We start from the raw sequence: 53,970 nt of genomic DNA, 5'->3' as shown, positions 1-53,970 counted from the left end.
GGACCGGCACATGCCCCACCTGCCACCGCGGCATCCCCGCTTCAGCTCCGCCAGAACACCACCCACGCCAGCCAACCTAACGAAGTACTACTAGGGTCTGCCGGGGCTGACAACGACCGTCGAACTCCTGCGCCTTGATCCGCCGGACAGGCCCTGGACCGGTCCGCGTCACCCCGGTTCGAACAGGTGTGAACCGGGCGACGGGGGAGACCCGGGCGCACGTCGGCGAACCGTACGTGGCGCGCAATCCTCATGAGACCGTGACGTCTCGGGCCGGTCGGTACCCCGGGCTGTCGTGGATACTGGCCGAAGGTTTAGGGTTCGGTCGCCCGCAGCTCAGCAACCCTCGAGCGGGCCCGGACCAGAAGCGACAGCGCGGTGTGCGGCAAGGCCGGGAGGGGCCGGCCGTCGTCGGCACACGACGCTTTTGGGGGGCTTGGAACCTATGGACCCGAACACCCGGGAACCCGAGGACATGGGCCATGGCGGCGACGGCCACGTGCCGGGCCGGCGCCCACCCAGGGATTCCCTCGCATCCGACTTCGTCCAGCACGCACCCGCACCGGCCCGCACGGCGCGGCTCGTCTCGGGCGACTTCCTTTTCACCGTCAACCCCGTGGACGGCAGCGAGATCGAGGCCTGCCCGCCCGGGGAGCACCCCGACCGGCCGGGCAAGTACACAGCGGCCGAGCGCGCCGAGCACGACCGCGCGGTGGGGCCGCCCGTCCCGGCCGGCCCGGCGCCGTCCGCACAGCCGCTTCTGGAGCGCCAGGACGAGCGCGAGCAACTGGTACGGCTGCTCGCCCGCGGTCGCTCCGTACGCCTGACCGGGCCGGGTGGCTCCGGCCGCACCAGCCTGCTCGACCTCGTCGCCGACGACTGCTCGGACCTCGCCCCCGACGGCGTCGTCCGCCTCAGCGGCCACCGCCGCACCGCGAGCGACCTGCTGTACGACCTCTTCCACGCGGTGTACAGCGCGCCGCGGTACCGGCCCGACCGGGACGAACTGCTCGCGTACGTCCGGGAGATCGGCGCGGTCGTCGTGGTGGACGACATCGAGGTCGGCGGTGGCGCGCTCGACGAGCTGATCGACGCCACCCCCGAATGCGCCTTCCTGATCAGCGCGACCCCGGACGTGCCCGCGCCGTCCGCCGAGTCGGAGATCGAGGAGGTCTCCCTCAGCGGCCTGGACCGGGCCGGCGGAGTCGAACTCATCGAGCGCGCCGTCGCCCGTGTGCTCACCGAGGAGGAGGCCAACTGGGCCGGGGACCTCTGGTTCGAGTCCGAGGGCCTGCCGCTGCGCTTCGTGCAGGCCGGTGCCCTGCTGAGCCAGCACGACCACCTGCGGGCCGGCACCAGTGCCGTCGAGGAGTTCGGCGTCTTCGAGGACGCACCTCCCGCGGACGCCGTCCTGGACGGGGGCGACGGCGACGCCGTACCCCTGCCCTCGCTCGGCGAGGCCGCCGCGCCCGCGCCGCTGCTCGCCTCCCGGCTGAGCGCCTCCGCGCGCGCCACGCTGCGGTTCGCCGTGGCGCTGGGCGGCGAGGTGCCCCACCAGTCGCACCTGCCCGCGCTGGTCGGCGACACCCACGCCGACGCCGCGCTCGGCGAGCTGGCGAGCTGCGGCCTGGTCTCCCCGGCCGGCTCCCGCTACCGGCTCGCCGCTGGCGTGCTGACCCAGCTGGAGGCCGCCGGATACGCCGACGACGCCGAGGAGCAGGCCCTCACCGCGGCCCGCCACTACACCTGGTGGGCCGGCCACCCCTCGGTCACCCCGGAGCGGGTGTGCGCCGAGGCGGACGCCGTGCTCGCCGCACTGGCCGTGCTGGTGCCGGTCACCACGCCGTCCGCCGGGGGCGAGGAGAGCACGGCCGTACGGCTCGCCCGCACCGCCGCACCCGCGTTCGCCGCCGGCCTCGACTGGAACGCCTGGGAACGGGCGCTGCGTTACGGCACCGAGGCCTCCCGGCTCGCCGGAGAGGTCGCCGAACAGGCCTACTTCCACCACGAGCTGGGCATCATCGCGCTCTGCGGCGGCCAGCTGGACCGGGCCCGCGCCGAGCTGGAGGCCTCCATCGGGCTGCGCGGCGCGCTCGCCGACAAGCGCGGCACGGTCGCCGGGCGCCGCGCCCTCGCCCTGGTCACCGACCGCTCCGGTACGGCAGTGGGCCTCGGCGCGACGGCGGGCGAGGAGGTGCCGGACGCCCGCACCGAGGAGTCGGCGTCCCCGCCCGGCGGGGTGCCCGCGCCCTTTCCGGCGTTCCAGCAGTCCGGCGGGGACGCCTCCACGCTGGTCACCCACCAGGCGGCGGCCCCGGGTTCGCCGCACGCCCCGGCCAAGCACCGCGTCGGCATCAAGGGCCTGGCCCGGCGCAACCTCGTGGCGGCCGGCGCGGGCGCGCTGCTCGCGGCCGTCCTCGGCACGGTGGTGACGCTCGGCGCCACTTCCCAGAACACCCCCGACACCCCCTCCGACAACGTCAATCCGTCCGCCGGCCAGGACGTGGACGACGGCGGCCTGGGCGCCGACACACCGAAGCAGGGCGGCAGCGGGGGAGGGGACACCGGCACGGCGACCAGCCGTCCGACGGACCCGGGCCACGAGTCCGCCTCCGGCACGTCGGAGGACCCGGCGCCGGGCGGCGCCGAGCCGTCGGAGAGCCTCGAGCCGTCCGGCGCCGGCACGTCCTCGGGCTCCTCGTCCAAGCCGCCGAAGCCGTCGGGGCCCGCCGACTCGTCGGGCGGTGGCACCGGCGGGAAGACCGGTGGGTCGACCGGCGGGAACTCCGGCGGCTCCACGGGCGGCGGCACGCCGGGCGGAAGCAGCGGAGGCCCCTCCGGCGGCGGCACCGGAGGCCCCACGAGCGGCGGCGGCTCCTCCGGCGGCGGCACCGGCGATCCCACGGGTGGGAGCTCGGGAGATCCCAGCGGCGACCCCTCGGGTGGGAGCACCACGGGCCCCACCGGCGGCACCGACACCGGCTCGTCCGGGGAGCCGTCAGGCGGCACCACGGCGCCGACGTCCGGCCTCTCGGCCGGCCCGCCGGCCGACGTCTCCGAGAGCGGTGCGGCTCCGGAGTCGTCCGGCACAGCGACGCTCGCCTGACCCACGAAGAACCGGGGGCCGGGTCCGTATGACACGGACCCGGCCCCCGGCGTCGTACGAGTGCCCTGCGGCCGTCCTCAGAACAGGCGCAGCTTGTCGTCCTCGATGCCGCGCAGCGCGTCGTAGTCCAGGACCTGGCAGCCGATGCCGCGGTCGGTGGCGAGGACGCGGGCCTGCGGCTTGATCTCCTGGGCCGCGAAGACGCCGCGGACCGGGGCGAGGTGGGGGTCGCGGTTCAGCAGTTCGAGGTAGCGGGTGAGCTGTTCCACGCCGTCGATCTCGCCGCGCCGCTTGATCTCGACCGCGACCGTCCGGCCCTCGGCGTCCCGGCACAGGATGTCGACCGGGCCGATGGCCGTCATGTACTCGCGGCGGATCAGCGTGTAGCCCTCGCCGAGCGTCTCGATGCGGTCGGCGAGCAGTTCCTGGAGGTGCGCTTCCACGCCGTCCTTGATCAGCCCCGGATCCACGCCGAGTTCGTGCGAGGAGTCGTGCAGGACCTCCTCCATCGTGATGATGAGCTTCTCGCCCGCCTTGTTGACGACGGTCCAGACGCCCTCCTCGTCACCGGTGCCCTCCTTCAGCGTGCACGGCGGGGACATCCAGTTCAGCGGCTTGTAGGCGCGGTCGTCCGCGTGGATCGAGACGCTGCCGTCCGCCTTGACCAGGATCAGACGGGGCGCTGACGGCAGATGGGCGGTGAGCCGGCCGGCGTAGTCGACGGCGCACCGGGCAATGACGAGACGCATGGTCGGCAACGCTACTGGACGGACGGCGGTGCGCGCGATTCGCCCGGGGGCCTTCCACCGGGCGTCCGCCGGGACTCCCCATGGGTCGCCCCTTTTTTCCCTGGATCACCCGTGTTCACTTGTGGCCGATTGTGTGCCCAACTAGCCCGGTCTGTATATGCATTCGCCTGGTGGGCGTCCGTTCTTGTGCCTACCGTAGTGAACGGGAGGTCGCGACCCGTGTACTCACCGTGTTGGGAGTCGTGTGCCCCCATATCTGTCCGGCAACCCCTGTTGTTCGGGGGTGCGAGAGGAGAACCCATGTCGCTCGACGTCTCACCGGCCCTACTCGAAGCGGCCGAGCGAGGCGAGGTCGACGAAGCTGACTTCGTCGACTGCGTCCGGACCTCCCTGCCCTACGCGTGGGAGATGATCAGCTCCCTGGTGGCCCAGCTGAAGGTGGACGGCGGCCAGTTCGCCGACAACCAGACGCCCCCGCCGGACGAGCAGGCACGCGGTCAGCTGCTGCGTGCGCTGGCGAGCGACGCCATACGCGGCGCGCTTCAGCGGCACTTCGGTGTGCGGCTCGCCTTCCAGAACTGCCACCGGGTGGCGGTGTTCCCGCTGGACGCCTCGGTCGACGAGACGCTGGCCCGTTTCACCTCGGTGCGCAACCAGCTCCTCAACCAGTCCCCGGAACTGCGGGACTGCTGACGCCGTGAGTCGCCTGCTTGCCGCTCCGTGCGCGGGAGGTGCTTGGAGTACAGGGGCGGCAAGCTTCCCACGACGCGCTCCCGGTCAGCGGAGGTGGGGCAGTACCTCGGCGCCGAGCCGTCGCAGGTTCTCCTCCGTCGCCGCCAGATCGCCCGAGCCCTCCGTGAACAGGGCGAAGCGGGTGATACCGGTCCGCTCGGAAGTCGCCGCGAGCCGGTCGGCGCACAGCCGCGGGGTGCCCACCGGGTGCAGCCCGCAGAGCAGTTCGGTGTACTCCAGTGGATCGCGCATCCTGCGGGTCCGGCCGTCCACGGTGACATGAGCGTCCAGCCCCTGTTTCAGCCAGCCCGGCATCGCCTTCAGCAGCGTCTCCACCGCGTCCGTGCGCCGGTCCGCGATCTGGCAGACGCCCGCCGAGACATGGGCGGCGCCCCGGATCTCCTCGCCCGGCCGGCCGGCCGCCCGCGCGCACCGCTGCCACAGGGCGACCATCTCGGCCTTCTCCTCGTCCCCGATGTGCATCCCCAGCAGCATCGGCAGCCCGCGCTCGGCGGCCAGCCGCACACTCGCCGGGGAGGTGCAGGCGACGACGACCTCGGGACCCGGGACCTGGGTCAGCGCCTCCGACGGGCGCGGTACGACGGGGACCTCGCGGAAGGCGAACCGTTCTCCCGAGGCCGACACCGACGGCTCACGCAGCCAGCGCACCAGCAGGTCCAGCGACTCCGGGAACCCCTTCTCGTACGCCTCCAGTCCCATGCCGAACACTTCCAGGTCCACCCACGGGCCGCCGCGCCCGACGCCGAGCGAGAACCGTCCGCCGCTCGTCACGTGCAGCAGCGCCGCCTGCTCGCCGAGCGCGACCGGGTGGACCGTGGGCAGCACGCTGACCGCCGTACCCACCCGCAGGCGGCGGGTGCGGCCGAGCAGCAGCGCGGCCAGGGTGATCGCCGACGGGCACGTCCCGTACGGGACGAAGTGGTGTTCGCCCAGCCAGACCGCGTCCAGCCCGGCCTCCTCGGCGACCTCGGCGGAGCGGACCGCCCGGTGCAGCGCCTCGCCTTGGCCCTGGCCGGGGAACTGGGCCGCCAGCACGAAACTTCCTACGCGCATTGCTCTTTCCTGCTTCCTCGGCTCCGACACGGAGCTCCCCCACCCGGCATAACCGGGCGACACGTGCCGAGGACACGGCTTGGCGAAGAGATTTGCGGATTGTCTGCGGAATGGGTCGTCCGGGAAGGGGACTTGTGGTGGTTGGTTCTCCCCACCCGGCCGTGGTGGGGCCGCGTAGGCTGGAGAAGGTCCCTGTCTCCCATACAGCTTCGTGAGGTGTCCCGTGTCCCCCCGCCGCAACCGACCCAAGGATGGGAGAGGCGCCGCCTCGTCCGGCCGGAGCGCCGAGGACGACACCGCGGGCCGCTACGGCGGCTGGCAGTCCACCGAGAGCTGGCAGGGCGAGGACTTCAGCGTGCGCCATGTCGCGGGCTCCAGCACCGACGGCAAGTCGTACCGCTGCCCCGGCTGCGACCAGCTGATCCACTCCGGCGTCCCGCACGTGGTGGCCTGGCCCCAGCACGCGGGCGTGGACGACCGCCGGCACTGGCACAAGGCGTGCTGGAACGCCAAGGACCGCCGCACCACGCGGGTGCAGCGGTCCCGTAACGCACCGCGGTTCTAGCCGCGGTTCCGGTCGCTCAGACGTCCCGGCTCCGCAGCAGGACCCAGGCGCCGGCGAACGCGGCGGCGGTCGCGGCCAGGAGGATCCACAGCGGGTCCCAGCCGGTCGGGCCGGAATCGGTGAGGGAGTTGGAGTAGAAGACGCTCAACTGGTTCGGGATCGAGTACTCGAACAGGAACTGGCGCACCTTCTCCAGCGAACGCGTGAACATGAACAGCGCGATCACCAGCGGGGCGAGCACGACGCCGATCATGATTGTGATGGCGCCCGCCGAATGCCGCAGCACCGAGCCGATGACGAGCGAGAACAGCCCGAGCAGGGCCATGTAGAGGCTGACGCCCACCGTGGCCTTGAACCACTCGGCGCCGGTGGGCTGCCGGGCGCCGGTGCCGTCGAGCATGGCCGTCTGCGCGAGGCCGACCAGGCCGCTGGAGACCAGGGTCATCGTGAAGGCGACCAGGAAGAACACCACCGCCTTGGCCGTGAGCACCCGCCCACGGCTCGGGCACGCCGTCATCGTGGTCCGGATCATGCCGGTGCCGTACTCCGAGGCCGTGGTCAGCACGCCGAGCGTGATGATGCAGATGCTGCCGAGCAGCAGCCCGAAGAAGCCGAGCGCCAGCATGTTCTCGTCGCCCCGCACCTCCCCCGAGGCCTTGGTGACGAGCAGGCTGGTCAGCAGCCCGATCCCGACCACGAGCAGGATGAACACCCCGAGCGTCCACATCGTGGAACGCACCGACTTGATCTTCGTCCACTCCGAGGCGATGGCGTGTCCGAGGTGCGTAGGGACGACGGGGATCGGCGAGGTGTAGCCGGAGTGGGGGGAGCCGGCCGCCGCCTCCCAGGCGGGCGGCGCGGCCTGCGGCACAGGCGTCTGCGGCGTGCTCATCGGGCGTCCTCGGGCTTGGTGGAGTCGGCGGCGGGGGCGGGCGCGGCGGCCGGCGCGGACGGCTGCGCGGGCGCTGCGGCGGCCTGCGGCGCGGGGGAGGCGGGCGCGGCGGCCCCTGCATGCGGCGCGCCGACGGGCTGGGTGGGCACCTGGGGGGCCTGCTGCGCGCTCTGCGCGTACGGGTTCGGGACGCCCGCGTTCGGGGCGCCGTAGGGGCCGGGATGGCCCGCGCCCGGAGCGGCGTACGGGTTCGGCTGCGCGCCGGGGGCGCCCTGCGGGCCCGCGAACGGCTGTCCGCCCGGCTGGGGCGCCGGCGGCGCGTACCAACCGGGCTGGCCCTGACCGGGAATCGGCACGGGCGGCTCGGCACCGGGCGGCAGGGGCTGCATCAGCCCGGCCTTCTGGTCGATGGTGGAGCGGTAGTCGACGACCCCCTGGGTCATCCGCATGTACGCCTCCTCGAGCGAGGCCTGGTGCGGCGACAGCTCCCACAGGCGTACGTCCGCCTCGTGCGCGAGGTCGCTGATGCGCGGCAGCGGCAGCCCGGTCACGCGCAGCGCGCCGTCCTGCTCGGGCAGCACGTGCCCGCCCGCCTCGGTCAGCGCGGACGTCAGCTTCTCCCGCTGCTGCGGCTCGGTGTCGGGCGTGCGGACCCGCGCGAAGTCCGCGGAGTTCGCGGAGATGAAGTCCGTCACACTCATGTCGGCCAGCAGCTGCCCGCGCCCGATGACGATCAGATGGTCGGCGGTCAGCGCCATCTCGCTCATCAGATGGCTGGAGACGAACACGGTCCGTCCCTCCGCCGCGAGCGACTTCATCAGATTGCGCACCCAGAGGATGCCCTCGGGGTCGAGACCGTTCACCGGCTCGTCGAACAGCAGCACCTGCGGGTCGCCCAGCAGCGCGGCGGCGATGCCCAGCCGCTGGCCCATGCCGAGGGAGAAGCCCTTGGAGCGCTTCCTCGCCACGTCCTGGAGGCCCACGACCCCGAGCACCTCGTCGACGCGGCGGGCCGGGATGCCGGACATCTGCGCCAGGGACAGCAGGTGGTTGCGCGCGGACCGGCCGCCGTGCACCGCCTTCGCGTCCAGCAGGGCGCCGACCTGGCGGGGCGCGTTCGGCAGCGTGCGGTACGGATAGCCGCCGATCGTCACCGACCCCGAGGTGGGGTTGTCCAGCCCCAGGATCATCCGCATCGTCGTCGACTTGCCCGAGCCGTTCGGACCGAGGAAGCCGGTGACGGCACCCGGCCGTACCTGGAAGGAGAGGTTGTGCACGGCGGTTTTGTCGCCATAGCGCTTGGTCAGGCCGACTGCCTCGATCATGCTCCGCACCCATCGAACGGTTCAGGTAAGCGGGGCGCACGCCCCCGTAAGGGTTAGGAGGATATCCGGGCGCTGACGGTTCCGCCCAAGAGAAAGTAAAAGCGTGCCGGCTCAGGCGTCCCGCTTCCGCAGCAGTACGTACCCTCCGGCGAGCGCCGCGATCACCCACAGCAGCATGATCCCGAGGCCGCCCCAGGGGCCGTAGGGGGTGTCGTCGGCTTGCGGAACCACCTGCATGATGCGGCCGCCGGCCTGGTCGGGCAGGAAGCGGCCGACTTTCTTCGTCGCCGATACGTTGGCGAGGATGTTGGAGATCAGGAAGAAGAACGGCATCAGGATGCCCAGCGACAGCATCGGCGAGCGCAGCATCACGGTGACGCCCATCGAGAACATCGCGATGAGGGCCATGTAGAGGCCGCCGCCGACGACCGCGCGCAGCACGCCCGGCTCGCCGAGGGAGGTGCCGAGCGATCCGAGCATCGCCTGCCCGAGGAAGAACGAGGCGAAGCTGGTGACCATGCCGACCACGAGGGCCAGCCCGGTCGCCACCGCGACCTTGCTCGCCAGGAAGGCGCCGCGCTGCGGCACGGCGGCCAGCGAGGTGCGGATCATGCCGGTGCTGTACTCGTTGGACACCACCAGCACCGCGAACACGATCATCGCGAGCTGTCCGAGCCCCATGCCGGCGAAGCTGATGTAGGTCGGGTCGAAGGTGAACCGGTCCCGTTCGTCCATGCTGTCGAACGCGTTCTTCGACAGGGCCGAGATCAGCATGCCGAGGGCGATCGTGACGACCGCCGTCAGGGACAGCGTCCACACCGTGGACGCCACCGACCGGATCTTGGTCCACTCGGACCTGATGACCTGAGTCGCCGCCATCGCTCAGCCCTCCTTCTTGCTGTCGGCGCCCCACGGCTGCGCGGGCGCCCCTTCCGGCACGGCCTCGCCGGTGTGCGCGTGGTACTCCACCGACCCGGCCGTCAGCCGCATGAACGCCTCCTCCAGCGACGACTGCTGACTGCTCAGCTCGTGCAGCACGACGTGGTGCTGTGCGGCCAGCTCGCCGATGCGCTCGGCCTTGCCGTCCTCGACCTGAAGCAGCCCGCCCTCGCCCGGCACGGCCGTGATCCCGGCCTCGTGCAGCACGTCGAGCAGGCGTTCGCGCTGCGGGGTGCGGACCCGGACGTGGGAACGGGAGTTCCGCTCGATGAAGTCGGCCATGGAGGTGTCGGCGAGCAGCCGACCCTGGCCGATGACGACGAGGTGGTCGGCGGTCAGCGCCATCTCGCTCATCAGATGCGAGGAGACGAACACCGTACGGCCCTGGGCGGCGAGGGACTTCATCAGACCGCGGATCCAGTGGATGCCCTCGGGGTCGAGTCCGTTGACCGGCTCGTCGAACATCAGGATCCGCGGGTCGCCGAGCAGCGCGCCGGCGATGCCGAGCCGCTGGCTCATGCCGAGCGAGAAGCCCTTCGCCTTCTTCCGCGCCACCGGGGTCAGGCCGACGGTGTCCAGCACCTCGTCCACCCGGCGGGTGGGGATGCCGTTGCTCTGGGCCAGGCACAGCAGGTGGTTGTAGGCGCTGCGTCCGCCGTGCAGGGCCTTGGCGTCCAGCAGCGCGCCGATGTACGTCAGCGGGTCCTTGAGTTCGTGGTAGTGCCGGCCGTCGATGCGGACATACCCGGAGGTGGGACGGTCGAGGCCGAGGACCATTCGCATCGTCGTGGACTTCCCGGCGCCGTTGGGTCCGAGGAACCCGGTGACGGTGCCCGGCCGGACGGTGAAGGTGAGGCCGTCGACCGCCGGCTTCCCTCCGTACCGCTTGGTCAACCCCTCCAGTTCGATCATGCCGGACACGCTAGAGCGCCGCGAAGCTCTCCGCCACCCCTGGGGCGGAGAGCTTCGCGGTCAGCGGCGGATGTCAGCCGCAGTCAAACCCGGTGAACGCGGGTCAGCGGGACTGCTGGGCCGGAACGCCGCGGGAGATCGGCTCGTCCTCGGTCGGCGCGCCCGCGGCGGCCACCGCGGCACCGGTGAGGGTCGCCAGCATCTCGCGCACGTTCGTCAGCTGAGCGTTGATGGAGTCGCGGCGGTTGGTGAGCGCCGCGAGCTCGCGCTCGGATTCCGAACGGATGCGGTCCGCCTTGGCGTTGGCGTCGGCCACGATGTCCTCGGCCTGGCGCTGGGCCGTCTCCACCGTCTGGCGGGCGCGGCGCTCGGCGTCGGTGCGCAGCTTCTCCGCCTCCAGGCGCAGCTGCTCGGCGCGGTGCTCGATCTCCGCCAGACGCTTCTCGGCCTTGGCCTGACGGGAGGCCAGGTCGCGCTCGGACTGCTCGCGCCGCTTGGCGAGGTTCGTCTCGAAGTCGGCGGCGGCCTGCGCGGCCTTGGCGCGGGTCTCCTCGAAGAGGGCGTCCGCCTCCTCCCGCTTGGACTGCGCGTCCTTCTGCGCGTCGGCGCGCAGCTGGGAGGCCTCGCCCTTGGCCTTCTCGACGATCCGGACGCCCTCGTCCTCGGCCTTGCCCTTGCGGTCCGCGGCGAAGGACTCGGCGTCGTTGCGAACCTGCTGGGCCGCCGACTCGGCGAGCTCGCGGTGCTGCTCGGCCGCGCGCCGGGCCTCATCACGCAGATCCTTGGCCTCCTCCTCGGCGAGGCGGAGGATCTTCTCGACCCGCGCGCCGAGGCCCGCGTAGGACGGCTCGGCGTCGCCGACCTGGGCCTGGGCGTTCTGCGTCTCGAGGTGGAGCTCCTCGATGCGCTTCTCCAAGGCGGTGATGCGGGCGAGAGCACTGTCACGATCGGAGACGAGCTTGGAGATACGTTCGTCCACCTGAGCGCGGTCGTACCCACGCCGCACAAGCTCGAAGCCGTAGGGGGAAGTGTCGCTCATGGGGTTCCTGTCCGAATGAGACCGGTGAGGTGATAGGTGGAATCCTAGGGGCCGAAGCGGTGTGTCATCGAGCGGATACGTGTTTGATCTGGAGAATGACACCTCTTTTGAGTGGCTGACCGTTTCAGGGCTTGCCAAAGAACCGGTCAAAGCACCCAGAAGGCCGGAATCCGCCTACAGGCTAGCTGTCTGACGACTTGCCACCCGACCGGGGTGCCCCCACCGTCGCGCCGGCCTTCATCGCGCCGTCCTTCCCGGACGGAGCCTCGAACGACTCCAGCGCCTCCAGCACGTCCTGGACCCGGGAGATCTCGGCGTTGATGTCCTCGCGCCGGCGCACCAGGATCTCCAGCTCGCGCTTGCCCTCGTCGACCGTGCGCCGGGCCTCGCGGACCGCCTCGGCCTTGAGCTCCTCGGCCTCCTTCACGAGGGAGGCCTTCTTCTGCTCGGCCTCCTTCAGCAGCCCCTCGGCCTTCTTCACCGCGGCGATCCGCACCTTGCCCGCCTCGGAGTTGGCCTCCGAAACGATCTCCTTCGCCTTGGTCTGCGCCTTGGCCAGCTGCTCCTCGGCCGCCTTGATGAGCGCGTCGCAGCGGTCGCCGGCCGACTTCATCGTCTCGGCCGACTCGCGGCGGGCCCGCTCGTGCAGTTCCTCGATCTCGGTCGTCAGGCGCTCGCGCAGCTCCTCCGCGCGCTCCCGGATCTGGGTGGCGTCCCGGCGGGCGCCGACGAGCAGCTCGTCCGCGTCCGTACGGGCCTTCTCCACCGTGGTGTTGCCCTCGACCCTCGCCTCGGACAGGATCCGGTCGGCCTCCTTGCGGGCCGCGCCCACCATCGTGTCGGCCTGGGACTCGGCGTCCGCCTTCGTCTTGACCGCGCTCGCCTGCGCCTCGGTGAGCAGCTTGTCGGCCTCGGCGGTGGTCTCGGTGATGAGCGTGTCGACCTGCTCGGCCGCCTCCGAGCGCCGCTTGTTGGCGTCCCGGCGGGCCTCGTCCAGGGTCCGGTCGGCCTCCCCGCGGGCCGAGCTCACCAGCCGCTCGGCCTCCGCCCGCGCCTCGGACCCGACTCGCTCGGACTCGGCGCGGACCCGCTCGGCGTGCGCCTGCGCGGAGCCGACCGTCTCGGCGGCGTCGGCGCGCAGCCGCTCCGCGTCCCCGGTGGCGTCCGAGATCAGCTTCTCCGCCTTGGCGACGGACTCGGCGCGGACCCGGTCGGCCTCCGCGACCGTCTCCGTCTGGAGCCGCTCCGCCTCCGAGCGCGCCTCGGAGATGAGCGTGTCCGCCTGGGTGGCCGCCTCCGACCGGATGCGGTTGGCGTCCTCGCGGGCCTCCGCGCGGGTGCGGGAGGCGTCCTGCTCGGCCTGCGCGATGGTGTCGGAGGCCTCGGTGCGCACCCGCTGGGCGTGCTCGGAGACGTCCGCGCGGATCCGCTCCGCCTCCGCGATCGCCTCGGACATGGTCCGCTCGGCGAGCACCTTGGCGGCCTCGGTCTCCTCCCGGGCCTCGCCGCGCAGCCGGCTCGCGTCCTCGCTCGCCCGCTCCCGCTCGGCGTAGGCGTCGGTGCGGACCCGGTCCGCTTCCTCCTCGGCCTCCCGGCGGGTCCGCTCCGCCGCGTGCTCGGCGGCCGAACGCAGCCCGGTGATCTCCTCCTGGGCCTGCTCGTGCAGCCCGGCGACGGAGTCCCGCACCTGCTGCGCGTGCTGCTCGGCGGCCGACACCATCTCGGTGGCGCGCCGGTCGGCCTCCTCCACCAGACGGGTGGCCTCGGCCTGCGCCTCGTCCACCCGCTTGCGGGCCGAGGCCAGCAGCTCCTCGCTCTGCTCGCGGGCCCGCTCGCGCTCCTGGTCGGCCTCGGCGCGCGCGGCGCCGAGCAGTTCCTCGGCCTCGCGGCGGCGCCGGGCGGCCTCCTCCTGGGCGGCGGCCAGCGTCTCCGAGGCCTCCGCGCCCAGCCGCTCCGCGGCGGCCTGTGCTTCCGCGCGCACGCGGTCCGCGGTGTCCTGCGCCTCCGTCTTGAGCCGTTCGGCCTCCGCCGCGGCCTCCGACCGCAGTCGTACGGCGACGGCCTCGCCCTCGGCGCGGGAGGCGGCCGCGTCGGCGGCGGCCTCGGTCCGCAGCCGCTCGGCCTCCGTCTCCGCCTGCTGCTGCAGCGTCCGGATGCGCTCGGCGGCCTCGGTGCGCAGCCGCTCGGCCTCCTCCGCCGCCTCACGGCGGATGCGGGTGGCCTCCTCGCGGGCGTCGCTCAGCGCCTTCTCGGCGTTTGCCAGCCGCTCCTCGGCCTCGGTGTGCAGCCGGGTGAGCTCCTCGGTGGCCTCGGCCTTCCGGGCGGCGACCGCCTGCTCGGTCTCCTCGCGCAGCTCGCGCGCGGCCCGATCGGCGTCCGCCTGGACGGACTCGGCCTGCTCGGTGGCCTCGGCGCGGTGCCGCTCGGCCTCCTGGCGGGTGCGCTCCAGGGTCTCCTCGGCCTGCCGGCGCAGCGTGGTGGCCCGCTCGATGGCCTCGGTGCGGACCTTCTCGCTGTCGCTCTGCGCGGTGCCGCGCAGCTCGTCGGCGTCGGCCTTCGCCTTGGCCAGCAGCTCCTCGGCGGACTTGGCCCCCTCCTCGATCTGCACCACGGCCTCGCGCCGGGCCTCGGAGCGGATCTTCTCGCCCTCGGCGACCGCGTCGGCCCGGAGCTGCTCGGCCTCGCCGCGCAGCCGGCGGGCCTCCTCCTGGAGCTCGACCGTCTTGGCGCGGTACTCCTTGGTGTCGTCCTTGGCGGCGCCCTTGAGCTGCTCGGCCAGGTCGTGCGCCTCGGCGCGCAGCCGGTCCGCCTCGGCCTCGGCCTCCCCGCGGATCCGCTCGGCCTCCTCGGCCGCGGCCTTCGTGGTCCCCTTGGCGTCCGCCGACGCCTTGTTCAGCACGTCCTCGGCGGTCTTCGCCGCCTTGGACAGCTGGGTCGCGCTCTCCTCGGCGGTGATCGTACGGGCCTTCTCGGAGGCCTCCGCGACGATCTTCTCCGCCTCGGCGCGGGCGTCCGCGACCAGCTGCTCGGCCTCGGACTTGGTGGCCTCGGCCTCCTTGGTGGCCTCCTGGACCAGCCGGGCGACCTGCTCCTTGGCGGTGCGCGTGCGCAGCTCGTTGGCCGACTCGGCGCCGGCGAGCGTCTTGGACGCGGAATCCTTGGCCTCGGTGACCAGCTTCTCGGCCTCGGTCTGCGCCTTGCGCAGCGCGTCCTCGGCCTCGGCCATGCGCTGCTCGGCGGACCGGCTCAGCTCGGCGGCCTGGCGGCGGGCGGCGTCCGACTCGCTGACGGTGGCGGAGCGCAGCTGCTCGGCGTGGTCGGTGGCCTCCTGGGCCTGGTCGGAGGCGGCGTTCAGCAGCCGCTCGGCGTCGGTGCGGGCGCGGCGCAGGGTCTGCTCGGCCTCCGCGCGGGCCGCCTCGGCGTCGCTCTGCAACCGTTGCCGGGCCTCGGCGGCCAGCCGCTCGGCCTCCGCGCGGGCGGCCGACATGGCCTGCTCGGCCTCGGCGCGGGACTCGTCCAGCAGGCGCCGGGCCTGCTGCTCGGTGCGGGCGCGCAACTGCTCCGCCCACGCCACGTTCTCGTTGACATGGGACTCGACGGTCTGCCGGCGCTCGGCGAGCTCCTGGTCGAGCTGCTGGCGCCGGTTGACCGCCTCGGCGTGCAGCTCGGCCTGAAGGCGAGCGGCCTGCTCCGCGTGCTCCTGGAGGATGCGCTGGGTCTGCGCCCTGGCCTGGCTCAACTCGCGCTCGGCGTCGGCGCGGATCTGATCGGCCTGCACCTGCGCGTTGCGCAGCAACTGCTCGGCCTGGTAGCCGAGGTCGGCGCCGTCGTAGGCGGGCCGGGACATGATGGTGCGGCGCGCCTCGTGCAGCTTGGCGCGCAGCACCTCGACCTGGTAGCCGAGGTCCTCGGCGTGCTGGATCGCCTTCTCCCGCTCGGTCTTCAGCCGATCCATCTCGGCCTCGAACCGAGAGAGGTGGTCGACGTCAGCCGCCGGCTCTCGCTCCTGGCGTTCGTAGCCCCGCACTGCGCGGTCCCATCCGTCCCCTGGTTGCAAGCCTGTCCAAACGAGCTCCGTCCATCCGCCGAACGGGGCCCCCGGGGAATGGTGTCAGATCAACAGCGGAGCACGGGCTGCTGCCCCGCCGCTCGTCCCCCGAAACACGGACCCCGGCGGTCCTGTCGCTCTCGACGGCAGGACCGGGTCGTCCCCGCTCGGGGGACGACCGCCCCCAACCCTACCGGCCCTTATGTACGGGAGTCAGTGCTCAACCGACTCAACAGCCGCCGAAGTGACCAGTTCTGTCAGGACACCGTGGCAATCCTTCGGGTGCAGGAAGGTGATCCGGGACCCCATCGAGCCGCGTCGGGGCTCGTCGTACAGAACGCGTACGCCCTTGTCGCGGACGGCGGCCGCGTCCGCGTCGACGTCCGCCGTGCCGAAGGCGATGTGGTGCACGCCCTCGCCGTTCTTCGCGAGCCACTTCGCGACGGTGGAGTCCTCGCGGGTCGGTTCGAGAAGCTGCAGGTAGGAAGCCCCTCCGTCGGAGGTTTCGTTGATCTTGAGCATGGCCTCGCGCACGCCCTGCTCCTCGTTGACCTCGGTGTGGAACACCTCGAAGCCGTATGTGGTCCGGTAGAACTCGACGGTGGCGTCGAGGTCGTGGCAGGCGATCCCGATGTGGTCGATTCGCGTCAGCATGGAATCAGTGCAGCGCCACCGGGGTGGTTACGCAACGTGCGCGCGATCACACCGACGGCCCGATGACGGGGCGGAGCACGCCTCAGTACATTCGAAGTAAACCCTCGTTCACTCCTCGGCTGTGCAGGCCGGTAAGGGGATCGCAGCTCATGTCTTCTGGAACTTCCGGTACGACCGGCTCAGTGATCGTCGCGGGCGCGCGGACGCCCATGGGACGGCTGCTGGGCTCGCTGAAGTCCTTCTCCGGAGCCGACCTCGGCGGCTTCGCGATCAAGGCCGCCCTCGACCGCGCGGGGATCGGCGGCGACCAGGTGCAGTACGTGATCATGGGCCAGGTGCTGCAGGCCGGGGCGGGGCAGATCCCGGCCCGCCAGGCCGCGGTCAAGGCCGGCATCCCGATGAGCGTTCCGGCGCTCACCATCAACAAGGTGTGCCTGTCCGGTCTGGACGCCATCGCGCTCGCCGACCAGTTGATCCGTGCGGGTGAGTTCGACGTGGTCGTGGCCGGCGGCCAGGAGTCCATGACCAACGCCCCCCACCTCCTGCCGAAATCCCGCGAGGGCTACAAGTACGGCGCGGTGGAGATGCTGGACGCGATGGCCCACGACGGCCTGACCGACTCCTTCGAGGGCATCGCCATGGGCGCGTCGACGGAGAAGCACAACACCCGCCTGGGCCTCGGGCGCGCCGAGCAGGACGAGATCGCCGCCCTGTCCCACCAGCGGGCCGCCGCCGCGCAGAAGAACGGCGTCTTCGAGGCCGAGATCACCCCGGTGGAGATCCCGCAGCGCAAGGGCGACCCGGTCCTGTTCAGCAAGGACGAGGGCATCCGCGGCGACACCACGGCCGAAGGCCTGGCCAAGCTGCGCCCGGCCTTCGCCAAGGACGGCACGATCACCGCCGGCTCCTCCTCGCAGATCTCCGACGGCGCCGCGGCCGTGGTCGTGATGAGCAAGGCCAAGGCCGAGGAGCTGGGCCTGGAGTGGATCGCCGAGATCGGCGCCCACGGCAACGTCGCAGGCCCGGACAACTCCCTGCAGTCCCAGCCCTCCAACGCCATCCAGCACGCCCTGAAGAAGGAGGGGCTCGAGGTCTCCGACCTGGACCTCGTCGAGATCAACGAGGCGTTCGCCGCCGTGGCCGTGCAGTCAATGAAGGACCTCGGCGTGTCCACGGAAAAGGTGAACGTGAACGGCGGCGCCATCGCCCTGGGTCACCCGATCGGGATGTCCGGCGCCCGTCTCGTGCTGCACCTGGCGCTGGAGCTGAAGCGGCGCGGCGGCGGCGTCGGCGCGGCCGCGCTGTGCGGCGGCGGCGGTCAGGGCGACGCGCTGATCGTCCGGGTGCCGAAGGCCTGAGCCGGGTAACACCCGACCGATCCCATTCGTAGGACCTCTCGTACGCGGACCGCGTACGTGGATCACGTGAACGGAGCTGTGATGCAGGACGTCTCCTCTCTGGTGGCCCAGGCCAGGGAAGGCCGGCCGAGGGCCGTGGCCCGGCTGATCTCCTTGGTGGAGGGGGCGTCCCCGCAGTTGCGGGAGGTCATGCGGACGCTCGCGCCGCTGACCGGCAACGCGTACGTCGTCGGCCTGACCGGCTCCCCGGGCGTGGGCAAGTCGACGTCCACGTCCGCGCTGGTGACGGCCTACCGCAAGCAGGGCAAGCGGGTCGGCGTCCTGGCCGTCGACCCGTCCTCGCCCTTCTCCGGCGGCGCGCTGCTCGGCGACCGGGTGCGGATGTCGGAGCACGCCTCCGACCCGGGCGTCTACATCCGCTCCATGGCCACCCGTGGCCACCTGGGCGGGCTCGCCTGGGCCGCCCCGCAGGCGATCCGCGTACTGGACGCGGCGGGCTGCGACGTGATCCTGGTCGAGACGGTCGGCGTGGGCCAGTCGGAGGTGGAGATCGCCTCCCAGGCCGACACCTCCGTCGTCCTGCTGGCCCCGGGGATGGGCGACGGCATCCAGGCGGCCAAGGCCGGCATCCTGGAGATCGGCGACGTCTACGTCGTCAACAAGGCCGACCGGGACGGCGCGGACGCCACCGCCCGCGAGCTGAACCACATGCTCGGCCTCGGCGAGTCCCGCGGCCCCGGCGACTGGCGCCCGCCCATCGTCAAGACGGTCGCCGCGCGCTCCGAGGGCGTCGACGAGGTGGTCGAGGCGCTGGAGAAGCACCGGGCCTGGATGGAGGAGCGGGGCGTCCTCGCGGAGCGCCGCCGCGCCCGCGCCGCCCACGAGGTGGAGACCATCGCGGTCACGGCCCTGCGCGAGCGCATCGGCGACCTGCACGGCGACCGCCGGCTGAGCGCCCTCGCGGAGCGGATCACCGCCGGTGAGCTGGACCCGTACCAGGCGGCGGACGAGCTGGTGGCGGGTCTGACCGAGGCCTGACCCGCCCCTGGTGACACCCGTTGTGACACGGAAGGCGGAGCCCCGGGGGCTCCGCCTTCTCTCCGCCTTCTCTCCGCGCCGGGGGTGCCGCGCGGGGTGGTTACGCCCCGCCCCGCTGCCCCCGCAGATGCTGGGCGATCGGCTTCAGGGCCTTGTCCAGCTCCATCAGCGTCTCGTGGTCGACCAGATCGACGAAGTGCCTCCGCACGGACGCCACATGGTGCGGCGCGACCTTCTGCATGGTCTCCATGCCGTGCTCGGTGAGGACCGCGTACAGGCCCCGGCGGTCGGACTCGCAGTTCTCACGGCGCACCAGGTCCGCGTTCTCCATGCGGGTGATCTGGTGCGAGAGGCGGCTCTTGGACTGGAGGGTGGCGGACGCGAGGTCGCTCATGCGCATCCGTACGTCCTCCGACTCGGAGAGATTCACCAGGATCTCGTAGTCGTTCATCGTCAGGCCGAACGGCTGCAGGTCCTTCTCGAGCTGGTACGTCAACAGCCTGTTGACCTCCAGGTGGGTGCGCCAGGCGCACTGCTCCGCATCGGTCAGCCAGCGCGTGGCCGTCTCGGTCTCCATGAATGAAGTCTACCTAAGAAGTTGAAAGGCGAACTAGTGAGGGCGGTGTGACGGCGCGCACGCGTTCGATGTCACACTCCGCAGGCTACCGCTCACACCCCGAAGCGACGCTGGAGATCTCCCAGCTGTCCGGGAAGGCGCGGTTGCCCACCCTGCTGTCCGCGGGTTCCGGACACCCTTCCCCCTCCGGGTACCCCGGGCTCGTCCGGAAGCACCCCCGCCGCCAGTTCGGCCATGAGGCTCTCGCTGGACTGCAGCAGGACCGTCCCGGCCCCCACGAACTCGAACTGGTGCTCCTCCCCGGAGACCGGCCCGAGGCCCGTCATCGAACGCAGCCCGCCCAGTACGCCGGTCAGGTACCCGTGGTCGTAGTGATGGCACGGGGACGGGCAGTCGGCCCAGCCGACCAGCGCCTGCGGGTCCACCCGGATCGGGGGCTCCATGAACACCACCGGCCCGTTGGACGCGGCCACGAACTTTCCGGTTCCGATGAGGGTGAGGAAGCCGGGCACGATCGACTGCTTGAGCGACAGACTTGGCTGAAAGGCGAGCAGATTGCCGGAGCGAATGGTCAGATTGCCGTCGTCCAGGTCGAAGGAGTTGACATCGAAGGCCCGGTCGGCGAGCAGCATCCGGCCCGAACCCTCGGCCACCACCCAGTCGCTCGCATGCAGAGGCGAATGAAAGGCCGTACCGACCAGATGGTCCAGCCGGCCGTGCCCGATGCCGTTGAACTCGATCGCCCCGTAGTAGGCGATCATCTTTCCCTTCTGGAGGAACCACTGGCTCCCCTTGAGCTCCACGCAGAAGGTGTACGGGTTCACGTTGTCGTCGGCCGGCAGGGTCGTCGGGTCGTGGACCACCGGCCCGGAGCCGGGCGTTCCGTACGCGCTCACAGCTTCTCCTCCGACGCCTGGACGTACACCGTGCCGTTGCCGCTCAGCTCCAGTTGGAAGCCCTCCCCGGAGCCGCGTCCCACCATCTCGCGCCAGCCCAGCGCGGTGGACAGCTTGTTGCGGACGTCGCCGTGGTGGGCGACGTAGGCCTGCGGGTCGACGTGGACGGGGCGTTGCGGGGTGATCGGCACCTCGAAGACGCCGCCGTGCGCCATGACCGCCACCGAGCCGTGTCCCTGGAGGGTCGTCGTGAACAGTCCCTGGCCCGTCACCTGGCCCCGCACCATGCCCATGACCCCGCCCTGCGAGCCCATGAACATCGTGCCCTGCTGCAGCGTGCCCTCGAAGGCGAGCAGGCGGTCCGCCTCCACGTACAGCGTGTCGCCCGTCATCTCGATCACGTGCACATGGTGGCCGCCGTGCCCGAAGAAGACCGTGCCGCTGCCCTCCACGGTCATCAGCGGCGTCGCCTCACCCGCCACCCGGCGCCCGATCATCGACATCAGACCGCCCTGGCCGCCCTGGATGTTGGGCGTGAACGCCACGTCACCCTGGTAGGCGAGCATCGCGCCGCGCTGACTGAACAGGCGTCGGCCGGGTACGACCGTCGCCTCGACCATTTTCGAGTTGATCTCCCGGAAGGTCATCTCACAGGTCTCCCGCGATCGTGTTCCGCTCGCTCGGCTGGACGTACACCAGCCCGTCCCCCTCGAACCGGATCTGGAAGGCCTCCCCGCCGCCCTCCCCGAGGAACGTGCGGAAGGTCACCCCGGACTGGAAGGACTGCCGGACGTTCCCCTGGTGCGCGATGTACGCGCCTGGGTCGACGATCAACGGGTACTGCGGGCCGACCCTGAGCACCACAGCCGGCCCGTCCGACATGATCGCCGCCTGCCCGTGTCCCTCGACCGTGGTCGTGAACAGCCCGTTGCCCTGGGAGGCGCCGCGCAGCCCGGTGAACGTCGTCCCCGTGCGCAGCCCGGCGTCCGTCGCGAGCAGGTTGCTCGACTCGACGTACAGCTTGTCCCCCTGGAGCTGCACCAGATTGATCTCGGCCGCCCGATCGGCGAACCAGCACGTTCCGTGCCCCCGCACCTCCATCACGGTCATCTGCTCGCCGGTGAGCCGCCGGGTCACCATGCCGCGCAGTCCCTCGCCGCCACCGGTCAGCCTCTTGAAGGCCATCTGCCCGTCGTACGCGACCATCGAGCCGTTCTTCGCCTTCACGGCGTCCCCGGTCATGTCGACGGCGAGCACTCTGCTGTCTTGAAGTCGGAACATCGCCACGGAGTGAAGGTAGCGGCGGACGGGGGAGGCCGACAGGGCTCACGGGGGGACAACGACCCTGATTCACACCCTTACGGGACGGCCGCGCCCACCCCCTGACCGGACCCGCCCCGCGGGTTTGCCACAATGGACGAACGTTTGTGCTCGCATTCACAAACCGGCCGGCACCACCTCAGCGGCCCGCCGGTCCGTCTCCCACCGAAGGTGACCCGTGGACATCAAGACCGCCACCGCCCTCCGCCGCCTCCGCCTGGTCTCCGCCCCCGAGGCGGTCTCCTTCCTCCTGCTGCTGGTCTGCTCGGTCCTGAAGCGGACCACGGACTTCAACGCGGTGCCCGTGATGGGCGCGATCCACGGCGTCCTGTTCATCCTGTACGTGATCTTCTGGGCCGACGCCTGGAACCGCGCCAAGTGGTCGGTGGGGACCGCCGCCCTCTACTTCGTCCTCTCGGTCCTGCCGACCGGCGGCTTCTTCGCCGAGCGCAGGCTCAAGCGCGAGGCCGAGGACGCGGTGATCGCCTCCCGCGCCCGCCGCGAAGGGGTCGTGAACGCATGATCGTCGCCTTTTCCGTGACCCCGCTGGGCGTCGGCGAGGACGTGGGGGAGTACGTCGCCGACGCCGTCCGGGTCGTCCGCGAGTCCGGCCTGCCCAACCGCACCGATGCGATGTTCACCTCCGTCGAGGGCGAGTGGGACGAGGTCATGGACGTCGTCAAGCGAGCCGTCGCCGCGGTGGAGGCACGCGCTCCGCGTGTGTCCCTGGTCCTCAAGGCGGACATCCGTCCCGGTGTCACGGACGGCCTCACCGCCAAGGTGGAGCGGGTCGAGAGGCACCTCGCCCAAGAGGCCCGGAAAGCGGAGTAGACACCCGGCGGCGCGTCCGGGGACACCTGTCCCGCGCCGCGCGGGCCTCACCCGCCCGAGACCAGCGCCATCCCCAGCGGAGTGCGCTCGTAGAGCACCTGGTGCCCGTACCGGCGGGACGTGAGCAGGCCCGCGTCCCGCAGCACCGTCAGATGCGCCGACACCGACGACGGGGCCAGGCCCAGACGGTGGGCCAGCGCCGTCGTCGACGCCGGATCGGTCAGCGCGGCCAGTACCGCGGCCCTTCCGCGTCCCAGCAGCCGTACCAGGGCCTCACCGGCCTCCGCGCCCCGCCGTGCCCACAGACCGCCCAGTCCGCGTGCCGGGTACACCAGCGTGGGCTGCCAGGGCGGATCGAAGCCGCTGATCACGTCCGGCCAGGAGAACACGCTCGGCATCAGCACCAGCCCCTGCCCGTCGAGGTGGCGCCCGTGCTCGCCCGGCCAGTCGACCGTCAGCGTCCGCGCGTCCCAGGACAGCCGCCGGTCCAGTTCCGGCAGCAGCGCCCCCAGCCCCACCTCGGCCAGCCGCCGCGAGTGGAAGGCCACATCGGCCTCGAGCAGCGCCCGCAGCCGCGGCCACTCCGGCTCGACCAGCGCGTGCCACGCGGCCTCCAGCTGATCGGCCAGCTCCCGCACCGCCCGCCCCGGATCGGCGAGCATCGCCCGCCCTCGCGACGACTCCAGCGCACCCGGCGTATCGGCGAGCGCCCGCGCCAGGTCCTCCCGCGCCTCCCCGGGATCCGCCGCCCGCACCTGGGCGATCTCGTCCTCGAACACGGCCGCCGGTCCGATCGGCGGCGGCCCGAGAAAGTCGGGGCTGTGCCCGCGCCGGGGCATGAGCAGCCACAGCGGGGCGAGGTCCAGCCCCCGTGCGGCCTCCCGGATGCGGCGCAGCCAGTGCGGGTGGTACCCGTGCCGGTCCGGCCGCCGCAGCGTCCGCACCGCCTCCTGCGTCTCCCACAGCGGCGACACCGCGAACCGGCACCGCATGAGGTCGTCGTCCCCGAAGTGCAGACGGAACGGCACGGCACCCCCGGAAAAGACAGGCGAAGACAGGTAAGACAGGGAAGACAGGTCAGGAAAGACAGGGAGAGAGGGCGAAGATTCGGCAGTGGCCGAAACTCTACGCCGCCCGCCCCTCCCACCGGCACGCTGCAGCCCATGCAGCAAGCCCCCGAGCCCACCCCGACCCCGCAGGCCCCGGACCGGCCGGAGCCCCCACCCGCGCCCGCACCCGCCCCCGAACCGGCGGCCGGCTACGCCCGGGTCTTCGCCGTACCCGAGTTCCGGGCGGTCTTCGCCGCCCACGCCCTGTCCCTGCTCGGCGTGATGGTCAGCGAGATCGCCCTGTCGGTCCTCGTCTACGACCTCACCGGCTCGCCACTGATGAGCGCCCTCACCTTCGCGCTCGGCATGCTGCCCTACGTCATCGGCGGCACCTTCCTCAGCGGGATCGCCGACCGCTTCCCGGCCCGTCGGGTGCTCGTCACCTGCGACCTGGTGTGCGCGGCCTGCGTGGCGCCGATGGTGGTGCCAGGGGCCCACATCGGCGTCCTGCTCGCGCTGCGCTGCGCCGTCGCCCTCGTGTCGCCGGTGTTCCAGGGAACGCGGATGGCGAGCCTCACCGACATCCTCGGGGACGGCGAGCTGTTCGTCCTCGGCCGCTCCCTGCTGCGGATCGTCTCGCAGAGCGCGCTGCTCGTCGGCTTCGGCCTCGGCGGCCTGCTGCTCACCGTGATCAGCCCCCGGCACGCTCTGCTGATCACCGTCGGCACCTTCCTCGCCTCCGCCGTCCTGCTCCGCCTCGGCACCCGGCACCGTCCCGCCAGGACCGGGCAGTCCGGCGCCCTGGTGGGCGACTCGCTGCGCGGTGCCCGGGAGCTGCTCGCCGACCGCCGGGTCCGCGTACTGCTCCTGCTGTTCTGGGTGCCGCCGATGTTCGCGGTCGTGCCGGAGGCCCTGACGGCCCCGTACGCCGACGCGCTCGGCGCCGGCTCCATCGGTCTGGGTCTGCTGATGTGCGGGCTGCCCGTCGGCACGATCGCGAGTGAGGTGTACGCCGGCTCCCGGCTGCGGCCCGCCGTCCGCGAGCGGATCGCCCTGCCGCTGGTCTGCCTGACCCTGCTGCCCTACGTCGGCTACGCCCTGCACCCCGGTCTCGCCGTCTCCCTTCTCCTGCTCGTGCTCTCGGGCACCGGGGCGGCGTACACACTGGGCCTGGACCAGTGGTTCGTGCGGGCGGTGCCCGAGGAACTGCGCGGCCGGGCGATGACCCTGATGACCGCCGGACTCATGACGATCCAGGGCCTGGGCATGGCGCTGGCCGGCGTCGCGGCGGAGTTCGCCGGGGTGGCGGCGACGGTCGCGGGGGCCGGGGTACTGGGGACGGTGTGCTGCGTGGGGCTGGCGGTGGCCGCCCGCCGGACCGAAAGCTGAGACGGGGCTGAGCCGGATATGACCGACCGGTAGGGTCTGGTGACGTGCCGAAGCCCCTCAGTCTCCCTTTCGACCCCATCGCCCGTGCCGACGAGCTCTGGAAGCAGCGCTGGGGAAGCGTGCCGTCCATGGCCGCGATCACCTCGATCATGCGCGCCCACCAGATCCTGCTGGCCGAGGTCGACGCGGTGGTCAAGCCGTACGGGCTGACCTTCGCGCGCTACGAGGCCCTGGTGCTGCTCACCTTCTCGAAGGCCGGCGAACTGCCGATGTCCAAGATCGGCGAGCGTCTGATGGTGCACCCCACGTCCGTGACGAACACCGTGGACCGGCTGGTCAGATCCGGTCTCGTCGCCAGGCGCCCCAACCCCAACGACGGGCGCGGCACGCTCGCCGTCATCACCGACAATGGCCGCGAGGTGGTCGATGCCGCCACCCGCGACCTGATGGCGATGGAGTTCGGCCTCGGGGCCTACGACGCCGACGAGTGCGGCGAGATCTTCGCGATGCTGCGGCCGCTGCGGATCGCCGCGCACGACTTCCACGAGGACTGACGCGCACGGCTTCCACGAGGACTGACGCGCACGGCTTCCACGGGGACCGAGGGGCCGGGGCACGGACCGCCGCGGCAGGGCCACCCGGGGCAAGATCTCCCGGAACGGGTGGTTACGCTCGTCCTCATGAAACGAAGCGTGCTGACCCGCTACCGCGTCATGGCCTACGTCACCGGTGTGCTGCTGGTCCTGCTGACTCTCGGCGTGATCGCCAAGTACCTGCTCCACATGAACGGCGCGGCGGGCTTCACGAGCGTCGTCGGCATCGCGCACGGCTGGCTGTACGTCGTGTACCTGGTGTTCGCCTTCGACCTGGGCTCCAAGGCCAAGTGGCCGGTCGCCAAGCAGCTGTGGGTGCTCCTCGCGGGGACCATCCCGACCGCCGCGTTCTTCGTGGAGCGCAAGGTCAGCCAGGAGCTGGAGTCCAAGCTCGCGCAGGACGAGGCCCCCGCGGTCGCCGAGGCGTAAGCACGCGCCACCGCCGTGCGGAACCCGTACGGCGGTCAGCCGTCGACATTTACTTGGACGTCCTAGTAAATTCGAGGGTATGGACGCTGACGCCATCGAGGAGGGCCGCCGCCGCTGGCAGGCCCGGTACGACACCGCACGCAAGCGCGAGGCGGACTTCACCACGCTCTCCGGCGACCCCGTGGAGCCGGTGTACGGTCCCCGGCCGGGAGACACGTACGAGGGATTCGAGCGGATCGGCTGGCCGGGGGAGTACCCCTTCACCCGCGGCCTGTACCCGACCGGCTACCGGGGGCGTACGTGGACGATCCGGCAGTTCGCCGGGTTCGGCAACGCCGAGCAGACCAACGAGCGCTACAAGATGATTCTCGGCAACGGCGGAGGCGGGCTCTCGGTCGCCTTCGACATGCCGACGCTCATGGGCCGTGACTCCGACGACCCGCGTTCGCTGGGCGAGGTCGGCCACTGCGGCGTGGCCATCGACTCGGCGGCCGACATGGAGGTGCTGTTCAAGGACATCCCGCTCGGTGACGTCACCACGTCGATGACGATCAGCGGGCCGGCCGTCCCCGTCTTCTGCATGTACCTGGTCGCCGCGGAGCGGCAGGGCGTGGACGCCTCCGTCCTCAACGGCACGCTCCAGACGGACATCTTCAAGGAGTACATCGCCCAGAAGGAGTGGCTCTTCCAGCCCGAGCCCCATCTGCGCCTCATCGGCGACCTGATGGAGCACTGCGCCACCAAGATCCCCGCGTACAAGCCGCTGTCCGTCTCCGGCTACCACATCCGCGAGGCGGGGGCGACGGCCGCGCAGGAGCTGGCGTACACGCTGGCGGACGGCTTCGGGTACGTCGAACTCGGGCTCAGCCGCGGTCTCGACGTCGACGTGTTCGCGCCCGGTCTGTCCTTCTTCTTCGACGCGCACCTCGACTTCTTCGAGGAGATCGCCAAGTTCCGCGCGGCCCGCCGCATCTGGGCCCGGTGGATGCGGGACGTCTACGGCGCGAAGACCGACAAGGCGCAGTGGCTGCGCTTCCACACGCAGACCGCCGGGGTCTCGCTGACCGCCCAGCAGCCGTACAACAACGTCGTGCGTACGGCCGTGGAGGCGCTCGCGGCGGTGCTCGGCGGCACCAACTCGCTGCACACCAACGCGCTCGACGAGACGCTGGCGCTGCCGAGCGAGCAGGCCGCGGAGATCGCGCTGCGCACGCAGCAGGTGCTGATGGAGGAGACCGGCGTCGCCAACGTGGCCGACCCGCTGGGCGGTTCGTGGTACATCGAGCAGCTGACGGACCGGATCGAGGCGGACGCCGAGAAGATCTTCGAGCAGATCAAGGAGCGGGGGCTGCGGGCGCACCCCGACGGGCAGCACCCGATCGGGCCGATCACGTCCGGGATCCTGCGGGGCATCGAGGACGGGTGGTTCACCGGGGAGATCGCGGAGTCGGCCTTCCGCTACCAGCGGGCGCTGGAGAAGGGCGACAAGAGGGTCGTCGGCGTCAACGTCCACACCGGCTCGGTCACCGGCGACCTGGAGATCCTGCGGGTCAGCCACGAGGTGGAACGGGAGCAGGTGAGGGTGCTCGGGGAGCGGAAGACCGGGCGGGACGAGAGTGCCGTGCGCTCCGCGCTGGACGCGATGCTGGCGGCCGCGCGGTCCGGCGCCAACATGATCGAGCCGATGCTCGACGCCGTGCGCGCCGAGGGGACGCTGGGTGAGATCTGCGGGGTCCTGCGGGACGAGTGGGGGGTGTACACGGAGCCCGCGGGGTTCTGAGGGACCGGCGCCGGGGCGGGCCCGTCCGCCCCGGCGCCCCTGTCAGCCGTCCGCCGCGAGCCCGGTCAGAAGGACCCGGGTGAAGCCGCGCACCCATTCCTCGTCCGCCGGTTCGGCGCTGACCAGGGTGCGGTGCACCACCGCGCCGGCGACGATGTCGAAGATCAGGCCGACCGTGCGGGCGGCTTCCTCCGGGTCCGGTTCCGGGGGGAGTTCGCCCCGGGTCTGGGCGCGGGCGCGGCCCTCCAGGACCAGGCGCTTCTGGCGGTCCACGATCGAGGTGCGGATGCGTTCGCGCAGGGCCTCGTCGCGCGTCGACTCGGCGACCACGGTCATCAGTCCGCTCTTGGCCTCGGGCCGGGCCAGGATCGCCGCGAACTGGAGGACCACGCCCTCGATGTCGGCGGCGAGGCTGCCGCGGTCGGGGAGGCGGAGTTCGTCGAAGAGTTCGGCGACGGCGTCGACGACGAGTTCGTTCTTGCCCGCCCAGCGGCGGTACAGGGTCGTCTTCGCGACCCCGGCCCGGGTGGCCACGTCCCCCAGGGTGAGCCTGGACCAGCCCAGGTCCACCAGCGCCGCCCGGGTGGCGGCGAGGATCGCCGCGTCCGCGGCGGCGCTGCGCGGCCGGCCGGCACGGGCGGCGGGGGTGCGGCTCTGCATCCCCTGACCATAACCGGACCGGAAACGAGTGGTTCCTGTCCGGTCGTGAGAGAGATCACCACGGTGTGCTTCCGCGCGAGCATCCGCTGCCATTACGCTACGGGTCGTAGCGAAACGCGGGTGCGAGCCCGTGTCCGAGCGATGACCACAGGGTGCCAGGTGGGGACCGGGCGCCCGGCGCAGTACGGCTTTCCCGACGGTTTTCACTCAGGCGGGCAGAACGGGGGAGGATAGACGCATGCAGCCACGGAACATGTCCATGAGCGGAGTCGTCGACCTCGCCGCGGTGAAGGCGGCCCAGGAGGCCAAGGCGAAGGCGGAGCAGGCGCGCGCCCAAGCGGCCAGGGAGGGCGGCGCGGGGGCGGTCTCCCCGGCCGATCTCGTCATCGACGTCGACGAGGCCACTTTCGAGCACGATGTCCTCCAGCGATCGGCCGAGGTGCCCGTCGTCATCGACTTCTGGGCCGAGTGGTGTCAGCCCTGCAAGCAGCTGAGCCCGGTCCTGGAGCGACTGGCCGTCGAGTACAACGGTCGCTTCCTCCTCGCCAAGATCGACGTCGACGCCAACCAGTTGCTGATGCAGCAGTTCGGCGTCCAGGGGATCCCCGCGGTCTTCGCGGTGGTCGCGGGCCAGGCCCTGCCCCTGTTCCAGGGGGCGGCGGGCGAGGCGCAGATCCGGGAGACGCTGGACCAGTTGGTGCAGGTCGCCGAGCAGCGGTTCGGACTGACCGGCCTGACCGTCGACCCGGACGCCGAGGCGGGCACACAGACGGTTCAGCAGGCCCCGGTCGGCCCGTACGAGGCGCTGCTGAACGCGGCCTCGCAGGCCCTGGACGCCGGCGACCTGGGCGGCGCGGTCCAGGCGTACAAGAACGTGCTGGCCGACGATCCGGGCAACCCGGAGGCCAAACTCGGCCTGGCGCAGGCGGAGTTGCTTCAGCGTGTGCAGGGCCTCGACCCGCAGCGGGTGCGCGAGGAGGCGGCCGGGAAGCCCGCCGACGTGCAGGCGCAGATCGCCGCCGCCGACCTGGATCTGGTGGGCGGTCACGTGGAGGACGCGTTCAGCCGGCTCATCGACACCGTGCGACGTACCGCAGGCGAGGACCGGGACGCGGTGCGGCTGAGGCTGCTGGAGCTCTTCGAGGTCGTCGGCGCCGAGGACCCGCGAGTGGCGGGGGCGCGCCGGGCGTTGGCGCGGGCGCTGTTCTGATCCGGGCCAACCCTCTTGTTCTGACCAGTCGTTAAACACCACGGCATGTGATGCCCGAGTGAAAGATTGGCCCGGGAGCCGTCAGTGCGGCCGCGCTTTACCAAAACTTGGTAATCGCGGCCGCTGTTACTGGCAGTAAATCGGGGGTGTGGTTCCGCCCGGTTCCGTCCGGGGGTGAACCGTTTTGTTCTGCCCTTTGTTACCACCGAGTGTCGCCGTTCGGAACCGGTGAGTCGTGTCCCGGTTATCCAGCCGTTACTAGTGAGTAACGACCCCCCTTGTGCGGGCGGCGAGAATGCACCACGATCGGCGACGCTCGGTCCATCCCCGTACCCCGGCAGCCGGTCGGGTCATGGGGTGTCTGGGGCCCCACCGAGCAGGGCCGGCGGCAGTGGCGCCGTCCCTTGGGGCAGGGGGGTCTTCGCCTGCTGGCGAAGCCTGTCCAGCAAGGTTGTGCGTGATGCGTGTCAGGCGCGACCAGTGGTTGTCGCTCGGGGGTGATCGCCGGTGATTCGGGCGCGGTTGGCGCCACCGAGCGCGGGCGCTCTCCTTCCCGAGGACGTAGCACTTCTCCCATCCCTGCCCGGCCGAACCGCCGGCCGGTGGTGAGCCGGGCCAGGAGATGTACGTCCGAGAAGGAGGAAAAATGGAGTCCCAACTGCGTGGCGGGACCAGATGGAAGCGGTTCGCTGTGGTCATGGTGCCCAGCGTTGCCGCGACGGCGGCGATAGGCGTGGCCCTGGCTCAGGGTGCCCTCGCCGCGTCGTTCAGCGTGTCGGGTCAGTCGTTCAAGGTGACGGCCGACCGGCTGGAGGGCAAGGGGTTCGCCCAGTACGGCGCGATCGACTCGGGGAAGAGCCTCGACGGCAGCAAGGACGAGCACCACCCGGTCGCGGTCTCGGCGTTCAGGACGGCCACGATCAACAACCTGTGCCAGTCGGTCGTCACTCCGACGCCCTTCGGCAACGTGAGCCTGCTGCTGAAGGCGGGTGGCGGCAGGACGCCGGTCGAGGCCGAGAACCTCTACATCGACGTCGCCGACCTCAAGGCCGACGCCACGTTCACCAACATCGACATCGGTGTTGCGGCCGGGGCCGCCAGCAAGGGTCCGGGCATCAAGCCGGGCGAGGTCGCGAACAAGCAGACGAGCCCCTTCGGGTTCGCCCAGCAGGCCGACTCGGCCACGCTGACCGGCGTGAAGCAGACAGCGTGGGCGACGACCGCCGGAACCTTCAAGCTCAGCGGGCTCAGCATGTCGCTGGCGACGGGTACCAAGGAGTGCTACTAGGCACTCGGGAACGGGCGGGGGAGCCGACGGCGCCCCCGCCCGTTCCACCTTCCACCCGCTCTTCACACACCCCCCACACCGACCAAGCACCACCCTCATCACAGCAACGCCGCACCAGGGAGCTGTTTTCCATGAGCGCCGAGACTCCTGCCGTAACCGGCCAGTTCACCCGCCGGAGGCTGCAGTTCCGCGCCTGGCGGGGCACACGTCCGTTCTGGGCCGGCCTGTTCGTCCTGCTCGGCGGCTTTCCGATCATGTACTTCCCGTACGCCCACCTCCAGCTCGGTCATCTGACGCTGGCGATGGCGACGACCGCGGGAGCCGGTTCCCTGATCATCGGCGTGCTGCTCGTCGTCCTCGGCGTCAGCCTCTGGTTCCAGAAGCACATCCGGGTGTTCGCGGGTGTCGCGGCGATCCTGCTGGCGCTGGTGTCCATCCCCGTGTCCAACTTCGGCGGCTTCGTCATGGGCTTCCTGCTCGCGCTCATCGGCGGCGCGATGGCCGTGGCGTGGGCGGAGGGAGCACCGCCCTCGCGGGAGGACGCCGAGCGGGCCGGCCCGGTACGGGGCGGTGCCCCGGAGGCCGCGCCCGGCCCGGTGGTGGACGGCCCGGTGCCGTCCGGCCCTGCGATGGACCCGATGAGCGATGGGGGCACCTCCCAGGCTTTCAAGGCACTGGGGGAGAACGACCTGTCAGGAACGAGCCCGGCCAACGGGGCGAACGGGAGGCAAAGTGCCGGCTGACGAGGTGACTCACGGGACGGGAGTGGAGGTGTCCCGCGTGAGAACCGGGCCGCGTCACGCGGCACCCAAGAAGCCGCTGTTCACCAGGTTCCACATGCCGGCCGGCAAGGCGATAGCCATGGCGGCGATGCCGACGGCGGTCCTCATGGGGATGGGCTTCACATCGACCCACGCCGTCGCCGACAACAACGCGACGACGCCGTCCGCCAAGAGCCTGACGGCCGACGAGTACAAGGACTGTGTCGCGGCGCTGGACGGCTCCCAGGACAAGGCTCCGGCCTCGCCGGCGCCGTCCGCCTCCGCGGGCGCCGAAGACCCCGCCGAGGACGCCACCGCGCAGCCGGCCCCCTCGGCCACGTCGTCCACGGGCCCGGCGGACCAGAACGGCCAGGCGGACCAGGACGGCAAGGGAGACGAGGGCTCCTCGCACACGTCCCCCTCGCCTGATCCGGCTTCCGGTGACAAGGCCGCGCCCAAGCCCGACCCCACCGCCTCGCAGAGCAAGCAGGGCGGTTCGGGCACGGGAGGCGCCGCCACGGCGGCCCCGTCGGCGCCCGCGGGCGGCGACGGCCTGCTGGGGACCATCGGTGACGCGCTCGGAGGCGTCCTCACCGGCGGCAAGCAGAGCTCCGGGGCCGGGGACGCCGCCGACTCCGCGGCCGCGCCGTCCGCCTCCGCCACGCCTTCGGCGGGCGGGGCCGGGGACGCCGTCGACGGCGCTGCAGGCACGGTCAAGGACACCGCCGAGAAGGTCACCGACACGGTCAAGGACACCGTGAAGGACGCGACCGGCACGGTCTCCAAGACGGTGGAGGAGGCCGGGAAGGCCGTCGAGGGCGTCAAGGACACAGCCGGCAACGCGGCCGGTGAGGCGGCCGACGCGGCGACGGCCTCGCCGAGCCCGTCGGCGAGTTCCACGACGGACCCGGAGAACTGCCCGGCCGCCACCGACGCCGTGGGCGGCGTGGACAACAAGGTGCTGCTGGCCGACGACCCCTGGTACCTGAACGCCAGTTCGCTGCTGCTGAAGGGTGCCGACTACCAGGGCATCGTGGAGGTGCGCACGGCCGGCGGACACGTCAAGAAGGTGCTGAAGTACGTCATTTCGGATGGCACCGACATCGGCGACCTGCACCAGACGGTGAAGGACAAGCAGGCCGGCAAGACCTACCACGTGCAGGCCGCCAAGGGCTCGACGTCCACGATCCGCGGTGGCGACACGGTGATGTACACCCAGAGCATCTGCGGCAACCTGTTCGGGCTGATCCACGTCTGCTTCAGCCCGGACAACCCTCCGCCGCTGAACCTCCCGCTGATCTACTTCACCAAGGTCGAAGTGGTCCAGGCGGCCCAGTTCGGCGGCAACCTGCACGTCCCCGGAATGCACGTGTACACCACCGACTGACCGGCCAAAGGCCCGTCCGGGAGCCGCGACACCACTGAGGGCGCCCCCTGTTCGCAGGGGGCGCCCTCAGTGGTGTGCCGATCGACCGTGTGCTGGTCAGGCTCAGTCGCGCGAGCCGCCGCCCAGGTGGTGGACGCGGACCATGTTGGTGGTGCCGGGGACGCCGGGGGGCGAGCCGGCGGTGATGATGACCGTGTCGCCGGGGGCGAAGCGGTTGAGCTTGACCAGCTCCTGGTCGACCAGGTCGACCATCTCGTCGGTGCTGTTGACGAACGGCACCACGTGCGGCTCCACACCCCAGCTGAGCGCCAGCTGGTTGCGGGTGGACTCGTCGGTGGTGAACGCCAGGATCGGCTGGCAGGCGCGGTAGCGGGACAGCCGGCGCGCGGTGTCGCCGGACTGGGTGAAGCCCACCAGGCCCTTGGCGCCCAGGAAGTCGGCGATCTCGCAGGCGGCGCGGGCCACCGAACCGCCCTGTGTGCGCGGCTTCTTGCCCGGCACCAGCGGTTGCAGGCCCTTGGCGAGCAGCTCCTCCTCCGCCGCCTTGACGATCTTCGACATCGTCTTGACGGTCTCGACCGGGTAGGCGCCCACACTCGACTCGGCCGACAGCATGACCGCGTCGGCCCCGTCCAGGATCGCGTTGGCCACGTCGGAGGCCTCGGCGCGGGTCGGACGGGAGTTGGTGATCATCGACTCCATCATCTGGGTCGCCACGATCACCGGCTTGGCGTTGCGCCGGCACAGCTCGATCAGGCGCTTCTGCACCATCGGGACCTTCTCGAGCGGGTACTCGACGGCCAGGTCGCCGCGGGCCACCATCACGCCGTCGAACGCCATCACGACGTCCTGCATGTTCTCCACCGCCTGCGGCTTCTCCACCTTGGCGATGACGGGGACGCGGCGGCCCTCCTCGTCCATGACCCGGTGGACGTCGGAGATGTCCTTGGCGTCGCGGACGAAGGACAGGGCGACCATGTCGCAGCCCATGCGCAGCGCGAACCGCAGGTCCTCCACGTCCTTCTCGGACAGCGCGGGCACGTTCACCGCGGCGCCGGGCAGATTGATGCCCTTGTGGTCGGAGATGACGCCGCCCTCGATGACGATCGTCTTCACCCGCGGGCCCTCGACGTCCAGGACCTTCAGCTCGACGTTGCCGTCGTTGATGAGGACCTGGTCGCCGCGCGAGACGTCGGCCGGCAGCCCCTTGTACGTCGTACCGCAGATGTGCTTGTCGCCCGGGACGTCCTCGGTGGTGATGGTGAACTCGTCACCCCGCTCGAGCTCCACCGGCCCCTCGGCGAAGGTCTCCAGCCGGATCTTCGGGCCCTGGAGGTCGGCGAGGACGGCGATGGCCCGGCCGGTCTCCTTGGCCGCGGCGCGGACACGGTCGTACCGTGCCTGGTGCTCGGCGTGCGTTCCGTGGCTGAAGTTGAAACGGGCCACATTCATGCCCGCCTCGATCATGGCGACGAGCATCTCGTGGGAGTCGACCGCTGGGCCGAGAGTACAGACGATTTTCGAACGGCGCATGGGGCGATCCTATCGGTTTGTTTCGCTCCGGAATATTCCGTCTGGTGGAAGCAGCAAATGGGCGCCTTCGCGCTCAGTCGAGTGCCGGCCGGAATTCCGTGGACGCGCTCAGCCGTCCTTTCCGACCAGTGCGTAAGTCTGGGTGGCGATCTCCATTTCCTCGTCCGTGGGAACCACGGCCACGGCGGTCCGCGCGCCCTCGGGCGAGATCAGCCGCGCACCGTCGCCGCGTACGGTGTTCCGCTCCCGGTCCACCGCCAGGCCCAGCCCCTCCAGGCCGTCGAGGGCGGCCTCGCGTACAAAGGCCGCGTTCTCGCCGACCCCGGCCGTGAAGGCGACCGCGTCCACCGTGCCGAGTACCGCGTAATAGGCACCCACGTACTTCTTCAGCCGATGGGTGTAGATCTCGAACGCGAGCCGTGCCTCATCGTCGCCCTCCTCCATCCGGCGCCGAATCTCCCGCATGTCGTTGTCGCCGCACAGGCCGAACAAACCGCTCCTCTTGTTGAGGAGAGTGTCGACCTCGTCCATGGACATTCCGCCGACACGCTGCAAATGGAAGATGACGGCCGGGTCGAGGTCACCGGAACGCGTTCCCATCACCAGTCCCTCCAGCGGGGTGAGCCCCATGGAGGTGTCGACGCACCGGCCGCCCCGGACCGCCGAGGCCGACGCGCCGTTGCCCAGGTGCAGCACGATGACGTTGACGTCCTCGAGGGCCTTGCCCAGCAGCTCCGCCGTCGCCCGGGAGACGTAGGCGTGCGAGGTGCCGTGGAAGCCGTAGCGCCGCACCCGGTACCGGTCCGCGATCTTCGTGTCGATCGCGTAGCGCGCCGCGGACTCCGGCATCGTCGTGTGGAACGCCGTGTCGAAGACGGCGACCTGCGGCAGGTCGGGACGCAGCGCCATGGCCGTGCGGATGCCGGTGAGGTTGGCCGGGTTGTGCAGCGGCGCCACCGGGATCAGCCGCTCGATCTCGGTGAGCACGGCGTCGTCGATGACGGTGGGCTCGGTGAAGAACATGCCGCCGTGCACCACCCGGTGCCCGATCGCGGCCAGTTCGGGGGAGTCCAGGCCGAGCCCGTCCCGGGCCAGTTCCTCCGCGACCGACTTCAGCGCGGCGTCGTGGTCGGCGATCGGGCCGTTCTCCTCGCGGGTGGCCCCCGTGGTCAGGCAGGTGTGCTTGAGCCGGGAGGTCTGCTCGCCGATGCGCTCCACCAGGCCGACGGCGAGCCGGGTCGCGTCGCGCATGTCGAGCAGCTGGTACTTCACCGACGAGGAGCCGGAGTTGAGGACGAGGACGCGGGTCGCGGTCACGAGCGCTGGCGCTTTCTGGTCGGGAGCTGTGGAGGTCTGCGGCCGTGTGCGCCGGGGGTGGCGTCCCCGGTACACACGGCCGACGGGAGGTCAGTTGCCGGACGACTGGGCCTGGATCGCCGTGATGGCCACGGTGGTGACGATGTCCTGCACCAGGGCGCCGCGGGACAGGTCGTTGATCGGCTTGCGCAGGCCCTGGAGGACCGGTCCGACCGCGATCGCGCCGGCCGAACGCTGTACGGCCTTGTACGTGTTGTTGCCCGTGTTCAGGTCCGGGAAGATCAGCACGGTGGCCTGCCCCGCCACCTCCGAACCGGGCAGCTTGGTGGCGGCCACCGACGGTTCCACGGCCGCGTCGTACTGGATCGGCCCCTCGATCATCAGGTCCGGGCGGCGCAGCCGCACCAGCTCGGTCGCCTCGCGCACCTTGTCCACGTCGGCGCCCGAGCCGGAGTCGCCGGTGGAGTACGACAGCATGGCGATCCGCGGCTCCACGCCGAACCGGGCGGCGGTGGCCGCCGACTGGATGGCGATGTCGGCGAGTTGCTCGGCGTCCGGGACGGGGTTGACCGCGCAGTCGCCGTAGACGAGGACCTTGTCGGCCAGGCACATGAAGAACACCGACGAGACGATCGAGGCGTCCCGGCGGGTCTTGATGATCTCGAACGCGGGCCGGATGGTCGCGGCCGTGGAGTGCACCGAGCCCGACACCATGCCGTCGGCCAGACCCTCCTGCACCATGAGCGTGCCGAAGTAGTTCACGTCCGAGACGACGTCGTACGCCAGCTCGACGGTGACGCCCTTGTGGGCGCGCAGCAGCGCGTACTGCTCGGCGAAGGCGTCCCGCAGTTCGGAGGTCGCCGGGTCGATCAGCTGCGCGTCCCCGAGGTCGATGCCGAGGTCGGCGGCCTTCTTGCGGATCCCCTCCACCGGGCCGAGCAGCGTCAGGTCGCACACGCCCCGGCGCAGCAGCACCTCCGCCGCGTGCAGCACGCGCTCCTCGGTGCCCTCCGGCAGCACGACCCGGCGCCTGTCGCTGCGGGCCTGTTCGAGCAACTGGTGCTCGAACATCATCGGGGTGACCCGGTCGCTGCTGGGCGCGGAGACGCGCTTGCTGAGGTCGGCGGTGTCGACGTACCGCTCGAACAGGCCGAGCGCGGTCTCCGCCTTGCGCGGGGTGGCCGCGTTCAGCTTGCCCTCCAGGGAGAACAGCCGCTCGGCGGTGGGGAAGCTGTTGCCGGACACCGAGACGACCGGGGTGCCCGGGGCGAGCCGGCCGGCCAGGGTGAGGATCTCCTGCCGCGGCGCCTCGTTCAGGGTGAGCAGCACGCCGGCTATCGGCGGGGTGCCGGCGCTGTGCGCGGCGAGCGAGCCGATGACCAGGTCGGCGCGGTCGCCGGGGGTGACCACCAGGCAGCCGGGGGTCAGCGCCTTGAGGAGATTGGGCAGCATGGCGCCGCCGAACACGAAGTCGAGGGCGTCGCGGGCCAGGCCGGAGTCGTCGCCGAGCAGGACCCGGCCGTCCAGGGCCTGGGTGATCTGCGCGACCGTCGGTGCGGACAGGGCCGGTTCGTCGGGCACCACCCAGCAGGGCACCGGCAGCCGGCCGGCCAGCCGCTCGGCGATCTCGTCGCGGTCCTCGCGGGCCACCCGGTTGGTGACCATGGCCAGCACGTCGCAGCCCAGGCCGTCGTAGGCGCGGTAGGCGTTGCGGGTCTCGGCGAGCACCGACTCGGCGCTCTGCCTGCGGCCGCCCACGACCGGCAGGACGGAGGCCCCGAACTCGTTGGCGAGCCGGGCGTTGAGGGACAGCTCGTCCGGGAGCTGGGTGTCGGCGTAGTCGGTGCCGAGGACGAGGACCACGTCGTAGTCGCGGGTGACCAGGTGGAAGCGGTCGACGAGGGCCGACACCAGTTCGTCCGTGCCCTGCTCGGCCTGGAGGGCGGACGCCTCGTGGTAGTCCATGCCGTAGACGGTCGCCGGGTCCTGGGAGAGCCGGTAGCGGGCGCGCAGCAGCTCGAAGAGGCGGTCGGGGCCGTCGTGGACGAGGGGGCGGAAGACGCCCACCCGGTCCACCTGCCGGGTCAGCAGTTCCATGACTCCCAGCTCGACGACCTGTCGGCCGTCACCGCGGTCGATGCCGGTCACGTACACGCTGCGGGTCACGCGGGCTCTCCGTTTCCTCGGGGGATCACTCGTCGGCCGGGGATGGCGTCCTGCAAAAAACGCCCACCGGGGTGAGCGGAATCCTCTTGACAATACCCCCGCCGGTAGATATGGCGCCCGTCAGGCCGTGTACGCCTCCCGGACATGAAACAATCGGACGGGATCACCGGTGTCAACAGCGAGCAGGAGACACAGCAGGATGCGTATCGGAGTTCTCACGGCGGGCGGCGACTGCCCGGGACTGAACGCGGTGATCCGGTCGGTCGTACACCGGGCGGTCACCACGTACGGCGACGAGGTCATCGGCTTCGAGGACGGCTACGCGGGCCTGCTCGACGGCCGGTACCGCGCTCTGGACCTCAACGCGGTGGGCGGCATCCTCGCCCTCGGCGGCACGATCCTCGGCTCCTCCCGACTGGAGCGCGACCGGCTCCGCGAGGCCTGCGAGAACGCCTCGGACATGATCCACCGGTTCGGCATCGACGCGCTGATCCCGATCGGCGGCGAGGGCACGCTGACCGCGGCGCGCATGCTGTCGGACGCCGGGCTGCCGGTGGTGGGCGTGCCGAAGACGATCGACAACGACATCTCCTCCACCGACCGCACCTTCGGCTTCGACACGGCCGTCGGCGTGGCCACCGAGGCCATGGACCGGCTGAAGACCACGGCCGAGTCGCACCAGCGCGTGATGGTCGTCGAGGTCATGGGCCGGCACGCGGGCTGGATCGCGCTGGAGTCCGGGATGGCGGCCGGCGCCCACGGCATCTGCCTGCCCGAGCGCCCCTTCGACCCGGCCGACCTGGTGAAGATGGTCGAGGAGCGTTTCGCCCGCGGCAAGAAGTTCGCGGTGATCTGCGTCGCCGAGGGCGCCCACCCGGCCGAGGGCAGCATGGACTACGGCAAGGGCGAGATCGACAAGTTCGGACACGAGCGATTCCAGGGCATCGGCACGGCCCTGGCGTACGAGCTGGAGAGCCGGCTCGGCAAGGAGGCCAAGCCGGTCATCCTCGGCCACGTCCAGCGCGGCGGCGTCCCGACCGCGTACGACCGCGTCCTCGCCACCCGCTTCGGCTGGCACGCGGTGGAGGCCGCCCACCGCGGGGAGTTCGGCCACATGACCGCGCTGCGCGGCACCGACATCGTGATGGTCCCGCTGGCCCAGGCGGTGACCGAGCTGAAGACCGTCCCCAAGGACCGCATGGACGAGACGGAGTCGGTGTTCTAGGAGCCGGTGGTCCGGGCGGCGCCGTTCTCTGAAGAGGCCCGCGCGGGGCCGGTCTCCCGAAGGGGCCCGCGCGGACGCGAAGCTCTCCACAGAACGCCTCTACCGGGGCTGCAGAACCCCTCTACGGGGGTGCGGTCACCGCCTACCGGTCCCCGCCGCTCTCCCGCACCCACCGGTATACCAGTTCCGGCCGGCCCACCTGCCCGTACAGCGGGCTGCGTACGGCCCGGCCCGCGTCCACCAGGTGCTCCAGGTAGCGCCGGGCGGTGATCCGGGAGATGCCGACCGCCCCGGCGACCCCCGCCGCCGTGAGTCCTTCCTCCGCCTCGCGCAGCGTGTCCGTCACCCGCTGGAGCGTCGGCGCGCTCAGGCCCTTGGGGAGGGCGGCCGGGCTCGGGGCGCGCAGGGTCGCTATCGCCCGGTCCACCTCGTCCTGGCCGCCCACCTCCCCGACCGCCGCGCGGAACTCGGCGTACCGCACGAGCCGGTCCCGGAGCGTGGCGAAGGTGAACGGCTTCAGGACGTACTGGACCACCCCCAGCGAGACACCTTCGCGCACCACCGCCAGGTCCCGTGCCGAGGTCACCGCGATCACGTCCGCGTGATGGCCGCCCGCCCGCAGGGACCGGGCCAGCTTCAGTCCGTGCACGTCCGGCAGGTGGAGGTCCAGCAGAAGCAGGTCCACCGGGGTGCGCTCCAGCGCCCGCCGGGCCTCGGCGCCGGTGTGCGCCTTGCCGACCGCGACGAATCCCGGCACCCGGCCCACGTACATCACGTGCGCGTCCGCCGCGACCGGGTCGTCCTCCACCACCAGGACCCGGATGGGCTGCGTCCCGCTCCCGCCGTCCGTCATGCCACGCCTCCGGGCAGGCCGCTCTCGGCCCCGGACACGGCCTTGCGGGTCACGTGGTCCTCCGTCCCGTGCGTCAAGGGCAGCCGCGCCTCGAACACCGCGCCGCCCCCTTCGGCGTCCGCCACCGTCAGCGTCCCCTCGTGCCGCCGTACCGCCTGCCGTACCAGCGCCAGACCCAGTCCCCGTCCGCCGGGACCCGTCGGCTTGGTGGAGAAGCCGTGCTGGAACACCCGGTCCGCGTGGGCCGGGTGCACGCCCGGCCCGGTGTCCGCGACCCGCAGCACCAGCTCGCCGTCCTCCGCGCACGCCGTGACGGTCACCCGCGCCGACATGCCGCCCCGCGCCGCGTCCACCGCGTTGTCGACGAGGTTGCCGAGGATCGTCACCAGGTCCCGGGGCGGCAGGCTCCGCGGCAGCAGACCGTCGTCCAGGCCGCTGTCCGAGGACACCACCAGCTCCACGCCGCGCTCGTTGGCCTGGGCCGCCTTGCCGAGCAGCAGCGCGGCCAGCACCGGCTCGCTCACCGCGCTGACCACCTGGTCGGTCAGCGCCTGGGCCAGCTCCAGCTCCGCCGTCGCGAACTCCACGGCCTCCTCCGCCCGCCCCAGCTCGATCAGCGACACCACCGTGTGCAGCCGGTTGGCCGCCTCGTGCGCCTGGGAGCGCAGCGCCTGGCTGAAGCCGCGTTCCGAGTCCAGTTCCCCCATCAGCGACTGGAGTTCGGTGACGTCCCGCAGGGTCACCACCGTGCCCCGGCGCTGCCCGCCCGACACCGGTGAGGTGTTGACCACCAGCACGCGCGAGTCGGTCAGGTGCACCTCGTCCACCCGCGGTTCGGACGCCAGCAGCGCGCCCGTCAGCGGGGCCGGCAGGCCGAGGTCCGCCACCGACCGGCCCATCACGTCCTCCTGGCGTCCCACGCCCAGCAGTTCCCGCCCGCCGTCGTTGATGAGCGCCACCCGGTGCTGCGCGTCCAGCATCAGCAGGCCCTCGCGCACCGCGTGCAGGGCGGCCTGGTGGTAGTCGTGCATACGGCTGAGCTCGGCCGCGTTCATGCCGTGGGTGTGGCGGCGCAGACGCGCGTTGATGATGTACGTGGCGATCGCGCCGAGCACGAGGATCCCGGCCGCGACCGAGAACAGGGCGATGACCTGTTCCCGGACCCGCTCGCTGATCGCCTCCACCTTGATGCCGGCGCTGACGAGACCGACCACGCGGCCGTGCTCCTCGACGGGCGTGACCGCGCGGACGGACGGGCCGAGGGTGCCGGTGTAGGTCTCGGTGAAGGACTCGCCGCGCTGGGCGCGGGAGATGTTGCCGAGGAAGGACCGCCCGATCTGGTCCGGATCCGGGTGCGTCCAGCGGATGCCGCCCGGAGTCATGATCGTGACGAAGTCGACGCCGGTGTCCTGCTGGACCTTCAGCGCGTACGGCTGGAGCTCCGCCGAGGGGTCGGAGGTGTGGATGGCCGCCAGGACCGAGGGGGCGTCGGCGATGGAGCGGGCCACCGCCGTGGTCTGGCGGCGGGCCGACTCCTCGGCCTGGCCCTGGTCCCTGACGTAGCTGAAGAGCGCGTACCCGGCCACGACGAGCGCCAGCAGCACGGCCTGCATGGCGAACAGCTGGCCCGCCAGGCTGCGGGGTCTGGGGAGGACGGGTATGCGCATGCCGCCAGTCTGCCTCTTTCGTTCTGGCGCGAACTATGTGGCGTGAACTTAATGAACGGAAGCGTGACCCCCCTCACAGGACGGGAGATAGTCGCGGCATTCCCCCACACCCGGACGTGAGCCGCACGCCGGTGATGCCGATGACGTCGTCAAGGAGGGCCGCCTTGAGCAGCGCAGCCGATACGGCACCTGCCGCACCCGCACCCGCAGCCAAGCGGGACCGTACCCACTATCTGTACATAGCGGTGATCGCCGCGGTGGTCCTCGGCGTCGCCGTCGGGTTCGCCGCGCCCGATTTCGCCAAGGAGCTCAAGCCGCTCGGCACCGGCTTCGTGAGCCTGATCAAGATGATGATCTCGCCGATCATCTTCTGCACGATCGTGCTCGGCGTCGGATCGGTGCGCAAGGCCGCGAAGGTCGGCAAGGTCGGCGGGCTCGCGCTCGGCTACTTCCTCGCCATGTCGTTCGTCGCCCTGGCCATCGGACTCGTGATCGGCAACATCGTCCACCCCGGCAGCGGGATGCACCTGACGGAGGCGGTCAAGGGCGCCGGCCAGGCGCAGGCGCAGGCCGCGAGCGAGGGCCCGGTCGACTTCGTGCTCGGCATCATCCCGACCACGCTCGTGTCGGCGTTCACCGAGGGCCAGGTGCTCCAGACCCTGCTGGTCGCCCTGCTCGTCGGGTTCGCGCTCCAGGCCATGGGCCGCAAGGGCGAGCCGGTCCTGCGCGGGGTGGAGCACATCCAGCGGCTGGTCTTCCGCGTGCTCGCCATGATCATGTGGGCCGCCCCGATCGGTGCCTTCGGCGCCATGGCCGCGGTCGTCGGCGAGACGGGCATCGACGCCCTGAAGGCACTCGCCGCGATCATGCTCGGCTTCTACGTCACCTGTCTGCTGTTCGTGCTCGTGGTGCTGGGCGCGCTGACCCGGCTGGTGGCCGGCGTCAACATCTTCCAGCTGCTGAAGTACCTGGGCCGTGAGTTCCTGCTGATCCTGTCGACGTCGTCGTCGGAGTCCGCGCTGCCCCGGCTCATCGCCAAGATGGAGCACCTGGGCGTGAGCCGTCCGGTCGTCGGCATCACCGTGCCGACCGGCTACTCCTTCAACCTCGACGGCACGATGATCTACCTGACCATGGCCTCGCTGTTCATCGCCGACGCGATGGACCAGCCGCTGTCCATCGGCCAGCAGATCACGCTGCTGCTGTTCATGATGATCGCCTCCAAGGGCGCCGCCGGTGTCACCGGCGCCGGACTGGCCACCCTCGCCGGTGCCCTCCAGTCCCACAAGCCCGCCCTGGTCGACGGCGTCGGCCTGATCGTCGGCATCGACCGCTTCATGAGCGAGGCCCGCGCCCTGACCAACTTCGCGGGCAACGCGGTCGCCACCCTGCTGATCGGTACCTGGACCGGTGAGGTCGACAAGGACCGCGTCCGGCGCGTCCTCGCCGGAGAGCTGCCCTTCGACGAGAAGACGCTGCTGGACGACGCCGACGATTCCGCCGGGGTCCCCGAGCAGCGCGAGCTGGCCAAGGCGTAGCGCTCCGCGGGACACCGAGATCCCGCGCCCCTTCAAGGGGCGCGGGATCTCTTCGCGTTCCGGGGCGGTCAGTCGCTGAGCTTGGCCACCAGGGCGGCGGCGAGGGAGGCGGGCACCCCGGCCGCGGTCAGGACCGTCACCGCGGCCGTGCGGCCCGCCTCCCGGGGGTCCAGCAGGCCGTCGTTCACCGCCTCCATCAGGGCGAACAGGATCTGCTCCTTCACGTACGCCAGGGCCGGCGCGGGCAGGGGAGAGGCGAAGACGCCCTCGTCCAGGCCGCGCTGGAGGAGTCCCGCGGCGCTCTCCCGGACGGGGGTGAGGCGTTCGCGGATGCCCTCCGTGGTCACCGTGCGCTGGGCAAGTGCGACCAGCAGCCGGTAGCGGTCGGCGATCTCCCAGACCGCCAGCACCGACCGCGCCACGGCCTCCGCCGGGTCCTCGACGCCCTCCCGGCCCGTCGCGTGCGCTGTGGCGAGCGCGAGCACCGCCTCGTCGACGAGCGTGCTGATCAGCGCCTCCCGGCTGGGGAAGTGGCCGTACACCGTGCGCCGTACGACACCGGCCGCGCGCGCGATCTGGTCCATGGACGCGTCGGGGTCGCGCAGCAGCTCCGCGAGGGCGACGTCGAGGATCCGGCGCCGGTTCACGTCGGCGCGACTGGTGCTACCCGTGGTCATGGCTGACATTCTGCCCTCTCCTCGACTTGCACAGTGCTGTGCAAGGGTCGTACATTGCACATCGTTGTGCAATTGCACTCCGCTGTGCAAGTAGACCGAGGAAGGCCCCCCTGCCCATGCGACTCGTCATGAACGAACCGGCCGAAAGGATGGACCGGCCCTACGCCCGGCGCTGGTGGGCGCTCCTCGTGCTCTGCCTGAGCCTGCTGATCATCGTGATGGCGAACACCGCGCTCACGGTCGCCGCGCCCGACATGACCCGGGACCTCGGCCTCACCAGCGCCGACCTCCAGTGGGTCATCGACGGCTACACCGTCCCGTACGCGGCGCTGATGCTGCTGCTCGGCGCGATCGGCGACAAGTACAGCCGGCGCGGCGCGCTCGTCCTCGGGCTCGTCGTGTTCGGCGGCGGCGCCGTCTTCGGCTACCTCGCCGACAGCGCGGCCACCGTCATCGCGGCCCGCGCCGTGATGGGCGTGGGCGCCGCGCTGATCATGCCGGCCACCCTCTCCCTGCTGGCCGCGACGTTCCCACGCGCCGAGCGCGCCAAGGCGATCACCCTGTGGACCGCCACCGCCGGCCTCGCCATCGCCGCCGGTCCCCTCGTCGCCGGCGCGCTGCTCCAGGACCACGGCTGGTCCTCGACCTTCCTGATCAACGTGCCGGTCGCCGCCGTCGCCCTGGTCGGCGCCTTCGTCCTCGTACCGCCCTCCAGGGCGGCGCGCCACGGCCGGATCGACTACGTCGGCGGACTGCTGTCGGTGGTGTGGATCGGCTCGCTGGTCTACATGATCATCGAGGGTCCGCACTTCGGCTGGGACGCCAAGGCGCTCACCGCGGCCGCCGTCGCGGGTGTGGGCCTGGTGGCCTTCGTCCTGTGGGAGCTGCGCCACCCGCGTCCGGTCCTCGACGTACGGCGCTTCGGGCGGCGCCGCTTCGCCGGCTCCAACCTGGCCGTCGCCCTGTTCTTCCTGGCCGTCTTCGGCGCCTTCTACTACCTCACCCAGCACCTCCAGTTCGTCCTCGGCTACGACGCCCTGGCCACCGGCCTGCGCATGCTGCCGCTGGCCGGCGCCGTCTTCGCCGGCTCGGCGCTGACCGGCTACCTCACCCCGCGGGTCGGCATGAAGTGGACGGTGACCGCGGGCATGGTCGGCGGCACCGCGGCCCTGGCGCTGCTCACCCGGGTGGACGGCTCGTCCGGCTACGGTGACTTCGTGGCACCCCTGGTGATCCTGGGGCTGGCGATCGGACTCGCCCTCTCGCCCTGCACCGACGCCATCATGGGCGCCTTCCCGGAGTCCGAGCTGGGTGTCGGCGGCGCCGTGAACGACACCTCCCTGGAGCTGGGCGGCTCGCTCGGCATCGCGATCCTCGGCTCCCTGCTGTCCACCTCGTACGCCCGGCACCTCTCCGACGCCACCGCCGGCGGCGGGCTCCCGGCCGGCGCCCTGTCCACCGCCCAGGACTCGGTCGGCGCCGGATACGCCGTCGCCCAGGGCATCGGGGAGAAGGCCCGCCAGCTCGCGGCGCAGGCCGCCCACGCGACCGACCCGCAGCAGGCCGCGCAGCTCAAGGCGCAGGCCGGTCAACTCGCCCAGGGTGCCCAGCGGATGAAGGACGCGGTCGGCTCGTCCTTCTCCGACGCGGTGGCCCACACCAGCCTGGTCGGCGCGGTGATCCTGGGCGCGGGCACCCTCGCCGTCTCCCTGCTGCTGCCGCGCGGCGCCGCCCGCGACGAGCAGCCGGCCGAGGAGGCGAAGGAGCTGGTGGGCAGCGGTCTGAACTGAAAGGTCACGGCAGCCGTCTCTTACTGCGATGCACTACCGTGCCGTGCCGGACCGACCGGCACGGCACGGCCGCAAGCACATCGGCAGGTATGGAGGCAATCACGGGATGGCGATCGACTGGGACCGGCGCACATGCGCGCGCAAGGGGCATGTGACCTACGCACCGGACGACCCGAGACTGCGGATCCGGCTGCACGCGCGGACCGCGCTGGGCGACGTGTGGCGCTGCCTGCGCTGCGGCGACTTCGCGCTCGGCGAGCCGCACGGCTCGGGACCGGCCGGCGACGCCCCGCTGGTGCCGCGCGGCAAGGTGCTGCGGGACCTGTTCATCCTGCGATTCCTCGCCTTCGAACGGGCTCTGCGCGGGGTGTTCATCGTGCTGGTCGCGGTGGCGGTGTGGAAGTTCAGCAACAGCCAGGACGCGGTGCGCCGCCTGTTCAACGAGTACCTGGACGTCTTCCGCCCCGTCTTCCGGCACTTCGACTACGACCTCGACCACTCACCCGTCATCGGCACCATCCAGAAGACCTTCGGCTACCGGCACTCCACGCTGCTCATCGTGGCCTCCGTGCTGGTGGCCTACGCGCTGGTGGAACTGATCGAGGCCGTCGGCCTGTGGTACGCCAAGCGGTGGGCGGAATACCTGACGGTGGTCGCCACCGCCGCCTTCCTGCCGCTGGAGATCTACGAACTCACCGAGCACGTCAGCGCGGTCAAGATCACCACGCTGGTCCTCAACATCGTCGCCGTCCTCTACATCGCCCTCGCCAAGCGTCTGTTCGGCCTGCGCGGCGGGCGCAGGGCCTTCGACGAGGAGCGCCGCAGCGCCTCCCTGCTGGAGGTGGAGGAGTCGGCCGGCGTGATGGCCCCAGCGGCGGCCCGCACTCCGCCGGCGTTGCCTTGACGTCGGCGTCAGGGCTTACGTTCGTACGCATGCGAATCGGCGAGCTGGCCGAGCGGGCCGGGACCACGACGCGGGCACTGCGGTACTACGAGTCGCGGGGGCTGCTGCCCGCGCGGCGGGACGCGCAGGGCCACCGCTCCTACGACGAGCGCGACCTGCGGCTGCTCCGGCAGATCAGGACGCTGCGGGACTTCGGGTTCGAGCTGGAGGAGACCCGGCCGTTCGTGGAGTGCCTGCGGGCCGGGCACCCGGAGGGCGACTCGTGCCCGGCGTCCCTCGCGGTCTACCGGCGCAAGCTGGATCAGCTCGACGCGCTGATCGGCGAGCTGCGGGCCGTGCGGGAGCAGGTCGGCGCCCAGCTCGGGAGGGCCGAGCAGGCGCGGGAGGCGCTGGCCGCCGACGCAGAGGTTCCGGGCGGTCCGGAACCCAGGTGCGAGCTGGGAGGGCAGCAGCGGTGATCAGGGCAGCGGGAGTGGCGGAGGTGACGGACGCGGACTTCGCGGCGGAGGTGCTCGGCGCGGACCGGCCGGTGCTGGTGGAGTTCACCGCCGACTGGTGTCCGCCGTGCCGGCAGATGGGGCCCGTGCTCAGCGCACTGGCCGCCGAGCAGGGCGAGCGGCTGAAGGTGGTGCAGCTCGACGTGGACACCAACCCTGACACCACAAACGCGTACAAGGTGCTGTCGATGCCGACCTTCATGGTCTTCCGCGCCGGTGAGCCCGTGAAGTCCATGGTGGGCGCACGACCCAAGCGGCGGCTGCTTGAGGAGCTGTCGGACGTCCTGTGACCTGCCCGGACCTGCTGTGACGCGGGCCGGAGAATGAGAAATCCCCCGGGGTAATTGCGCCCGGGGGATTTCTTTGCGTATATTCGGTGATTCGTGACTTGGTATTCGCCAGGCCACGAAGAAGTTCAGTGAGCACAGTATATCCGGGCGGGAGCCGAATTGTCAAACACCGAATTTCCAGACGGTGAATTGCGGCAGGAGCAGGAATTCACCGACGGACTGTACGCGCGCGTGGACGCGCTGCGCGGTGACACCGAGACCTCCGTCGCGGACGCGCTCGCGCAGGGCGACACGCCCATGCAGGCCCGGCTGGAGCGGGACATCCTCGTCGCCGAGCGGTCCGGGCTGCTGGCCGCGCTGAACGCCGTGGACGGTTCCCTCTGCTTCGGCCGGATCGACCTCACCGACGGAGACAGCCACCACATCGGCCGCATCGGCCTGCGCGCCGACGACACCGAGCGCACGCCGATCCTGATCGACTGGCGGGCCGACGTCGCCCGCCCCTTCTACCTGGCCACCGGCCACACCCCGATGGGCCTGCGCCGCCGCCGGCACATCTCCACCGAGGGCCGCCGGGTCTCCGCCCTGCACGACGAGATCCTCGACCTCGGCGACACCACCCGGACCGGCCACGAGGACCCGACCGGCGACGCGGTGCTGCTCGCGGCGCTCGACTCCGCGCGCACCGGCCGGATGGGCGACATCGTGCGCACCATCCAGGCCGACCAGGACCGCATCATCCGCGCCCCGCACCGCGGAGTGCTCGTGGTCGAGGGCGGCCCGGGCACCGGCAAGACCGCCGTCGCCCTGCACCGGGCCGCCTACCTGCTGTACGAGCACCGGGAACTGCTCGCCCGGCGCGCCGTGCTGATCGTCGGCCCGAACCCCGCGTTCCTCGGCTACATCGGCGAGGTGCTGCCCTCGCTCGGCGAGACCGGGGTGCTCCTCGCGACCGTCGGCGAGCTGTTCCCCGGAGTGAAGGCCACCGCGGCGGACACTCCCGAGGCCGCCGCGGTGAAGGGCCGCGCCGGCATGGCCGACGTGCTCGCCGCCGTGGTACGGGGCCGGCAGGCGCTGCCCGATCCGGTGATCGCCATCGAGCACGACCGCGAGATCCTGATGCTCGACGACGGCCTGGTGGGCGTCGCCCGTGAGCGCACCCGCGCCGCGGAACTGCCGCACAACGCGGCCCGCGAGCACTTCGAGGGCCACATCCTCAACACGCTCACCGACCTGGTCGCCGAGCGCATCGGCACCGACCCCTACGACGGCTCCAACCTCCTCGACCCCAGCGACATCAGCCAGATCCGCGACGAACTCGCCGAGAACCCCGAGGTCTGGTCGGCCATCGACCGGCTGTGGCCGCGGCTGACCCCGCAGCGGCTGGTGGCGGACTTCCTGGCGGACCCGGAGGGGTACGTCGGCGACGCGGACGCGGCCGCGATCCGACGCCCGGTGACCCGGGCGTGGACCGTCGCGGACGTCCCCCTCCTCGACGAGGCCGCCGAACTGCTCGGCGAGGACGACCGCCTGGCCCGCGCCCTGGCCGAGCACGAGCGCGAGACCCAGATCGCCTACGCCCAGGGCGTGCTGGACGTGTCGTACGCGTCCCGGACGTACGAGTTCGAGGACAAGGAGGACGGTGACCCGGACGCCTCGGAGGTGCTGTCCGCGCACGACATCATCGACGCCGAGCGGTTCGCCGAACGCCAGGAGGAGGAGGACCACCGCAGCGCCGCCGAGCGTGCGGCGGCCGACCGCACCTGGGCGTTCGGGCACATCATCGTCGACGAGGCGCAGGAGCTGTCGCCGATGGCGTGGCGGCTGCTGATGCGGCGCAGCCCGACCCGCTCCATGACCCTGGTCGGCGACCCCGCGCAGACGGCGGAGGCGGCCGGCGTCGGCTCCTGGGCGGACATCCTCCGGCCGTACGTCGAGGACCGCTGGGAGCACACCCGCCTCGGCGTCAACTACCGCACTCCGGCCGAGATCATGGACGTGGCGGCGGCCGTGGTCCGCGCCGAGCACCCCGGCTTCGAGCCCCCGAGCTCGGTCCGCTCCACGGGCGTACGGCCCTGGGCCCGCGCCACCGACGACCTGCCCGGCGCGGTGGAGAAGGCCGTCGTGGAACTCACCCCGGAGGAGGGCCGGCTCGCCGTGATCGCCCCGCGCGACCTGCACCGGCGGCTGGCCGCGCGCCTCGAGGGGGTCGAGGCCGGTGCCGAGCCCGACCTGACCCGGACGGTCGTCCTTCTCGATCCGCGCCAGGCCAAGGGCCTGGAGTTCGACTCCGTCCTGGTGGTCGAACCCGCCCGCTACGGCACGAGCGACCTGTACGTGGCGCTGACCCGCGCCACACAGCGGCTGGGCGTGCTGTACACGGAGGTGTTGCCTCCGGCTCTGGTGGAGGCGTTCGAGGACTAGTGGTGGCTGTCTGGGGGCTGCCGGCCCCAGGCCCCCGCTTCGGCTTGAACGGCCTCGTCCTCAAGCGCCGGACGGGCTGACAGGAAATCCTCACGCCGGGCGCAGCCACACCGTCGCCAGGGGCGGCAGGGTCAGGCGGATGCTCGCCGGGCGGCCGTGCCGACCCTGGGGCTCCGGCTTGACCGGGTGCGGGTGGACGACGCCGCTGCCGCCGTAGCGGGCCGCGTCGGTGTTGAGGACCTCCAGCCAGGCGGGTACGTCGTCGGGGACGCCGAGACGGTAGTCGGGGCGGACGACCGGGGCGAAGTGGGACACCGCCAGCAACGGGGTGCCGTCGGTGTCGTAGCGCAGGAAGGCGAAGACGTTGTCGTCCGCGGCGTCCCCGGTGATCCACTGGAAGCCGTCGGGGTGGACGTCGCGCGCCCACAGGGCGGGCGTGGCCCGGTAGACGGTGTTGAGGTCGCGGACCAGGTCCAGCACCCCCCGGTGGTCGGCCGCGGCACCGTAGTTCGGGTCGAGCAGCCACCAGTCCGGGCCGCGGGTCTCCGACCACTCGGCGCCCTGTGCGAACTCCTGGCCCATGAACAGCAGTTGCTTGCCCGGGTGGGACCACATGAAGGCCAGGTAGGCGCGCAGGTCCGCCCGCTGCTGCCACCAGTCGCCGGGCATCTTCGACACCAGCGAACGCTTGCCGTGCACCACCTCGTCGTGCGAGATCGGCAGCAGGTAGTTCTCGCTGTAGGCGTACACCATCGAGAACGTCATCTCACCGTGGTGGAACCTGCGGTGGACGGGGTCGTGGCTCATGTACTGGAGCGAGTCGTGCATCCAGCCCATGTTCCACTTCAGTCCGAAACCCAGGCCGCCGAAGCCGCTCGGGCCCCGGTGGTGGGTCGCGCGGGTCACGCCGTCCCAGGCCGTGGACTCCTCCGCGACGGTGACCACGCCCGGCACCCTGCGGTACACGGTCGCGTTCATCTCCTGGAGGAACGCCACGGCGTCCAGGTTCTCCCGGCCGCCGTGCTCGTTCGGCGTCCACTGGCCCGGCTCGCGCGAGTAGTCCAGGTACAGCATGGAGGCGACCGCGTCCACGCGCAGGCCGTCGATGTGGAACTCCTCGCACCAGTAAAGGGCGTTGGCGACGAGGAAGTTGCGCACCTCGCGGCGGCCGAAGTCGAACTCCAGGGTGCCCCAGTCCGGATGCGCGGCCCGCAGCGGGTCCGCGTGCTCGTACAGAGGCAGGCCGTCGAACTCGGCCAGGGCCCACTCGTCGCGCGGGAAGTGCGCCGGCACCCAGTCCATCAGGACGCCGATGCCCGCCTGGTGCAGGGCGTCGACCAGGAACTTGAAGTCGTCCGGGGTGCCCAGGCGTGCGGTGGGCGCGTAGAAGCCGGTGACCTGGTAGCCCCAGGAGCCGCCGAAGGGATGCTCGGCGACCGGCATCAGCTCCACGTGGGTGAAGCCGAGGTCCTTGACGTACGCCGGGAGCTGCTCGGCGAGCTGACGGTAGGTCAACCCGGGTCGCCAGGACGGCAGGTGGAGCTCGTATGCCGAGAACGGGGCCTCGTGCGCCGGGATGTCCGCGCGGTGCGCCATCCACTCGGCGTCGCCCCACTCGTGGTGCGAGGCGTGGACGATGGACGACGTGGCCGGCGGTACCTCGGTACGGCGGGCCAGTGGGTCGGCGCGCAGGGTCCTGGAGCCGTCCGGCCGGGTGATCTCGAACTTGTACAGCTCGCCCTCGCCGATCCCGGGCACGAACAGCTCCCACACGCCCGTGGCGCCGAGCGAGCGCATCGGATACCCGGTGCCGTCCCAGAAGTTGAAGCCACCGGCGACGCGCACTCCTCGGGCATTGGGCGCCCACACCGCGAACCGGGTACCGGTCACGCCGTCGTGGGTCATCGGATGCGCCCCGAGCGCCTGCCACAGCTGCTCGTGCCGGCCCTCGCCGATCAGGTGCAGATCGAACTCGCCCAGCGTGGGCAGGAAGCCGTAGGCGTCCTCGGTGTGCTGCACCGTCCCCGCGTAGTCCACCTCCAGCCGGTACGCGGGCACCTCCGGCAGCGGCAGCAGCCCCGAGAAGAACCCCTCCCCGTCGTCGCGCAGCCCGGCCCGCTGCTCCCCGGCGACCACGGTCACGCCCAGCGCGTACGGCCGGAACACCCGGAAGGCGACGCCACCGGGTACCGGGTGCGCGCCGAGCACGGAATGCGGATCGTGATGCGTCCCCGCGAGCAACCGCTCCCGGTCGCCGATCCCGACGGCGACCAGAGCGGGATCCTCCGGGCGCCAGGCGGCCGCGGGTGCCGGTGCCACGGTTTCCGGTGCCATGGGCTCCGGCGCCGCGGGTCGGGGGGCTGCCTTCGTGGCCGGTGCCTTTTTCGCCGCCGTTGCCGCCTTCTTGGCGGTCTTCCTGGTGTCGGCCCCGCTGGCTTTCGCGGCCGTCGCCTTCGCAGCGGTCTTCTTCGCGGCTGCCTTCTTTGCCGTCGTCTTCTTCGCCACCGCCTTCTTGGCCGTGGCCTTCTTCGCGGCTGCCTTCTTCGCCGGTGCCGGCCGGTCGTGGCCCGCGGCCTCGGCCGTGTTCTTCGGATCAGAACCGCTGGACGGGGTGCGGGGGGTCACGGGTGGTGCCTCCTCGGCGCAGGTCGGGTGCGGTGGACGGGGGAGACGGGGTGGACAGGGAAGGGGGTCAGGTCGTGTCCGGAGCGGCCAGGCGGTGTACCGCGGACATCGGTACCGGGAGCCAGTCGGGGCGGTGCCGGGCCTCGTAGAGCACCTCGTAGATGGCCTTGTCCGTCTCGTAGGCGCGCAGCAGGACGGGGTCGGTGCGCGGGTCGCTGCCGCTGACCTCGGCGTATCCGGTGCAGTACGCGGCACGGCAGGCTTCGGCCCACTCCGGTGCCGGCGGGCCGCCGGCCGAGTGCGCCGCGTAGTCGAAGGAACGCAGCATCCCGGCCACGTCCCGCACCACGGGCTGGGCCATCCGCCGCTCGGCCAGCGGCTTCGCCGGCTCGCCCTCGAAGTCGATCAGCCACCACTGTCCGGAAGGGGAGCGCAGGCACTGCCCGAGGTGGAGGTCGCCATGGATGCGCTGGGCGGTCCAGGTGTGGCTTTCGGCCGCCAGATCGGCCAGCGCCTCGAACGCGGTGCGCAGACCGGAGACGTACGGCCCGAGCGCGGGCACCGCCTGCGCGGCCGACTCCAGGCGCTCGGTCATGCCGTTCACCAGGATCTCGAGCTGCATGTGGCCGAGCGTGACCGTGGGCAGCGCGCGGGCCAGCGCGGTGTGCACCTCGGCGGTGGCGCGGCCCAGCGCCCGCGCCTCGGCGCTGAAGTCCTCGCCCTTGGCCAGCTCGCGCAGTGCCAGCTCCCAGCCGTCCGAGGCGCCCTGCACGAAGGGCTGGAGCACTCCGAGCACGTACGACTCGCCGTCCAGCTCCGCCGTCATCCACGCCGTCGGCGGCGGCACCCGCGAGCAGCCCTCCTCGGCCAACGCCAGCGGCAGTTCCAGGTCGGGGTTGACGCCGGGTACCACCCGGCGCAGCAGTTTTAGGATGAACGTATCGCCGTAGACCACCGACGAGTTGGACTGCTCGGCGGTGACCACGCGGGGGATCAGGTCGGGGCGTATCTCGTCCCGCCGTTCGAAACGCAGCCCGCCGATGCGGGCCCGGGTGCGCAGTGCCTCCAGGATCACCTCGGCGGGCCGGGGGTCGTACAGGGCGTCGTACACCGTGCGTCCGGCGAGCGGGCCCTCGTGCACATGGCCGATCAGCGCGGGCGCCAGCCGCGGGGGCAGCGCCTCGCGCACGCCTATGAGCAGCTGGTAGCAGTCACCGGGGTGCGGGATCGCGCCGTGCACGGGCGGGAGCGGCTGGTGGGCGCGGACGAGCAGGTGGTACAGGCCCAGCTTCCGGTCGCCCGGCAGCAGCTCGGTGGCGGCGACCAGCGAGAAGCCCGTCACCGGACGGCCCTTGCCCGCGAACCAGCGCTGCCGCGGCAGCCACTCCCGCAACAGTGGGTCCAGTGAAGCGAGGAGACCGGGGCTGCCGGTGGTGACAGAGCGTGTGACGGCTTGCGACATGGCTTCCGACATGGCGTCGCGTCCAATCGCTGGTCGGGTGTGACTGACGCGTGCCCACGGGCGGGGCGGAGGAAACGCCCGCCCCGCCCCGGGGCACCACGAGACCTAGGCGGCGTCCCGGCGCAGCCGGAACCAGTAGAAGCCGTGACCCGCCAGGGTCAGCAGGTACGGCAGCTCCCCGATGGCCGGAAAGCGCACCCCGCCGAACAGCTCCACCGGATGCCGTCCGCGGAACGCGCTCAGGTCGAGTTCGGTGGGCTGGGCGAAGCGGGAGAAGTTGTGGACGCACAGGACCAGATCGTCCTCGTACTCGCGCAGGAAGGCGATGACCGCGGGGTTGGAGGACTGGAGTTCGGTGTAGGAGCCGAGTCCGAAGGCGGGGTTCTGTTTGCGGATCTCGA

At 71.6% G+C, this 53,970-nt stretch carries 46 protein-coding genes; 22 read left to right on the top strand and 24 right to left on the bottom strand.

From position 1 onward, the window contains the following. Positions 1 to 445 precede the first annotated feature (445 nt). Positions 446 to 3,106, top strand: a complete 2,661-nt coding sequence (locus ACIQFZ_RS35915) for an ATP-binding protein (RefSeq protein WP_383059736.1) — start codon at positions 446 to 448, stop codon at positions 3,104 to 3,106. Between the two features lie 77 nt (positions 3,107 to 3,183). Here ACIQFZ_RS35915 and nucS read toward each other — a convergent pair whose 3' ends face one another. Beyond that, complete coding sequence (nucS, locus tag ACIQFZ_RS35910) at positions 3,184 to 3,855, bottom strand: endonuclease NucS (RefSeq protein WP_225075599.1); 672 nt, start codon at positions 3,853 to 3,855, stop codon at positions 3,184 to 3,186. A gap of 300 nt (positions 3,856 to 4,155) precedes the next feature. On the opposite strand from nucS, the gene ACIQFZ_RS35905 reads away from it, so the two are divergent. Further along, entirely contained in the window at positions 4,156 to 4,548 is a 393-nt protein-coding gene (locus ACIQFZ_RS35905; RefSeq protein WP_225075600.1) for an SCO5389 family protein, read from the top strand. Between the two features lie 84 nt (positions 4,549 to 4,632). On the opposite strand, the gene ACIQFZ_RS35900 is transcribed toward ACIQFZ_RS35905, so the two are convergent. Beyond that, entirely contained in the window at positions 4,633 to 5,661 is a 1,029-nt protein-coding gene (locus ACIQFZ_RS35900; RefSeq protein ID WP_365425657.1) for an LLM class flavin-dependent oxidoreductase, read from the bottom strand. A 223-nt stretch (positions 5,662 to 5,884) separates the two neighbouring features. Between ACIQFZ_RS35900 and ACIQFZ_RS35895 the strand changes: the two genes are divergently transcribed. Then, positions 5,885 to 6,226, top strand: coding sequence for an ATP/GTP-binding protein (locus ACIQFZ_RS35895; protein ID WP_365425655.1), 342 nt, complete (start codon positions 5,885 to 5,887; stop codon positions 6,224 to 6,226). Between the two features lie 16 nt (positions 6,227 to 6,242). On the opposite strand, the gene ACIQFZ_RS35890 is transcribed toward ACIQFZ_RS35895, so the two are convergent. From ACIQFZ_RS35890 to mce, 7 genes are all read right to left on the bottom strand, one after another. Beyond that, complete coding sequence (locus ACIQFZ_RS35890) at positions 6,243 to 7,118, bottom strand: ABC transporter permease (protein WP_383059734.1); 876 nt, start codon at positions 7,116 to 7,118, stop codon at positions 6,243 to 6,245. After that, on the bottom strand, positions 7,115 to 8,443 hold the full coding sequence (locus tag ACIQFZ_RS35885) for an ATP-binding cassette domain-containing protein (RefSeq protein WP_402693193.1): 1,329 nt from the start codon (positions 8,441 to 8,443) through the stop codon (positions 7,115 to 7,117). The genes ACIQFZ_RS35890 and ACIQFZ_RS35885 overlap by 4 nt, the downstream gene beginning before the upstream one ends. 111 nt (positions 8,444 to 8,554) lie before the next feature. Then, positions 8,555 to 9,322, bottom strand: coding sequence for an ABC transporter permease (locus ACIQFZ_RS35880; RefSeq protein ID WP_365425650.1), 768 nt, complete (start codon positions 9,320 to 9,322; stop codon positions 8,555 to 8,557). Between the two features lie 3 nt (positions 9,323 to 9,325). Then, positions 9,326 to 10,294, bottom strand: a complete 969-nt coding sequence (locus ACIQFZ_RS35875; RefSeq protein ID WP_365425648.1) for an ATP-binding cassette domain-containing protein — start codon at positions 10,292 to 10,294, stop codon at positions 9,326 to 9,328. A gap of 103 nt (positions 10,295 to 10,397) precedes the next feature. Continuing rightward, positions 10,398 to 11,333: a cellulose-binding protein gene (locus ACIQFZ_RS35870; protein WP_365425647.1), complete on the bottom strand. Its 936-nt coding sequence runs from the start codon at positions 11,331 to 11,333 to the stop codon at positions 10,398 to 10,400. A gap of 181 nt (positions 11,334 to 11,514) precedes the next feature. Beyond that, the gene (scy, locus tag ACIQFZ_RS35865; RefSeq protein ID WP_402693192.1) at positions 11,515 to 15,360 is read right to left on the bottom strand and encodes a polarized growth protein Scy; all 3,846 of its coding nucleotides are present in this window, start codon (positions 15,358 to 15,360) and stop codon (positions 11,515 to 11,517) included. A 234-nt stretch (positions 15,361 to 15,594) separates the two neighbouring features. Next, positions 15,595 to 16,035 carry a methylmalonyl-CoA epimerase gene (gene mce / locus ACIQFZ_RS35860; protein ID WP_365425644.1) on the bottom strand — a complete coding sequence of 147 codons (441 nt, stop codon included), beginning with the start codon at positions 16,033 to 16,035 and terminating at the stop codon, positions 15,595 to 15,597. Positions 16,036 to 16,184: 149 nt separating this feature from the next. Here mce and ACIQFZ_RS35855 point away from each other — a divergent pair, with 149 nt between their 5' ends. Further along, on the top strand, positions 16,185 to 17,393 hold the full coding sequence (locus ACIQFZ_RS35855; RefSeq protein ID WP_365775181.1) for an acetyl-CoA C-acetyltransferase: 1,209 nt from the start codon (positions 16,185 to 16,187) through the stop codon (positions 17,391 to 17,393). A gap of 81 nt (positions 17,394 to 17,474) precedes the next feature. Beyond that, positions 17,475 to 18,431 (top strand): methylmalonyl Co-A mutase-associated GTPase MeaB, encoded by a 957-nt coding sequence (gene meaB / locus ACIQFZ_RS35850; protein ID WP_361417441.1) that lies wholly within the window; start codon positions 17,475 to 17,477, stop codon positions 18,429 to 18,431. Between the two features lie 100 nt (positions 18,432 to 18,531). Here meaB and ACIQFZ_RS35845 read toward each other — a convergent pair whose 3' ends face one another. The 4 genes from ACIQFZ_RS35845 to ACIQFZ_RS35830 all read right to left on the bottom strand — a co-directional run bounded on the left by ACIQFZ_RS35845 (position 18,532) and on the right by ACIQFZ_RS35830 (position 21,185). Further along, positions 18,532 to 19,008, bottom strand: coding sequence for a MarR family transcriptional regulator (locus ACIQFZ_RS35845; protein WP_361417447.1), 477 nt, complete (start codon positions 19,006 to 19,008; stop codon positions 18,532 to 18,534). Between the two features lie 92 nt (positions 19,009 to 19,100). Next, positions 19,101 to 19,904, bottom strand: coding sequence for an AIM24 family protein (locus ACIQFZ_RS35840; protein WP_365426252.1), 804 nt, complete (start codon positions 19,902 to 19,904; stop codon positions 19,101 to 19,103). After that, positions 19,901 to 20,551, bottom strand: coding sequence for an AIM24 family protein (locus ACIQFZ_RS35835; RefSeq protein WP_361417453.1), 651 nt, complete (start codon positions 20,549 to 20,551; stop codon positions 19,901 to 19,903). The genes ACIQFZ_RS35840 and ACIQFZ_RS35835 overlap by 4 nt, the downstream gene beginning before the upstream one ends. Before the next feature lies 1 nt (position 20,552). Then, a complete protein-coding gene (locus tag ACIQFZ_RS35830) occupies positions 20,553 to 21,185 on the bottom strand; it encodes an AIM24 family protein (protein ID WP_365426246.1) in 633 nt (210 codons plus the stop codon). Between the two features lie 217 nt (positions 21,186 to 21,402). On the opposite strand from ACIQFZ_RS35830, the gene ACIQFZ_RS35825 reads away from it, so the two are divergent. Both ACIQFZ_RS35825 and ACIQFZ_RS35820 read left to right on the top strand, forming a co-directional pair. Next, positions 21,403 to 21,747: a DUF3817 domain-containing protein gene (locus ACIQFZ_RS35825; protein WP_225075616.1), complete on the top strand. Its 345-nt coding sequence runs from the start codon at positions 21,403 to 21,405 to the stop codon at positions 21,745 to 21,747. Then, positions 21,744 to 22,055 (top strand): MTH1187 family thiamine-binding protein, encoded by a 312-nt coding sequence (locus ACIQFZ_RS35820; RefSeq protein ID WP_361417459.1) that lies wholly within the window; start codon positions 21,744 to 21,746, stop codon positions 22,053 to 22,055. The genes ACIQFZ_RS35825 and ACIQFZ_RS35820 overlap by 4 nt, the downstream gene beginning before the upstream one ends. A gap of 47 nt (positions 22,056 to 22,102) precedes the next feature. Here the strand turns inward: ACIQFZ_RS35820 and ACIQFZ_RS35815 are convergent, their stop codons facing one another. After that, positions 22,103 to 23,083: a DUF5937 family protein gene (locus ACIQFZ_RS35815; RefSeq protein WP_365426239.1), complete on the bottom strand. Its 981-nt coding sequence runs from the start codon at positions 23,081 to 23,083 to the stop codon at positions 22,103 to 22,105. 135 nt (positions 23,084 to 23,218) lie between these two features. Between ACIQFZ_RS35815 and ACIQFZ_RS35810 the strand changes: the two genes are divergently transcribed. The 4 genes from ACIQFZ_RS35810 (at position 23,219) to ACIQFZ_RS35795 (ending at position 27,295) form a co-directional block, all read left to right on the top strand. Next, positions 23,219 to 24,493, top strand: a complete 1,275-nt coding sequence (locus ACIQFZ_RS35810) for an MFS transporter (protein WP_365426237.1) — start codon at positions 23,219 to 23,221, stop codon at positions 24,491 to 24,493. Between the two features lie 44 nt (positions 24,494 to 24,537). Beyond that, positions 24,538 to 25,047 (top strand): MarR family winged helix-turn-helix transcriptional regulator, encoded by a 510-nt coding sequence (locus ACIQFZ_RS35805; protein WP_402693191.1) that lies wholly within the window; start codon positions 24,538 to 24,540, stop codon positions 25,045 to 25,047. 126 nt (positions 25,048 to 25,173) lie between these two features. Continuing rightward, entirely contained in the window at positions 25,174 to 25,515 is a 342-nt protein-coding gene (locus ACIQFZ_RS35800) for a DUF3817 domain-containing protein (protein ID WP_365426231.1), read from the top strand. A 79-nt stretch (positions 25,516 to 25,594) separates the two neighbouring features. After that, positions 25,595 to 27,295, top strand: a complete 1,701-nt coding sequence (locus tag ACIQFZ_RS35795) for a methylmalonyl-CoA mutase (protein ID WP_402693190.1) — start codon at positions 25,595 to 25,597, stop codon at positions 27,293 to 27,295. Positions 27,296 to 27,337: 42 nt separating this feature from the next. On the opposite strand, the gene ACIQFZ_RS35790 is transcribed toward ACIQFZ_RS35795, so the two are convergent. Beyond that, positions 27,338 to 27,955: a TetR/AcrR family transcriptional regulator gene (locus ACIQFZ_RS35790; RefSeq protein ID WP_402693189.1), complete on the bottom strand. Its 618-nt coding sequence runs from the start codon at positions 27,953 to 27,955 to the stop codon at positions 27,338 to 27,340. Between the two features lie 238 nt (positions 27,956 to 28,193). Here ACIQFZ_RS35790 and ACIQFZ_RS35785 point away from each other — a divergent pair, with 238 nt between their 5' ends. The 4 genes from ACIQFZ_RS35785 (at position 28,194) to ACIQFZ_RS35770 (ending at position 32,601) form a co-directional block, all read left to right on the top strand. After that, complete coding sequence (locus ACIQFZ_RS35785) at positions 28,194 to 29,165, top strand: tetratricopeptide repeat protein (RefSeq protein WP_365426225.1); 972 nt, start codon at positions 28,194 to 28,196, stop codon at positions 29,163 to 29,165. A 646-nt stretch (positions 29,166 to 29,811) separates the two neighbouring features. Further along, positions 29,812 to 30,453 carry a DUF6230 family protein gene (locus ACIQFZ_RS35780; protein ID WP_365426222.1) on the top strand — a complete coding sequence of 214 codons (642 nt, stop codon included), beginning with the start codon at positions 29,812 to 29,814 and terminating at the stop codon, positions 30,451 to 30,453. Positions 30,454 to 30,584: 131 nt separating this feature from the next. Beyond that, positions 30,585 to 31,196: a DUF6114 domain-containing protein gene (locus ACIQFZ_RS35775; RefSeq protein ID WP_383059728.1), complete on the top strand. Its 612-nt coding sequence runs from the start codon at positions 30,585 to 30,587 to the stop codon at positions 31,194 to 31,196. After that, a complete protein-coding gene (locus ACIQFZ_RS35770) occupies positions 31,186 to 32,601 on the top strand; it encodes a hypothetical protein (RefSeq protein WP_402693188.1) in 1,416 nt (471 codons plus the stop codon). The genes ACIQFZ_RS35775 and ACIQFZ_RS35770 overlap by 11 nt, the downstream gene beginning before the upstream one ends. Positions 32,602 to 32,703: 102 nt before the next feature. On the opposite strand, the gene pyk is transcribed toward ACIQFZ_RS35770, so the two are convergent. From pyk to pta, 3 genes are all read right to left on the bottom strand, one after another. Beyond that, positions 32,704 to 34,134, bottom strand: coding sequence for a pyruvate kinase (gene pyk / locus ACIQFZ_RS35765; protein WP_361417489.1), 1,431 nt, complete (start codon positions 34,132 to 34,134; stop codon positions 32,704 to 32,706). Between the two features lie 108 nt (positions 34,135 to 34,242). Continuing rightward, positions 34,243 to 35,451: an acetate kinase gene (locus ACIQFZ_RS35760; RefSeq protein ID WP_402693187.1), complete on the bottom strand. Its 1,209-nt coding sequence runs from the start codon at positions 35,449 to 35,451 to the stop codon at positions 34,243 to 34,245. A 90-nt stretch (positions 35,452 to 35,541) separates the two neighbouring features. Then, positions 35,542 to 37,617 (bottom strand): phosphate acetyltransferase, encoded by a 2,076-nt coding sequence (gene pta, locus ACIQFZ_RS35755; RefSeq protein ID WP_365775168.1) that lies wholly within the window; start codon positions 37,615 to 37,617, stop codon positions 35,542 to 35,544. A gap of 199 nt (positions 37,618 to 37,816) precedes the next feature. Between pta and ACIQFZ_RS35750 the strand changes: the two genes are divergently transcribed. Continuing rightward, positions 37,817 to 38,842 (top strand): ATP-dependent 6-phosphofructokinase, encoded by a 1,026-nt coding sequence (locus ACIQFZ_RS35750; protein WP_225075630.1) that lies wholly within the window; start codon positions 37,817 to 37,819, stop codon positions 38,840 to 38,842. 142 nt (positions 38,843 to 38,984) lie between these two features. Here ACIQFZ_RS35750 and ACIQFZ_RS35745 read toward each other — a convergent pair whose 3' ends face one another. Further along, entirely contained in the window at positions 38,985 to 39,695 is a 711-nt protein-coding gene (locus ACIQFZ_RS35745; RefSeq protein WP_365433547.1) for a response regulator, read from the bottom strand. Beyond that, positions 39,692 to 41,362, bottom strand: coding sequence for a sensor histidine kinase (locus ACIQFZ_RS35740; RefSeq protein WP_365433544.1), 1,671 nt, complete (start codon positions 41,360 to 41,362; stop codon positions 39,692 to 39,694). The genes ACIQFZ_RS35745 and ACIQFZ_RS35740 overlap by 4 nt, the downstream gene beginning before the upstream one ends. 164 nt (positions 41,363 to 41,526) lie before the next feature. On the opposite strand from ACIQFZ_RS35740, the gene ACIQFZ_RS35735 reads away from it, so the two are divergent. Continuing rightward, positions 41,527 to 42,900, top strand: coding sequence for a cation:dicarboxylate symporter family transporter (locus ACIQFZ_RS35735; protein ID WP_365433541.1), 1,374 nt, complete (start codon positions 41,527 to 41,529; stop codon positions 42,898 to 42,900). A 68-nt stretch (positions 42,901 to 42,968) separates the two neighbouring features. Here the strand turns inward: ACIQFZ_RS35735 and ACIQFZ_RS35730 are convergent, their stop codons facing one another. Beyond that, positions 42,969 to 43,586, bottom strand: a complete 618-nt coding sequence (locus ACIQFZ_RS35730; RefSeq protein ID WP_365775165.1) for a TetR/AcrR family transcriptional regulator — start codon at positions 43,584 to 43,586, stop codon at positions 42,969 to 42,971. 107 nt (positions 43,587 to 43,693) lie between these two features. Here ACIQFZ_RS35730 and ACIQFZ_RS35725 point away from each other — a divergent pair, with 107 nt between their 5' ends. From ACIQFZ_RS35725 to ACIQFZ_RS35705, 5 genes are all read left to right on the top strand, one after another. Then, positions 43,694 to 45,367, top strand: a complete 1,674-nt coding sequence (locus ACIQFZ_RS35725) for an MFS transporter (RefSeq protein WP_383059725.1) — start codon at positions 43,694 to 43,696, stop codon at positions 45,365 to 45,367. 106 nt (positions 45,368 to 45,473) lie between these two features. Continuing rightward, positions 45,474 to 46,271 carry a DUF2127 domain-containing protein gene (locus ACIQFZ_RS35720; protein ID WP_383059724.1) on the top strand — a complete coding sequence of 266 codons (798 nt, stop codon included), beginning with the start codon at positions 45,474 to 45,476 and terminating at the stop codon, positions 46,269 to 46,271. A gap of 29 nt (positions 46,272 to 46,300) precedes the next feature. Then, positions 46,301 to 46,729 (top strand): MerR family transcriptional regulator, encoded by a 429-nt coding sequence (locus tag ACIQFZ_RS35715; protein WP_402693186.1) that lies wholly within the window; start codon positions 46,301 to 46,303, stop codon positions 46,727 to 46,729. After that, positions 46,726 to 47,058, top strand: a complete 333-nt coding sequence (gene trxA / locus ACIQFZ_RS35710; RefSeq protein ID WP_361417522.1) for a thioredoxin — start codon at positions 46,726 to 46,728, stop codon at positions 47,056 to 47,058. Before ACIQFZ_RS35715 ends, trxA begins: the two co-directional genes overlap by 4 nt. A gap of 189 nt (positions 47,059 to 47,247) precedes the next feature. Then, a complete protein-coding gene (locus ACIQFZ_RS35705) occupies positions 47,248 to 49,482 on the top strand; it encodes a HelD family protein (protein ID WP_402693194.1) in 2,235 nt (744 codons plus the stop codon). A gap of 90 nt (positions 49,483 to 49,572) precedes the next feature. Here ACIQFZ_RS35705 and glgB read toward each other — a convergent pair whose 3' ends face one another. The 3 genes from glgB to ACIQFZ_RS35690 all read right to left on the bottom strand — a co-directional run. Then, positions 49,573 to 52,107, bottom strand: coding sequence for a 1,4-alpha-glucan branching enzyme (gene glgB / locus ACIQFZ_RS35700; RefSeq protein WP_402693185.1), 2,535 nt, complete (start codon positions 52,105 to 52,107; stop codon positions 49,573 to 49,575). A 67-nt stretch (positions 52,108 to 52,174) separates the two neighbouring features. Then, the gene (locus tag ACIQFZ_RS35695; protein WP_402693184.1) at positions 52,175 to 53,569 is read right to left on the bottom strand and encodes a phosphotransferase; all 1,395 of its coding nucleotides are present in this window, start codon (positions 53,567 to 53,569) and stop codon (positions 52,175 to 52,177) included. A gap of 105 nt (positions 53,570 to 53,674) precedes the next feature. After that, a partial coding sequence (locus ACIQFZ_RS35690; protein WP_402693183.1) for an alpha-glucosidase C-terminal domain-containing protein occupies positions 53,675 to 53,970 on the bottom strand: 296 nt, incomplete at its 5' end.

Origin of the sequence: Streptomyces sp. NPDC093064 (assembly GCF_044754605.1) — a bacterium.
Classification (GTDB): Bacteria; Actinomycetota; Actinomycetes; order Streptomycetales; family Streptomycetaceae; genus Streptomyces.
This window is presented reverse-complemented; position numbering and strand designations above follow the sequence as displayed.

Bases quoted from the DNA above. Each gene is read 5' to 3' on its own strand.
- nucS (WP_225075599.1), bottom strand. From the start codon at position 3,855: ATGCGTCTCGTCATTGCCCGGTGCGCCGTCGACTACGCCGGCCGGCTC.
- ACIQFZ_RS35830 (WP_365426246.1), bottom strand. From the start codon at position 21,185: ATGTTCCGACTTCAAGACAGCAGAGTGCTCGCCGTCGACATGACCGGG.
- ACIQFZ_RS35845 (WP_361417447.1), bottom strand. From the start codon at position 19,008: ATGGAGACCGAGACGGCCACGCGCTGGCTGACCGATGCGGAGCAGTGC.
- ACIQFZ_RS35820 (WP_361417459.1), top strand. From the start codon at position 21,744: ATGATCGTCGCCTTTTCCGTGACCCCGCTGGGCGTCGGCGAGGACGTG.
- ACIQFZ_RS35795 (WP_402693190.1), top strand. From the start codon at position 25,595: ATGGACGCTGACGCCATCGAGGAGGGCCGCCGCCGCTGGCAGGCCCGG.
- ACIQFZ_RS35835 (WP_361417453.1), bottom strand. From the start codon at position 20,551: ATGACCTTCCGGGAGATCAACTCGAAAATGGTCGAGGCGACGGTCGTA.
- ACIQFZ_RS35855 (WP_365775181.1), top strand. From the start codon at position 16,185: ATGTCTTCTGGAACTTCCGGTACGACCGGCTCAGTGATCGTCGCGGGC.
- ACIQFZ_RS35915 (WP_383059736.1), top strand. From the start codon at position 446: ATGGACCCGAACACCCGGGAACCCGAGGACATGGGCCATGGCGGCGAC.
- ACIQFZ_RS35885 (WP_402693193.1), bottom strand. From the start codon at position 8,443: ATGATCGAGGCAGTCGGCCTGACCAAGCGCTATGGCGACAAAACCGCC.
- ACIQFZ_RS35725 (WP_383059725.1), top strand. From the start codon at position 43,694: ATGCGACTCGTCATGAACGAACCGGCCGAAAGGATGGACCGGCCCTAC.
- ACIQFZ_RS35900 (WP_365425657.1), bottom strand. From the start codon at position 5,661: ATGCGCGTAGGAAGTTTCGTGCTGGCGGCCCAGTTCCCCGGCCAGGGC.
- mce (WP_365425644.1), bottom strand. From the start codon at position 16,035: ATGCTGACGCGAATCGACCACATCGGGATCGCCTGCCACGACCTCGAC.
- ACIQFZ_RS35890 (WP_383059734.1), bottom strand. From the start codon at position 7,118: ATGAGCACGCCGCAGACGCCTGTGCCGCAGGCCGCGCCGCCCGCCTGG.
- ACIQFZ_RS35875 (WP_365425648.1), bottom strand. From the start codon at position 10,294: ATGATCGAACTGGAGGGGTTGACCAAGCGGTACGGAGGGAAGCCGGCG.
- ACIQFZ_RS35730 (WP_365775165.1), bottom strand. From the start codon at position 43,586: ATGTCAGCCATGACCACGGGTAGCACCAGTCGCGCCGACGTGAACCGG.
- pyk (WP_361417489.1), bottom strand. From the start codon at position 34,134: ATGCGCCGTTCGAAAATCGTCTGTACTCTCGGCCCAGCGGTCGACTCC.
- ACIQFZ_RS35775 (WP_383059728.1), top strand. From the start codon at position 30,585: ATGAGCGCCGAGACTCCTGCCGTAACCGGCCAGTTCACCCGCCGGAGG.
- ACIQFZ_RS35810 (WP_365426237.1), top strand. From the start codon at position 23,219: ATGCAGCAAGCCCCCGAGCCCACCCCGACCCCGCAGGCCCCGGACCGG.
- ACIQFZ_RS35790 (WP_402693189.1), bottom strand. From the start codon at position 27,955: ATGCAGAGCCGCACCCCCGCCGCCCGTGCCGGCCGGCCGCGCAGCGCC.
- ACIQFZ_RS35785 (WP_365426225.1), top strand. From the start codon at position 28,194: ATGCAGCCACGGAACATGTCCATGAGCGGAGTCGTCGACCTCGCCGCG.
- meaB (WP_361417441.1), top strand. From the start codon at position 17,475: ATGCAGGACGTCTCCTCTCTGGTGGCCCAGGCCAGGGAAGGCCGGCCG.
- ACIQFZ_RS35745 (WP_365433547.1), bottom strand. From the start codon at position 39,695: ATGACGGACGGCGGGAGCGGGACGCAGCCCATCCGGGTCCTGGTGGTG.
- ACIQFZ_RS35870 (WP_365425647.1), bottom strand. From the start codon at position 11,333: ATGAGCGACACTTCCCCCTACGGCTTCGAGCTTGTGCGGCGTGGGTAC.
- ACIQFZ_RS35750 (WP_225075630.1), top strand. From the start codon at position 37,817: ATGCGTATCGGAGTTCTCACGGCGGGCGGCGACTGCCCGGGACTGAAC.
- ACIQFZ_RS35800 (WP_365426231.1), top strand. From the start codon at position 25,174: ATGAAACGAAGCGTGCTGACCCGCTACCGCGTCATGGCCTACGTCACC.
- ACIQFZ_RS35905 (WP_225075600.1), top strand. From the start codon at position 4,156: ATGTCGCTCGACGTCTCACCGGCCCTACTCGAAGCGGCCGAGCGAGGC.
- ACIQFZ_RS35880 (WP_365425650.1), bottom strand. From the start codon at position 9,322: ATGGCGGCGACTCAGGTCATCAGGTCCGAGTGGACCAAGATCCGGTCG.
- ACIQFZ_RS35695 (WP_402693184.1), bottom strand. From the start codon at position 53,569: ATGTCGCAAGCCGTCACACGCTCTGTCACCACCGGCAGCCCCGGTCTC.
- ACIQFZ_RS35740 (WP_365433544.1), bottom strand. From the start codon at position 41,362: ATGCGCATACCCGTCCTCCCCAGACCCCGCAGCCTGGCGGGCCAGCTG.
- ACIQFZ_RS35720 (WP_383059724.1), top strand. From the start codon at position 45,474: ATGGCGATCGACTGGGACCGGCGCACATGCGCGCGCAAGGGGCATGTG.
- ACIQFZ_RS35780 (WP_365426222.1), top strand. From the start codon at position 29,812: ATGGAGTCCCAACTGCGTGGCGGGACCAGATGGAAGCGGTTCGCTGTG.
- ACIQFZ_RS35715 (WP_402693186.1), top strand. From the start codon at position 46,301: ATGCGAATCGGCGAGCTGGCCGAGCGGGCCGGGACCACGACGCGGGCA.